Source organism: Streptomyces sulphureus DSM 40104 (assembly GCF_000381025.1).
In the GTDB taxonomy this organism is placed as follows: Bacteria; Actinomycetota; Actinomycetes; order Streptomycetales; family Streptomycetaceae; genus Streptomyces; species Streptomyces sulphureus.
On sequence record NZ_KB905820.1, the window covers coordinates 173,015 to 230,222 of the forward strand.

General features: G+C 70.5%; 55 protein-coding genes (2 of these 55 cut by a window edge). 26 read left to right on the top strand and 29 right to left on the bottom strand.

What is annotated here, in order from left to right:
* Window positions 1-432 carry the start of a globin domain-containing protein gene (locus F603_RS0121760; RefSeq protein ID WP_019548069.1) on the bottom strand. It extends 897 nt beyond the left edge of the window, so only the first 432 of its 1,329 coding nucleotides appear in the window; its start codon is at window positions 430-432; its stop codon lies beyond the left edge, outside the window.
* A 228-nt stretch (window positions 433-660) separates the two neighbouring features.
* Window positions 661-1,344, bottom strand: a complete 684-nt coding sequence (locus F603_RS0121765; protein ID WP_037956660.1) for an HAD family hydrolase — start codon at window positions 1,342-1,344, stop codon at window positions 661-663.
* 151 nt (window positions 1,345-1,495) lie between these two features.
* On the opposite strand from F603_RS0121765, the gene F603_RS32580 reads away from it, so the two are divergent.
* From F603_RS32580 to F603_RS0121780, 3 genes are read left to right on the top strand one after another with little or no spacing between them, the layout of a single operon-like run.
* Window positions 1,496-2,032, top strand: a complete 537-nt coding sequence (locus F603_RS32580) for a hypothetical protein (RefSeq protein ID WP_019548071.1) — start codon at window positions 1,496-1,498, stop codon at window positions 2,030-2,032.
* A 46-nt stretch (window positions 2,033-2,078) separates the two neighbouring features.
* On the top strand, window positions 2,079-2,561 hold the full coding sequence (locus tag F603_RS0121775) for a GNAT family N-acetyltransferase (RefSeq protein WP_019548072.1): 483 nt from the start codon (window positions 2,079-2,081) through the stop codon (window positions 2,559-2,561).
* 18 nt (window positions 2,562-2,579) lie between these two features.
* On the top strand, window positions 2,580-3,500 hold the full coding sequence (locus F603_RS0121780; protein WP_211231112.1) for a ketopantoate reductase family protein: 921 nt from the start codon (window positions 2,580-2,582) through the stop codon (window positions 3,498-3,500).
* A 10-nt stretch (window positions 3,501-3,510) separates the two neighbouring features.
* Here the strand turns inward: F603_RS0121780 and F603_RS0121785 are convergent, their stop codons facing one another.
* Window positions 3,511-4,071, bottom strand: coding sequence for a helix-turn-helix domain-containing protein (locus F603_RS0121785; RefSeq protein ID WP_019548074.1), 561 nt, complete (start codon window positions 4,069-4,071; stop codon window positions 3,511-3,513).
* Window positions 4,072-4,211: 140 nt separating this feature from the next.
* Between F603_RS0121785 and def the strand changes: the two genes are divergently transcribed.
* A complete protein-coding gene (gene def, locus F603_RS0121790; RefSeq protein WP_019548075.1) occupies window positions 4,212-4,820 on the top strand; it encodes a peptide deformylase in 609 nt (202 codons plus the stop codon).
* Window positions 4,821-4,914: 94 nt separating this feature from the next.
* Window positions 4,915-5,490 carry a CGNR zinc finger domain-containing protein gene (locus tag F603_RS0121795; RefSeq protein WP_019548076.1) on the top strand — a complete coding sequence of 192 codons (576 nt, stop codon included), beginning with the start codon at window positions 4,915-4,917 and terminating at the stop codon, window positions 5,488-5,490.
* Window positions 5,491-5,508: 18 nt separating this feature from the next.
* Here F603_RS0121795 and F603_RS0121800 read toward each other — a convergent pair whose 3' ends face one another.
* Window positions 5,509-5,754: a hypothetical protein gene (locus tag F603_RS0121800; RefSeq protein WP_019548077.1), complete on the bottom strand. Its 246-nt coding sequence runs from the start codon at window positions 5,752-5,754 to the stop codon at window positions 5,509-5,511.
* 104 nt (window positions 5,755-5,858) lie between these two features.
* Window positions 5,859-6,425 (bottom strand): mismatch-specific DNA-glycosylase, encoded by a 567-nt coding sequence (locus tag F603_RS0121805; protein WP_019548078.1) that lies wholly within the window; start codon window positions 6,423-6,425, stop codon window positions 5,859-5,861.
* Between the two features lie 103 nt (window positions 6,426-6,528).
* On the opposite strand from F603_RS0121805, the gene F603_RS0121810 reads away from it, so the two are divergent.
* Window positions 6,529-7,257, top strand: a complete 729-nt coding sequence (locus F603_RS0121810) for a tyrosine-protein phosphatase (RefSeq protein WP_019548079.1) — start codon at window positions 6,529-6,531, stop codon at window positions 7,255-7,257.
* A 77-nt stretch (window positions 7,258-7,334) separates the two neighbouring features.
* Entirely contained in the window at window positions 7,335-7,697 is a 363-nt protein-coding gene (locus F603_RS0121815) for a nuclear transport factor 2 family protein (RefSeq protein WP_019548080.1), read from the top strand.
* Window positions 7,698-7,764: 67 nt separating this feature from the next.
* On the opposite strand, the gene F603_RS0121820 is transcribed toward F603_RS0121815, so the two are convergent.
* Window positions 7,765-8,691, bottom strand: coding sequence for a LysR family transcriptional regulator (locus F603_RS0121820; protein ID WP_019548081.1), 927 nt, complete (start codon window positions 8,689-8,691; stop codon window positions 7,765-7,767).
* A gap of 144 nt (window positions 8,692-8,835) precedes the next feature.
* On the opposite strand from F603_RS0121820, the gene F603_RS0121825 reads away from it, so the two are divergent.
* Window positions 8,836-9,579: an SDR family oxidoreductase gene (locus tag F603_RS0121825; protein WP_019548082.1), complete on the top strand. Its 744-nt coding sequence runs from the start codon at window positions 8,836-8,838 to the stop codon at window positions 9,577-9,579.
* Window positions 9,580-9,668: 89 nt separating this feature from the next.
* Here the strand turns inward: F603_RS0121825 and F603_RS0121830 are convergent, their stop codons facing one another.
* A complete protein-coding gene (locus F603_RS0121830) occupies window positions 9,669-10,436 on the bottom strand; it encodes a helix-turn-helix domain-containing protein (protein WP_019548083.1) in 768 nt (255 codons plus the stop codon).
* A 162-nt stretch (window positions 10,437-10,598) separates the two neighbouring features.
* Here F603_RS0121830 and F603_RS0121835 point away from each other — a divergent pair, with 162 nt between their 5' ends.
* Entirely contained in the window at window positions 10,599-11,438 is an 840-nt protein-coding gene (locus tag F603_RS0121835; protein WP_019548084.1) for an alpha/beta fold hydrolase, read from the top strand.
* A gap of 416 nt (window positions 11,439-11,854) precedes the next feature.
* Here F603_RS0121835 and F603_RS0121845 read toward each other — a convergent pair whose 3' ends face one another.
* Window positions 11,855-12,325, bottom strand: a complete 471-nt coding sequence (locus F603_RS0121845; protein ID WP_026328623.1) for a DIP1984 family protein — start codon at window positions 12,323-12,325, stop codon at window positions 11,855-11,857.
* 262 nt (window positions 12,326-12,587) lie between these two features.
* Window positions 12,588-13,280, bottom strand: coding sequence for a type 1 glutamine amidotransferase domain-containing protein (locus F603_RS0121850; protein ID WP_019548087.1), 693 nt, complete (start codon window positions 13,278-13,280; stop codon window positions 12,588-12,590).
* Between the two features lie 290 nt (window positions 13,281-13,570).
* On the opposite strand from F603_RS0121850, the gene F603_RS0121855 reads away from it, so the two are divergent.
* Window positions 13,571-14,455: a helix-turn-helix transcriptional regulator gene (locus F603_RS0121855; RefSeq protein ID WP_019548088.1), complete on the top strand. Its 885-nt coding sequence runs from the start codon at window positions 13,571-13,573 to the stop codon at window positions 14,453-14,455.
* A gap of 653 nt (window positions 14,456-15,108) precedes the next feature.
* Here the strand turns inward: F603_RS0121855 and F603_RS36025 are convergent.
* The 4 genes from F603_RS36025 to dnaB form a co-directional block, all read right to left on the bottom strand.
* Window positions 15,109-15,267: a hypothetical protein gene (locus tag F603_RS36025; RefSeq protein ID WP_245600865.1), complete on the bottom strand. Its 159-nt coding sequence runs from the start codon at window positions 15,265-15,267 to the stop codon at window positions 15,109-15,111.
* A gap of 67 nt (window positions 15,268-15,334) precedes the next feature.
* Complete coding sequence (locus F603_RS0121865; protein WP_026328624.1) at window positions 15,335-16,135, bottom strand: class I SAM-dependent methyltransferase; 801 nt, start codon at window positions 16,133-16,135, stop codon at window positions 15,335-15,337.
* A gap of 160 nt (window positions 16,136-16,295) precedes the next feature.
* Window positions 16,296-16,832 carry a GNAT family N-acetyltransferase gene (locus F603_RS0121870; protein WP_026328625.1) on the bottom strand — a complete coding sequence of 179 codons (537 nt, stop codon included), beginning with the start codon at window positions 16,830-16,832 and terminating at the stop codon, window positions 16,296-16,298.
* Window positions 16,833-17,095: 263 nt separating this feature from the next.
* Entirely contained in the window at window positions 17,096-19,837 is a 2,742-nt protein-coding gene (gene dnaB / locus F603_RS0121875; protein WP_019548092.1) for a replicative DNA helicase, read from the bottom strand.
* A 539-nt stretch (window positions 19,838-20,376) separates the two neighbouring features.
* Here dnaB and F603_RS0121880 point away from each other — a divergent pair.
* Window positions 20,377-21,750 carry an MATE family efflux transporter gene (locus tag F603_RS0121880; protein ID WP_019548093.1) on the top strand — a complete coding sequence of 458 codons (1,374 nt, stop codon included), beginning with the start codon at window positions 20,377-20,379 and terminating at the stop codon, window positions 21,748-21,750.
* A gap of 109 nt (window positions 21,751-21,859) precedes the next feature.
* Here F603_RS0121880 and rplI read toward each other — a convergent pair whose 3' ends face one another.
* The 4 genes from rplI to rpsF form a co-directional block, all read right to left on the bottom strand.
* A complete protein-coding gene (gene rplI / locus F603_RS0121885) occupies window positions 21,860-22,306 on the bottom strand; it encodes a 50S ribosomal protein L9 (protein WP_016906131.1) in 447 nt (148 codons plus the stop codon).
* Between the two features lie 18 nt (window positions 22,307-22,324).
* A complete protein-coding gene (gene rpsR, locus F603_RS0121890; protein WP_003978893.1) occupies window positions 22,325-22,561 on the bottom strand; it encodes a 30S ribosomal protein S18 in 237 nt (78 codons plus the stop codon).
* Window positions 22,562-22,619: 58 nt separating this feature from the next.
* Complete coding sequence (locus F603_RS0121895; RefSeq protein ID WP_019548094.1) at window positions 22,620-23,186, bottom strand: single-stranded DNA-binding protein; 567 nt, start codon at window positions 23,184-23,186, stop codon at window positions 22,620-22,622.
* Window positions 23,187-23,305: 119 nt separating this feature from the next.
* Window positions 23,306-23,596, bottom strand: a complete 291-nt coding sequence (gene rpsF / locus F603_RS0121900; protein ID WP_019548095.1) for a 30S ribosomal protein S6 — start codon at window positions 23,594-23,596, stop codon at window positions 23,306-23,308.
* Between the two features lie 283 nt (window positions 23,597-23,879).
* On the opposite strand from rpsF, the gene F603_RS0121905 reads away from it, so the two are divergent.
* The 3 genes from F603_RS0121905 to F603_RS0121915 all read left to right on the top strand — a co-directional run bounded on the left by F603_RS0121905 (window position 23,880) and on the right by F603_RS0121915 (window position 26,593).
* Entirely contained in the window at window positions 23,880-24,194 is a 315-nt protein-coding gene (locus F603_RS0121905; RefSeq protein ID WP_019548096.1) for a hypothetical protein, read from the top strand.
* A 163-nt stretch (window positions 24,195-24,357) separates the two neighbouring features.
* Window positions 24,358-25,476: a lipid II:glycine glycyltransferase FemX gene (locus F603_RS0121910; protein WP_019548097.1), complete on the top strand. Its 1,119-nt coding sequence runs from the start codon at window positions 24,358-24,360 to the stop codon at window positions 25,474-25,476.
* A gap of 85 nt (window positions 25,477-25,561) precedes the next feature.
* A complete protein-coding gene (locus tag F603_RS0121915) occupies window positions 25,562-26,593 on the top strand; it encodes an alanine racemase (RefSeq protein WP_019548098.1) in 1,032 nt (343 codons plus the stop codon).
* Between the two features lie 70 nt (window positions 26,594-26,663).
* Here the strand turns inward: F603_RS0121915 and F603_RS0121920 are convergent, their stop codons facing one another.
* The gene (locus F603_RS0121920) at window positions 26,664-27,746 is read right to left on the bottom strand and encodes an inositol-3-phosphate synthase (protein WP_019548099.1); all 1,083 of its coding nucleotides are present in this window, start codon (window positions 27,744-27,746) and stop codon (window positions 26,664-26,666) included.
* A 44-nt stretch (window positions 27,747-27,790) separates the two neighbouring features.
* A complete protein-coding gene (locus F603_RS0121925) occupies window positions 27,791-28,492 on the bottom strand; it encodes a PadR family transcriptional regulator (protein WP_019548100.1) in 702 nt (233 codons plus the stop codon).
* 630 nt (window positions 28,493-29,122) lie between these two features.
* On the opposite strand from F603_RS0121925, the gene F603_RS0121935 reads away from it, so the two are divergent.
* The 3 genes from F603_RS0121935 to F603_RS0121945 all read left to right on the top strand — a co-directional run bounded on the left by F603_RS0121935 (window position 29,123) and on the right by F603_RS0121945 (window position 34,818).
* Window positions 29,123-31,723 (top strand): transglycosylase domain-containing protein, encoded by a 2,601-nt coding sequence (locus F603_RS0121935; protein WP_026328626.1) that lies wholly within the window; start codon window positions 29,123-29,125, stop codon window positions 31,721-31,723.
* 129 nt (window positions 31,724-31,852) lie between these two features.
* Window positions 31,853-33,370 (top strand): glycosyltransferase family 87 protein, encoded by a 1,518-nt coding sequence (locus tag F603_RS0121940; RefSeq protein ID WP_019548103.1) that lies wholly within the window; start codon window positions 31,853-31,855, stop codon window positions 33,368-33,370.
* 77 nt (window positions 33,371-33,447) lie between these two features.
* Window positions 33,448-34,818, top strand: coding sequence for an MFS transporter (locus F603_RS0121945; protein WP_019548104.1), 1,371 nt, complete (start codon window positions 33,448-33,450; stop codon window positions 34,816-34,818).
* 42 nt (window positions 34,819-34,860) lie between these two features.
* On the opposite strand, the gene F603_RS0121950 is transcribed toward F603_RS0121945, so the two are convergent.
* Window positions 34,861-36,384: a CCA tRNA nucleotidyltransferase gene (locus F603_RS0121950; protein WP_019548105.1), complete on the bottom strand. Its 1,524-nt coding sequence runs from the start codon at window positions 36,382-36,384 to the stop codon at window positions 34,861-34,863.
* 239 nt (window positions 36,385-36,623) lie between these two features.
* Here F603_RS0121950 and F603_RS0121955 point away from each other — a divergent pair, with 239 nt between their 5' ends.
* The 7 genes from F603_RS0121955 to trxA all read left to right on the top strand — a co-directional run bounded on the left by F603_RS0121955 (window position 36,624) and on the right by trxA (window position 46,865).
* A complete protein-coding gene (locus tag F603_RS0121955; protein ID WP_019548106.1) occupies window positions 36,624-39,083 on the top strand; it encodes a DUF6049 family protein in 2,460 nt (819 codons plus the stop codon).
* Between the two features lie 53 nt (window positions 39,084-39,136).
* Window positions 39,137-41,341 (top strand): murein biosynthesis integral membrane protein MurJ, encoded by a 2,205-nt coding sequence (murJ, locus tag F603_RS0121960; protein WP_019548107.1) that lies wholly within the window; start codon window positions 39,137-39,139, stop codon window positions 41,339-41,341.
* A gap of 229 nt (window positions 41,342-41,570) precedes the next feature.
* A complete protein-coding gene (locus F603_RS0121965) occupies window positions 41,571-43,520 on the top strand; it encodes a hypothetical protein (RefSeq protein WP_019548108.1) in 1,950 nt (649 codons plus the stop codon).
* A 59-nt stretch (window positions 43,521-43,579) separates the two neighbouring features.
* Window positions 43,580-44,317, top strand: a complete 738-nt coding sequence (sigM, locus tag F603_RS0121970; RefSeq protein ID WP_019548109.1) for an RNA polymerase sigma factor SigM — start codon at window positions 43,580-43,582, stop codon at window positions 44,315-44,317.
* The gene (locus F603_RS0121975) at window positions 44,314-45,345 is read left to right on the top strand and encodes an anti-sigma factor family protein (protein WP_019548110.1); all 1,032 of its coding nucleotides are present in this window, start codon (window positions 44,314-44,316) and stop codon (window positions 45,343-45,345) included. The genes sigM and F603_RS0121975 overlap by 4 nt, the downstream gene beginning before the upstream one ends.
* A gap of 109 nt (window positions 45,346-45,454) precedes the next feature.
* Window positions 45,455-46,456, top strand: a complete 1,002-nt coding sequence (gene trxB / locus F603_RS0121980) for a thioredoxin-disulfide reductase (protein WP_019548111.1) — start codon at window positions 45,455-45,457, stop codon at window positions 46,454-46,456.
* Between the two features lie 79 nt (window positions 46,457-46,535).
* Window positions 46,536-46,865 carry a thioredoxin gene (trxA, locus tag F603_RS0121985; protein WP_016906149.1) on the top strand — a complete coding sequence of 110 codons (330 nt, stop codon included), beginning with the start codon at window positions 46,536-46,538 and terminating at the stop codon, window positions 46,863-46,865.
* An 83-nt stretch (window positions 46,866-46,948) separates the two neighbouring features.
* On the opposite strand, the gene F603_RS0121990 is transcribed toward trxA, so the two are convergent.
* From F603_RS0121990 to rpmH, 9 genes are all read right to left on the bottom strand, one after another.
* Window positions 46,949-47,566 (bottom strand): GNAT family N-acetyltransferase, encoded by a 618-nt coding sequence (locus F603_RS0121990; protein ID WP_019548112.1) that lies wholly within the window; start codon window positions 47,564-47,566, stop codon window positions 46,949-46,951.
* 48 nt (window positions 47,567-47,614) lie between these two features.
* On the bottom strand, window positions 47,615-48,730 hold the full coding sequence (locus F603_RS0121995; protein WP_026328627.1) for a ParB/RepB/Spo0J family partition protein: 1,116 nt from the start codon (window positions 48,728-48,730) through the stop codon (window positions 47,615-47,617).
* A complete protein-coding gene (locus F603_RS0122000) occupies window positions 48,727-49,809 on the bottom strand; it encodes a ParA family protein (protein WP_078503721.1) in 1,083 nt (360 codons plus the stop codon). Before F603_RS0122000 ends, F603_RS0121995 begins: the two co-directional genes overlap by 4 nt.
* A gap of 314 nt (window positions 49,810-50,123) precedes the next feature.
* Complete coding sequence (rsmG, locus tag F603_RS0122005) at window positions 50,124-50,906, bottom strand: 16S rRNA (guanine(527)-N(7))-methyltransferase RsmG (protein WP_019548115.1); 783 nt, start codon at window positions 50,904-50,906, stop codon at window positions 50,124-50,126.
* Complete coding sequence (locus F603_RS0122010; RefSeq protein ID WP_019548116.1) at window positions 50,903-51,403, bottom strand: Jag family protein; 501 nt, start codon at window positions 51,401-51,403, stop codon at window positions 50,903-50,905. The genes rsmG and F603_RS0122010 overlap by 4 nt, the downstream gene beginning before the upstream one ends.
* A 19-nt stretch (window positions 51,404-51,422) precedes the next feature.
* Window positions 51,423-52,589, bottom strand: a complete 1,167-nt coding sequence (gene yidC, locus F603_RS0122015) for a membrane protein insertase YidC (protein ID WP_019548117.1) — start codon at window positions 52,587-52,589, stop codon at window positions 51,423-51,425.
* 3 nt (window positions 52,590-52,592) lie between these two features.
* The gene (gene yidD, locus F603_RS0122020) at window positions 52,593-52,883 is read right to left on the bottom strand and encodes a membrane protein insertion efficiency factor YidD (RefSeq protein WP_019548118.1); all 291 of its coding nucleotides are present in this window, start codon (window positions 52,881-52,883) and stop codon (window positions 52,593-52,595) included.
* Complete coding sequence (gene rnpA / locus F603_RS34250) at window positions 52,880-53,248, bottom strand: ribonuclease P protein component (RefSeq protein ID WP_078503722.1); 369 nt, start codon at window positions 53,246-53,248, stop codon at window positions 52,880-52,882. The genes yidD and rnpA overlap by 4 nt, the downstream gene beginning before the upstream one ends.
* Window positions 53,249-53,272: 24 nt before the next feature.
* Window positions 53,273-53,410 (bottom strand): 50S ribosomal protein L34, encoded by a 138-nt coding sequence (rpmH, locus tag F603_RS0122030; RefSeq protein ID WP_016906158.1) that lies wholly within the window; start codon window positions 53,408-53,410, stop codon window positions 53,273-53,275.
* A 453-nt stretch (window positions 53,411-53,863) separates the two neighbouring features.
* Here rpmH and dnaA point away from each other — a divergent pair, with 453 nt between their 5' ends.
* Both dnaA and dnaN read left to right on the top strand, forming a co-directional pair.
* A complete protein-coding gene (gene dnaA, locus F603_RS0122035) occupies window positions 53,864-55,771 on the top strand; it encodes a chromosomal replication initiator protein DnaA (RefSeq protein ID WP_019548120.1) in 1,908 nt (635 codons plus the stop codon).
* Window positions 55,772-56,700: 929 nt separating this feature from the next.
* Window positions 56,701-57,208 carry the 5' portion of a DNA polymerase III subunit beta gene (dnaN, locus tag F603_RS0122040; protein WP_019548121.1) on the top strand. It continues 623 nt past the right edge of the window, so the window shows 508 of its 1,131 coding nt (coding positions 1-508); the start codon lies at window positions 56,701-56,703; the stop codon falls past the right edge of the window.

Genomic DNA, 57,208 nt, shown 5'->3' on the forward strand with positions numbered 1-57,208 from the left:
GCGGCCGAGCTGCGAGAGGAACTCGGTGAACCGGGCGGGGTGTTCGGCGAGACCTGCTGCGGTGAGCAGCGCGTGGAAGAGGCGGTCGCGCTGGACGTCCATGGCGAGCGGGAAGAGGCTGCGGAGCTCCGGGTTGCGGACGAAGAGCAGCGAGTAGAAGTAGCCGGTCGCCTCGGACGCGACGGGCGCGAGCTCGTCGAGCGAGCGGCGGAGGAGCGCAGCGTCCTGCGGGTGGAGCGCGGTGCGGGGGTACTGCACGGGCGACGGTTCGGTCGGCTGCGCGTACGGCGAGCTTCCCCGGGGTGCGGGCTGCTGCCCGACGCGCGCGTGGGTGCCCTCGGTCGCCGACGGCCGTGCGTGCGCGTCCGGTTGGCGCCCTGCGCCGTTCGCTGAAGCGAACCACAGGTTGCCGTCCGGCGGCATGGTCGTCATCCGGGGCCTCGTCTCGCAGCTTCTGCGGCAGCGCCCCGCCGATCCGCCGACGGCGGCGGGGCAGCGGCCATTCCGGCACCGGGAGCGGAATCCTCGCCGGACCGCTACCGCACGATGCCGTTCCGACAATACCCATTACGCCACTTCACACAACCCCGTTCACAATTCCCCCTCGAGCCCGTCGGCCCGATTTCCGCAGCGGCCGGGCGGATTCGGCCCCGCCCTCCTTCAGCTCCCCGTGCCTGCCACGAGTGCGTACGCCTCGCGCAGGTCGCGGCCCGTGTAGTGGTGCGAGGCGAGGTCCCGCACGTGTGCGTCGGCGTTGACGGCCACCGACACGGGGACGGCCGCGAAGAGTTCGGCGTCGGAACGGGAATCGCCGTACGCGACGCAGTCCTGCGGCGCCACACCGAAATCCGCGCAGAGTTCGCGCGCCAGCTCCACTTTGGCCGTCGGCGTGAGAATTCCCGACGGGTCGACGGGCTCGCGCGGATACCGCACGCCGCCCGAGAGCGCGGGCGGCGGGACCTTCGGCCAGCGGGAGGCACGCGTCGCGTGCGCGCCCCAGTCGAGGAGACGGCTGACGAAGAAGTCGGGGGAAAGGGAGATGACGGCGCAGCGGTCGCCGCGGGCTGTGATCTCGGACCAGACCTCGCGGATTCCCGAGAGCCAGGGCGCGCCGTCGAAGGCCGCGGCGACGTGGCGCTCCGTGAGCCCCGCCCAGAGTTCGCAGGCGCGTATCGCGAACTCTCCGGGCGCCAACTCCTGTGCGGCGAAGGCCCGTTCGAGGGCGAGCACCTCCTGCTCGACACCGAGCCTCCTGGAGATCTCGACGGGCGCCGCCGTGCCGTGGAGCAGCGTGCCGTCGAGGTCGAAGATGTGCAGTCGGCGCCGGGTGGTCGTCGCGTCCATGGCCGCAGAGTAGGCGGAGCGGCCGGGGCCGCGGTACTCCCCCCTGAGTAGCCCCGGAGCCTCCCGCCGTGCGACGCACCGCCAGGACCCGCTGAGGCACCGTGTCCCCATGCCGCGTCCACCCCAGCTCCCTCGCCCCGCCCGGCGCACCATGACCGTGCTGCACGCCTGCTCCTCCGCCTCCTGGCTCGGGCTGAGCGTCGGGCTGCTCGCGCTCGGCCTCACCGGCGGCGCCACGGAATCGGCCGCGACGAAAGAGGCCGCGTACCGCGCGATGCACCTCTTCGGGGACTGGCTGCTGGTACCGCTCGCGCTGCTGACCCTGCTCACCGGGCTCGCGCTCGGCCTCGGTACCCACTGGGGCCTGCTCCGCCACTACTGGGTCCTGGTGAAGCTCACCCTCACCCTCGCCACCGGCACCGCCACGCTCTTCGCGCTCCGTCCGCGCGTCTCGGCAGCCGCCGAGGCGGCCGCCGCCGGCGAGGCGGTCGAGGCGGGCGACCTCATCGCGGCGCCTGTGGTCTCGCTCTCGCTCTACCTGTTCATGATGGCGCTCTCCCTGCTCAAGCCCTGGGGCCGCACGCGCATCGGCCGCCGTGCCCTCGCCGAGGAGCGCCTCGCCAGGACCCGCACGGCGGCGAGGCCCGTGGCCGACTCCCGTACGGCGGGCGCCAGTTCGGTCGAGTAGCACCGCGGACTCCCGCTGCGCCGCTCGGCGGCCTAGTCTCGGCGGCGTGCCCGAGCAACCACCGCCGCCAGGCTGGACCGTACGCGCCGCGACGGCCGAGGACCTCCCGTCCCTCGCCGCGCTCCTCGCCGACGACGCGCTCGGCTCGTCCCGCGAACGCCCCGACCGGCTCGCCCCGTACCGCGCCGCGTTCGACCGCATCGCCGCCGACCCGCACCAGCGCCTCGTCGTCGGCTGCCGCGAGCACGGCGAGGTCCGCCCCCTCGGCACACTCCAGCTCACCCTCACGCCGGGGCTCGCACGGCAGGGCGCGACGCGCGGCACCATCGAAGCGGTCCGCGTCGCACGCGAGGCGCGGGGCGGCGGCCTCGGCCGCGTCCTGGTGCGGTGGGCCGTCGACGAGGCGGCACGGCAGGGGTGCGCGCTCGTCCAACTCACCTCCGACACCACGCGCGAGGACGCGCACCGCTTCTACGAGCGGCTGGGGTTCCGCGCCACGCACGTCGGCTACAAGCTGCCGCTGGACTGACCACCGAGAGGAGCCCCCGTGCAGACCGAGGAACCGAGGCGAGTGGCGGTAGTGGGCCCCGGCGGGGTGGGTGGACTCCTCGCCGCCCTGCTGGCGCGTGCGGGGCACAGCGTCGTCTGCCTCGCCGGCGAACGGACGGCCGGGGTGCTGCGGGAGCGCGGTCTCCGCGTATCCAGCACCGCGCACGGGGAGTTCACGGCCCAGGTCGAGGCGGGGACCGAGCTGCACGAGCCCGTCGACGTCTGCTTCCTCGGCGTCAAGCACACGGCGCTCGCGGCCTCGCTCGCCCGCATACCGCGCGAGGCGCTCGGCGAGGCGCTGCTCGTACCGCTCCTCAACGGCCTGGAGCACCCGGGCCTGTTGCGAGCCCACCACGACGAGCGGCGGGTGGCACCGGGGGCGATCCGCGTGGAGTCGACCCGGGTGGAGCCCGGAGTGATCGCGCACACCAGCCCCTTCGCCGAGGTCGCTCTCGCGGGCGACGGAGTGCCGCACGCACTCCTCCAGGGCGTCGCGCAGTTGCTCGAAGGGGCCGGGGTGCCCACCTCGCTCGGCGGCAGCGAGGCCGCCGTCCTCTGGCAGAAGATGTACTTCCTCGCGCCGGCCGCCCTGCTCACCACGCGCTACCGCACGACCCTCGGCGAGGTCCGCACCCGGCACCGCGCCGAGCTGGGCGCCGTCGTCGCCGAGGCCGTCTCGGCCGGCCGGGCCGACGGCGCCCCCGGTGACGCGGAGGCGGTCCTCGCCCAGTACGACACCTTCCCCGCCCCGACGAAGTCCTCCATGCTCCGCGACGCCGAGGCCGGCCGCGCCCTGGAACTCGACGCGATCGGCGGCGCGTTGCTGCGCGCCGCCGCACGCGTGGGGGTGCCGGCGCCGACCGCGGAACGCCTCGTCGCGGAGGTCGCGGAGCGCGAGGGCGCCCCGGTGAGCGGCTGACGCGCGCCCCTCACGCCCCGCGGTCGTCGTCCGGCAGCAGCGGGAAGAGGCGGGCGACGAGCGCGACGGGCGCGGCCCGCTCCGGACGCAGTTCGGGGCGCGACTCGCGGGCGCGGTAGGGGTCCAGGGCGCGGCGCAGCACCGCGGAGACCTCGGCTGCCTCCTCCGGCGTCAGGTAGGCGAGGGCGCTGAACGCCTCGTCTTTCCGCCACTCCTCGGGCGCTTCCTCGCGCCGCCTCCGCCAGCCGTGGAAACTCTCGTCCTCCAGGCCGCGTGCGAACTCGTCGAGCACGTCGGGCGGTTGGCCCGCGGGCGCGGGGGGCGCCGTGGTGCCGAGCCGCCAGGGGCGGGCGCGCCCCGAGGTGCTCGGTGCCTCTTCGATGTGTCCGTACCGGGCGAGTTGACGCAGGTGGAAGGAGCAGAGGCCGGAGCTGTGGCCGAGGCTGGCGGCCGCCTCCGTGGAGGTGAGGGTGCCGGACTCGGCGAGCAGGGCGAGGAGTTCGTCGCGTATCGGGTGGGCGGGGAGCCCGGGGGAGGTGACGGGCTGGTCTGCTGATTCCTCTTCGGTCACTTTGCAAAGTCTGCTACTTTGCAAAGTAGTTGGCAACGGCGCACCGTGCGCTGCTGCCGCGGGAACCGTAAGGAGCACCCGAGTTGGCCCTCTCACGCCCCAGACCCGCAGACGGCCGGACCCGGCTCCAGGGTGAGCCGGTGGACGGCTATCCGCTCCTCCCGCCCGAGGCAGGGCGAGGTGCCCCGCGGCGGATCACCGAGGTCGGCGAGGAGGTGCTGCGGCGGCCGTGCCGCGAGGTCACCGAGTTCGGCACCCCCGAACTCGCCTCGCTCGTCGACGACATGTTCCTCATGCTCTACGTCGCCGACGGTGCCGGGCTCGCAGCCAACCAGGTCGGCCTCGACCTCGCGCTCTTCGTCTACGACTGCCTCGACGAGAAGGGCACACGCCACGTCGGCCACGTCGTCAACCCGGTGCTGGAGCCCGTCGCACAGAAGGACCGCCGCTTGCTGGAGGACGTCGAGGGCTGCCTCTCGGTACCGGGGGCAGGGGCCGAGCTCCCCCGTGCCGACCGCGCCGTCGTCCACGGGTGCGACCGCGACGGCCGCCCGGTCACCGTCGAGGGCACCGGCTACTTCGCGCGGTGCCTCCAGCACGAGACCGACCACCTGCACGGGCGGCTGTACCTCGACCGCCTCGCCGCCCGCGCGCGCAAGCAGGCCCTGCGCGAGATGGCGGAGCGCCGCGAGGAGGTCATGGCGCGTCGCGTCGCCAACGCGCGGGAGTTGGGGCACGCCGCACCCTGACCGCGTGGGCGCGCGGAGGCCTGGTCCTGCCTCTAATGGGTAAAGTCTTAGTACGCCGGTTACCATCCCTGGGGAGCAAGGTGTGAAGACGCCCATGTCCGACTACGCGCTTGGCGCCGGACTCGCCACCGACCTGATCAACACCGCTCCGACGGCAAGAAGTTCGGGCGAGGCGCTCACCAGCCCGACGGCCCTCGGGCGCTTCCTCGTCGAGCACGGCGTCGAGCCGCACGCGATGCTCGCCGCACCCCGTCTCACCACGGACGACCTCGACGAGGTGCGCTCGCTCCGCAAGGAGCTGCGCTCCCTCGTCCTCGCCGGCGACGAGATCTCCGTCGTCACCGGCGCTACGGAGCTGCTCACCCGCGCCGGCGCCGTCCCCACCCTCCTCCGCGACAGCGCCGGACGGTGGCAGTGGCACCTGTGCACAGCGCGGGGCGCCCCGCTCGCCGACGAGTTGGGCGCGCTGGCCGCTGCCGGATTCCTCGGCGTGCTCCGCGCCCTCGGCCACGCACGGTTCCGGAGCTGCGCCTCGCCCGTGTGCGACGGCGTCTTCGTGGACACGAGCAAGGCCGGCCGCCGCAGATACTGCATGCCTGCGCTCTGCGGCAACCGCCTCAACGTCGCCAACCACCGCGCGCGGAAAGCCACAGGTGAGGAGCCCGCCTGACGGGGACCGGCCCCGGGGTCACACGCTGAGCGTCCCGAAGGCGAACCCGACGACCAACCCGAGGACGAGCCCCGCGATCGACACCCCGATCGCCGTGCCGGCGAGCCGCTCCCCCTTCGAGTTGGCGACGATGCCGCAGACGAGCCCTGCGATACCGAAGAGCGGCGGACAGAACAGGAACGCCACGCACCCCAGCACGATGCCGACGATGCTGAGCGTGTTGGAGTCACCCTTGGGCGGATACGGCTGCTGCGGATACGACACGACGCCCCCTCACGTATGTGGTCGTCACACGATAGGGCAAGCCTGTTCGAGCATTCCTGCGCGGGTCTCACCCGAAGTTGCTTGGCCTTCTTGCGAGTTGACGGCTACGCGCACGCCGAGCGGTCGGGCAGCCCCGTGGCCTCCCGCAGGCGCCTGAACTCCTGCGCCAGCGCCTCGGGCGGATAGTGCGCGTTGAGCCCGCTCGGGCTCGGCAGCACCCACACTCTGCTCCGCTCGATCGCCTCCCGCTGCGGGCCGACGTCGGCGCGCAACACCCCGAACGCCGCCCGGAACCCCGTCACCCCGAGGAAGGCGACCCAGTCGGGACGTCGCATCCGCACCGTGCGCCGCAGCCGCCTTCCCCCCTCGACGAACTCCCGATCCGTCAGCTCCGAGGCCCGGGCCGTGGGCCTGGCCACCAGGCTCGCGATGCCGAGCCCGTAGCCGAGCAACTCGCGCTCCTCGCCCGGCGCCAGGCGCCGCGGCGTGAACCCCGAACGGTGCAGGGCAGGCCACAGCCGCGACCCCGGGGTGGCGAAGTGGCGCCGGGAAGCCGCCGACGCGAGGCCCGGGTTGATCCCGACGAAGAGCACCGCGAGCCCGTCGGCGAGCAGGTCGGGCAGCCGTACGTCCCTCGCCGCCTCCAGCTCGTCCCGCGTGAACCGTCCCATCCGCCACCTCTCCGCGTCCGACCCCGTGCACCGTAGCGAGGCGCCGGGCTCCGGAACGTGCTCAGGCGGGCCGCGATGCGCCGGTCGGCCGTATGGTGGCCGCGTGCAGAGACACGTCACCTTCACGCACGTGCACAACTTCCGTGATCTGGGCGGCTATCGCTCCGCCGACGGACGCCGGGTACGGTGGGGCCGCCTCTTCCGCTCGGACTCCCTGGGCAAGCTCCGGGGCGCCGACTGGGACCTCTTCCTCTCCCTCGGCCCCCGCACAGTCGTGGACCTCCGCTACCCCTTTGAGATCACCCGCAGCGGGCGCGTCCCCGAACACCCGGGCCTCACCTACCACAATTTCAGCATCGAGCACCGCCCCTACGACCAGGCCGGCCTCGCCCCGGACGTCGACCCCGCGCGGTACCTCGCCGACAGGTACGCCGAGGTGGCCCACGACGGCACCGCCGAGCTCCGCGCGGCACTGGAAGTGATCGCCGCCGACACCGCGCCCCTCGTCTTCCACTGCCACTCGGGCAAGGACCGCACCGGCCTCCTCGCCATGCTCGTCCTCTCCCTCCTCGGCGTCGACGAGCGGGACATCGTCACCGACTTCGCGCTCACCGAGCACGCCACGGCCCGCCTGGTCGCCGAATGGCACGCGGAACACCCGGAGTTGACGCTGCGCTGGCCCGCCTACGGCCGCGCCCCCGCCGAGATCATGCAGCTCTTCCTCACCGACCTCAACCACCGCTACGGCTCCGTACGCGGCTACGCCTCCCACCGACTCGACGTCGACGACGCGCTCGTGGCGGCCCTGCGCGAGCGGCTGCTGGAGGCTTGACCACCGGTCATGGAGCCGGACGCGCGCTACGAGCGGAACCGGCGGCAGGGAACGGGACGTGTCCGTAGTGTCCCCGCATGGCCAACGAGGACGAGCGGGCCGTTCAAGCGGCCACCGAGGCGGAGTTGCGGCTTCTCGATCCCGAGGTGCGAGCGCGGCCCGACCTCGTCACGGAGCTCCTGGACCCGGCGTTCGTAGAGATCGGGGCGTCGGGCCGCCGCTGGGACGCGACGACGATCCTCACCGTGACGAGCGGTACGACGGCCCCCGCCTCCTCGGTCAGGGTCAGCGAGATGTCGGGAGCCGTCCTCGCTCCGGACCTCGTTCACCTGACGTACCTCGCCGACCTCGGGGGACGCCGGGCATGGCGGAGCTCCCTGTGGCGTCGGACGGATTCGGGCTGGCGCCTGTACTTCCACCAGGGCACACCGGCGAGCTGAACCAGGACGAGACGCCGACGGATGAACCCCGTGCGGGCGGCCGGACTCGGGAGGCAGTGCCGCCCTCTCAACGTGGACCCGCCAGCAGCCGGCTCGCGGCATCGTGGAAGGCGGTGACGAGCGGACTGTGGTCGTCGGCGCGGGACGCGACGACCACCTGGCAGGGTTCGATCCCGTCGACAGGGACGGTGGCGAGGTCGTCGCGCAGCGCCCAGCGCCGGTCGTACGCGGGAACGATGGCGACGGCCCGCCCGTCGGCGACGACTTCCAGCTTGTCCTCGTAGGTGTCCACCAGCAGCGGGCCCACTGGAGCGGCGTTGCCGTCCGGCCGGGGTTCGAGCTGCCAGAACCCGCTCCAGACCGCGGCCATACCGGCACAGGCCACGAGAGGTTCGGCGGCGACGTCACGGTGGCTGACCGACTCCGTGCCGGCGAGGCGGTGGGACGCGGGTACGAGGAGCGCCCGGGGTTCGTCGTAGAGGACGGTCATCCTCAGGTCCTCGGTCGGGATCGGCAGCGGCGTGCGGGCGACGAGCACGTCGACCCGGCGGTCGGGGAGGGCGCCGGTTCCGTCCCAGTCCAGGTGACGGGTGCGGACATGGGCGTCGGGACGGCGGCGGCGCAGTTCCCGCACCGCAGCCGTGACGACGAGGTCCTCGACGTAGCCGACGGTGAGCGTGCGGGGCGGCGCCGCAGCGCGTGCGGCGTGCACCGCTTGCCGGGAGGCGTGCAAGAGCGCCCGGGCCCGCGGTAGGAACGCCGCACCGGCCGCGCTGAGGCCGGTGCCCTGGGTGGTGCGCTCCAGCAGGCGCACGCCGAGAGCGTCCTCCAGCCGCTGGATCTGACGGCTCAGGGAGGGCTGGGCGATGTGCAGCGCCTCCGCCGCCCTGGCGAAGTGCAGGTGCTCGGCGACGACCAAGAAGTACCGCACCAGCCTCAAGTCGAGGTCCGGTTCCGGGCCGAGGGCCGGAGCGGGCGGGGCTTCGTCGGACATGCAGACACCTTACGCGTGATGCCGAACCTGCATGACGGTGTACGAAACAGGACTTGGACGCCTTCGTTCGCACGGAGGTTGACTCGACGTCGTCCCACCGGGCCGATCCGGCGGGTGCGATCTCCGAGGCGAAAGGTGTCCGCCATGGGCAGGTACGAGGGCAGGAACGTCGTGATCACGGGAGGCAGCAGCGGGTTCGGACTGGCCACCGCCCGGCTCCTCGTCGACGAGGGGGCACGGGTACTGATCACCGGGCGCCGCCGGGACGCGCTCGACGCCGCCCGCAGCCGGCTGGGCGACAACGCGACAGCGGTACGCAGCGACGCGTCATCGCTCTCCGACATCCGCGCGTTGGCCGACCGCGTGCAGGCCGAGTTCGGAACGATCGACGCCCTGTTCGCCAACGCGGGGGTCAACGGCTTCGCCCCGTTCGAGGAGACGAGCGAAAAGCTCTTCGACGAGCTGCTGACGAGCAACGCCAAGGGCCCTTACTTCACGGTTCAGAAGCTCGCCCCACTGCTCGCCGAGGGGAGCGGCGTCGTGCTCACCACCTCGGTCGCGAACGTGCTGGGCCTTCCCGCGCTCAGCGCATACGCGGCGAGCAAGGCGGCTCTGCGCTCGATGACCCGCAGCTTCGCCCGCGAACTGCTCCCGCGGAAGGTCCGCGTCAACGCGGTCAGCCCCGGCCCGATCGACTCCGGAATTCTGGAGAAGTCGATGCCCCTGGAGACGGCGGAGCAGACCAAGGAGCAGATGGCCGCCGACAACCCCATGGTGCGCATGGGCACCCCCGCCGAGGTCGCGAAGGCAGTCGCCTTTCTCGCCTTCGACGCCACCTACACGACCGGCGCCGAACTCGCTGTGGACGGTGGCGGTTCCCAACTCTGACCGGCACATGCTCACCACCGCGGGGGCGGCCGCCTCGGCGCCGCCTCCGCGACTCCCCGCGGAGGCGGCGTCGGTAACGGTGCGCTGTCTCAGAAGGGCGCTCCGGTCGGCCATGCGCGGTCGTCCACCGTCAAGAACGGCTCACCCGACACGGTCGCCGGGGTTCCACCGGTGAACGCCCTGACCTCCCGGTGCAGATGGGACTGATCGCAGTAGCCGCCGTCCGCCGCGACTCGGGCCGCGTCCTCGCCCGCGACCAGACGGTGCGCGGCGCGGTCGAACCGGACCAGTCTCATCGCGCTTTTCGGCGGAAGACCGAGCTGCGAGCGGAAACGGGCCCACAACCTCCCGCGGCTCCACCCGAGTTCGGCCGCCAGGTCGTCGACCCGGACGAGTCCCCCGCTGACGACGATCCGGTTCCAGGCCCAGGCGAGCGCCGGGTCCACCGGCGACCGCGCCTCGCGCCGGCGGGCGAGCAACGTCTCCGTGAACGCGAAGCGGCCCGCCCACGAGGGGATCTCGGCCAGTTGCTCACGTATCCGTGCAGCCTCCCCGCCCCACAGGTCGTCGAGGGACACCAGGGAACCGGCCAGGTCGGCCGGACAGGTACCCATGACCGCGCCCGCGACCACCGGAGACAGGCGCACCTGCACGCACTCGACGTCCACGCCCCACGCCCGGACCCCGCCTCCCGAGCCGGCCCCGGGCCCGCCGACGACACTGCCCCTGTACCACCGCTCGGCGCCGTCCTCCACGGTGGACCCGCCCGCCCCGAACTCCAGGATCAGCATCACCGCCGCGTGCGGAACCACCCGCAGGCCGCCGGCGGACATGCCGGGGACCCGGAACCCGGTCATGTCGACGCCTGGCACTCGGCTGGGCCGCTGCGGACGGACGACGTCCCACGCAGCGGGATCGTCACACGCACTCGTGAGAGTCCCCATCACGCAAGGCTAAGCGGCCCGAAGCGGGAACATTCGTCCAAGCCACCCGTGCCCACCGACGGTGACATAGGAGCCATGACTCCTTCCGACAAGCACCCGTACGACAGTGTCGCCGCCACCGGGGACGCGCTCCTCCGCCTGGACGACGGCGACCTCCACGTACGCCAGGACGGCCCTCGTGACGCCCCCGTGCTCCTGCTCGTCCACGGCTCCGCCACCTCGAACCGCTCGTGGGACGCGCTGGTTCCGCTACTGACCGCGCGCCATCGCGTCGTCCGCATCGACCTGCCGGGGCACGGTCGCTCGGCGGAACCGACCGACGCCGATTACGCGATCCCCGCGCAGGGACGCAGGATCGGCACGGCACTGGACCGGATCGGCATCGAACGCGCCCTGGCCGTCGGCCACTCCAGCGGCGGCTACGCCGCCACCGCTCTCGCCGAGCAGCGCCCCGACCTGGTGACGGCGCTCGCCCTCATCAACACGGGCCCCGGCATGGACGCCTTGCATGCACAGGGGGACCTCGCGATCGACCCCACGCAGTGGCCACCGGCCGACGAGCAGATCCGCCGGTTCGCGAGCACCGGGTTCCGCACGGGCTACCAGGTGCCCCAGGAACTCGTCGACGACCTGCGCGGCATGACCTACCGCGCGGTCACCGCAGCGATGCAGGCGTCCACCGCCTACCTGCGCCAGCGAGCGCTCCCGGAGCGGCTGACCGTCCTCGGCAAGCCGCTGCTGGTCGTCTTCGGCGAAGAGGATCGGCGATGGCGCCCCTCTTCCGCGGCCGACTACCGTGCCGTGCGGGGCGCGACGGTCGAGTGGCTGCCCGGTGCCGGACACACGCCCATCCTGGAGGCGCCATCGCAGACGGCCGCACTCCTCCTGCCCTTCGCGGAGATCCACACCGCTTGAGCCACGAGAGCCACTCACCGGTCGGCCTCGCAGGCGTGCGGTGGGTTGCCGACCGACCGGATCGCCCGGTCGTTGGAGACCGTCCGCGACCAGCTCCTCAACGACCCGGTTTCCGCCGTCGGTTCGGGCGCCGAGATGCAGGAGCACGGCCGCGCTCTCCGCCGGCGGCCGCCGTCCTCCCTGACGCCGTGGAAAGCCCCGAACCCGCCCTCGCCGCCTCGGATCTGCACGTGGTGATGTGCCGTGCGCTGTGCACCTTTACCTGTACGCCGTGCTGAGCTGCGCTGTTGGTGGGGAGTCGAACCCCGGCGTTGCTCTTCACGCGCCAGGAGTGGGCCGGAAAACCGCCGGCCCTCGGTGTGTGCACGCCTCCGAAGCTGCTACCTGCTCCACAGCGTCGCGATCTGCTGGACTGCTCAGTCCAGCAGATCGACCTCCCAGTTCGCACGCTGGATGCGCACGTCGACCTCGCGGATCTCCCGAGCGAGCGCGTCCGCCTGACCGCGGAGCTCCGCCACCGGAAGCGCGGAAAGCATCATCAACTCGGACCGGAGCTGCCGGCCGTGCCCCCGCTCGCCCTTGCCCGCCGCCGCGTCGGCCGCTGCCGTGACCACCGAGTGACGCAGCCGCAGCACGTCCCGGCGGGCGAGGGCATCGGTGAGCGTGCCGTCCGGCTCCAACTCGACGGTGGCGTTGGTCCGGTTGATCCGCCGGATCAGCGCCTCCAGGGTGTTCAGTACCTCACCGGCCTCGGCCAACAGCTCAGCGGCGTCCTCGGCGGGCGTCTCCCCTTCCTGGTACCGCGCACTGCTGACGACGCGCGCTCGTAGCTGTTCCACACGACGCGTCGCTGCCGCACGTTCCGCCAGTGCCTCGGCAAGCTTCACTGCCTCCCCCTCCAAGAGCTCGCACGAGTATACGAGCGCATACCGGCTCGGCACCCCGCTTTGTGCTCCACCGGAGCTTGGACCAGCCGTCTTTGAAGCGGCATTCGACGCCAGGTACCGACGCTTGATGTCCGGCTCTGCCGGTTGGCTGTCTCTCCAGCCCCTGGCAGCAGCGTCCGAGGGGAGACGGAATTCCACGCGAGGAGTTTCGGCAGTGCGCCGTGGGTCGTCGACGGCCCGGCCGACGTGGCCGGCGACCCGCTCACCCCAGCGCCGCGATCACGTCCTCGGCCATGCGTGCGCTGGACGCCGGGTTCTGGCCGGTGCACAGGTTGCGGTCGCGCACGTTGAACTGCTGGTAGGCCGGACCCCCTGAGTGGACGGCGCCCCTCTCCCTCAGCCGGGCGGCGAGCAGCCACGGTGCGCCCTCTGCCGTGCCGAAGAGCCGCTCCTCCTCGTCGGTGAACGCCGCCATCTCACGGCCGGCGAAGAGCCACCTCCCTTTTGCGTCGACGGCGCTGAGCAGGGCGGCAGGTCCGTGGCAGACAGCTCCGATGACCTTTCCGGCCGCGTCCGCGGCGGTCAGCAACCGGCCGAGGTCGGCATCCTGGAAGAGATCCACGACCGGACCGTGGCCGCCGGGGAGCACCATCGCGGCGTAGTCGTCGATGCCCACCTCGTCCAACTTCAGCAGGGGGCCGAATGCGCGCAGCGCCTGCTCGGCCTGTGCCACGTAGCGGGCGCAGTCGGCACCGGCAAGCTCCGGGTCGGCGCTGTGCCGGTCGAGCGGCTGCAGCACTCCGCCGGGGGAAGCGAAGTCGACCGTGTGGCCGGCCTCGACGAACTTCTCGTAGGGGGCGGCCAGTTCCTCCGCCCAGTAGCCGGTCGGATAGGTCGAGCCGTCGGTGCGCTCCCAGACGTCGGCGGCGGACATGACGATCAGGATCTTGCTCAATGGGTTTCCTCTCGATGGGACGGGCTCGCTGGCCTCCGCCGCGCCGTCTGCGGACTTCGCGTCCGGTGCAGAAGCGGGCGTCCGTACCGGGCAGCGGACGCAGCGGCGTTGCCCCTCCGCGCAGTCGCGCAGCACAAGAGCGGACCGCCGCAGCGAGTCGGCACACATCCACTCTGGGCCGCGCTCGGCGCCGGTGGGGCCGCATACCACGCCCTGCACAACAGCGGACCGGTGAACCTGGGACGCACAGGGCCGGCCGCAAGCCGTGGCGATCCGGGACACTGGAGCACGTGGCCAGCAAGAAGCACGAACTCGCCGACTTCCTCAAACGGGCCCGCAGCCAGGGCGATCCGTCCAGGGCCGGCCTGCCGTCGGACGGCCGCGTACGTCGTGTCCCGGGCCTGCGCCGAGAAGAGGTGGCACGCCTGGCCGGGGTGTCGACCGACTACTACACCCGCCTCGAACAGGGCAGGAACATCACACCCTCACCGACCGTGATCGACACGCTCGGCCGCGCCCTCGCCCTCGACGAGGCAGGACGTGCCCACCTGCGCGACCTCATCGGAGCGACCGCTGCCCCGGCCCGCCGGCACCCCGTCAGCGCCCAGCGCGTACGCCCGGGCCTCCACCAGCTCCTCGACGCCCTCGACGGCGAACCCGCCCTCGTCCTCGGCCGCCGTACCGACATCCTCGCCGCCAACCGCATGGCGCGCGCCCTGTTCGTCGACTTTGCACAACTTCCGCCCCGCGAGCGCAACTACGCGCGCTGGATGCTCCTCGACGACGACGCCCGTGCGCTCTTCACGGATTGGGAGGACCAAGCACGCGCAGCGGTCGAGAGTCTGCGTCTCGACGCCGGCCGCGACCCCGGCGACCAGGCCACCGCCGCCCTCGTCGCCGAGCTGCGAGAACGCAGTCGCGCGTTCGACGAGTGGTGGGAGCAGCATCGCGTCCATCAACGCACCCACGGCTCCAAGCGCCTCCGTCATCCCCTCGTCGGCGAACTCACCGTCCAATACGAGACGTTGACGCTTCCCGCAGACCTCGACACCGTCCTGTACGTCTACACCGCCGAGCCCGGCTCCCCTTCGCAACGGGCCCTCGACCTCCTCGCGAGCTGGACTCGCACCACCGGCCCCGAGCGGTCCGTGCACCACCGCGCGCCCGGCCCCTGACGGCACCCACCCGTTGCGTGAGCCGTGATCGAGGTCGTTCGAGCAATCGGCGCCCCCGGCAACCTGTGCTCATCCGGCCGCCGTTCGGCAGCACCCGGGCGCTGAACAGACGGGGCCGGAGCGTCGGCCTTTCCTCACGCCGTTGCGGCGGCCGCTTCTTGCAGAGCAGCCGCCGCGCCGTCGGCGAGGGGAATCGCCGTGCCAGGAGACCGCCGTGTCGACCTCCGGCCTGGCCGGCCGACGCAGCGACTCGGGCACAGTCGGCGTTGAAGACACCCAGCACGGTCCGGCCGACGCTGGCGACCGCGTCACCGGTGAACAGCACGCCCGGAGCGGGCAGGTGGAGTGCGATCGACCCTTCCGTGTGCCCGGACACCGCGACCAGCACCGCCGTCCTCCACCCGTCGGTACACCAGGCACGGCGGTGCCGACTGCAGCGGGGGTAACGCCGCCCGGGTCGGCAGCTCGAACTCCTCCAGCTCCGGCGGCACTCCCTCCGCCTCCCCGGGATCACCGATGCCTCCAACCGGTGCGCCAGCACCTCCGCCCGTGCCGTCGGCCGGTTCGGCGGTCGAGCCCACATGGTCCTCGTGCCACTGCGTCAGCACGATCCGCCACAGCTCACCGTCGAGGGCTTTCCCGATCTCCGCCGCCTACTCCGCCATCCCGGCGTCGCTCAGCGTCAGCTCGTCGCCGTCCCGCCACAAGGCAGCATCCACGGGCCAGCGGAGCATGCGCAGCCCCCGCAGTACCTCGATCACATCCCTTGCCCCGGCCCGCACAGCCGCCCTCGCGGCTACGCGATAGTTCACTGACGGCTCATCGCCGCCCACCATGAGCCTTGTTCCGCAGCGTCCTCGGCGGGACGTGCGCCCCGAGCTAGCCGGCCCGGCCGACGAGCAGGGAGACGTTGACGTGCTCGGGGAAGGGCTCTTCGCCCGGCAGCGCCTTTCGGATACTGGCCTCGAAGGCCGGTCGTCGATCGGCTGACGGTAGTTGCTCTGCGGGGATGGCGGAGTAGAGACCGCCGATGACTTGCTGGAAGCTCAGCTCGTCGGTGTAGGAGACGGTCGTACTCCGCAGGTCCGAGAAGCCCGCGTTTTCGAGTGCCTGCGCGTACCGGCTCCGGTCCCGAGCCGCGGTCCCGCAGGAGGCGGTCAGTTCGGTCTCGAAGTGCCGTTCCAGGCAGTGGCGCAGGGCACGGGACCAGGCGGCGTCCTGCAGCCACAGCGGTGCCCCGTTGGCTACCACGGCGACGCCTCCGCCTCCGCCTGCGCGGAACAGCGGAAGCAGGTCCCGGAACAGCTCTTCGTGCCGCATCCAGTGAAGGGCCTGTCCGACGACGGCCATCGCGAGGGAAGGCGCCCGGCCCAGCAGTCCCGCGAGGGCAGGGACGTCGGTGTCGGCACCGAGCACCCAGGCAATGTTGCGCACTTCTCGCTCACTCGCCGCCTCCCTTGCGAGACGCAGCATGTCCGGCTCGGGGTCCATACCGATCACCGACCGGACGCGGTCGGCCAGCGGAAGGGCGAGCTGCCCCGTTCCGCATCCGATGTCCAGGACGCTGTCCTCCCATGCCAGAGAGAAGTAGTCCTGAAGACGGTCGAGTACCCGCTCGGGATAACCGCGCCGGAACTTCGCGTAGTACTCGGCCACTTCACCACTGAACCCAACGGTCATGGGCGCACTATGTCGGCCGCAGGTGCACCTGGACAGCCTCGCGATCGGACGATCGCTGCGAGCGGAAACCGTTGCGGAGTGAGCCCCATAAATCGACTCGCCGTTGCTTCACTGACGCAAGTTGGAGGTGTCCCGCGCCAACGCCCTCGTCCGGGTCGGGTCACAGGCACTTGCGGTACCAGCGTTCCGCGTACGTCTCGTGATTGTGCGGCGCGGTTCGTTCGTACCCGCTGCGTTCGTACAGCGACCACGCCTCTGCCAGGTCGCTCCGGGTGTCGAGCAGCATGGTGCGGGCGCCGAGCGTCCGAGCTGCGTCCTCAGCGGCCGCGAGGAGAGCCGGGCCGCCGCCGGTACCGCGTGCTTCCTTGAGTACGAAGAGCCTCTTGAGCTCAGCGGCGGCTCGTCCTGACTCCCCCTGTGCCGTGCAGCAGCCGTTGAGAAGACGCACTCCCGCCGTCCCCGCTGGCTTCCCCTCGTACCGACCGAGCAGGAGCATCCCGGAGGGTGGCGTGAGCGTGGCGTGGTCGTTTGCTACGACGAGCTCGCGCTCCAACTCGTCGGCCGGGGTGTCCCGTTCTTCATGCGCCTGGAACCAGCGGTCGCTCACCTCCGTGTAATACGTACGCCACAGGGCGCGTGCGACGGAGGAAGCGGACGGCTCAGGGCAGACAGTCCAAGCGCTGGTCATGACTGCCATTCTCAAGTTGCCGCAGTCGGGCGCTGCAAGCGGATTTCCCAGCCCGGGGGCACCGACTTCCTGCCATTTCTCAGGTTCGATCGCCAAGCACTGGCGCGGTGACACGGACCTGAGTCTCACAGGTCGTGACCATCACGTGCTGAGCCGTGAAGTCATGTCCCCGCCGACGTGAGCGCTGTGCTGTCGACGGCTGTTCGACTGGAGGAGCAGAACCGCCCCTTCCGTGAAGGCGCGCCCCGGCGGGAAGCTGGTTACGAGCCCCCTCACGTCTGCGCCATGTCCACGAAGCGCGAGTAGTGGCCCTGGAAGGCGACGGTGATCGTCGCGGTCGGTCCGTTGCGGTGCTTGGCGACGATGAGGTCCGCCTCGCCCGCTCGGGGGGACTCCTTCTCGTAGGCGTCCTCGCGGTGGAGCAGGATGACCATGTCGGCATCCTGCTCGATCGATCCCGATTCGCGGAGGTCGGACACCATCGGCTTCTTGTCCGTGCGTTGTTCCGGACCGCGGTTGAGCTGACTGAGGGCGATCACCGGGACCTCCAACTCCTTGGCGAGGAGCTTGAGGTTCCGCGACATCTCGGAGACCTCCTGCTGGCGGCTCTCGGGCCGCCGGGAGCCGCCCGTCTGCATGAGCTGCAGGTAGTCGATGACGACGAGTTGGAGGTCGTTCCGCTGCTTCAGGCGGCGGCACTTGGCGCGGATCTCCATCATCGACAGGTTCGGGGAGTCGTCGATGTAGAGCGGCGCCTCGCTGACGCCGGGCATCTGACGGGCGAGCCGCGTCCAGTCCTCGTCGGTCATCGACCCGGACCGCATGTGGTGGAGCGCCACCCTCGCCTCCGCGGAGAGCAGCCGCATTGCGATCTCGTTGCGCCCCATCTCCAGCGAGAAGATGACGCTCGGCATGTTGTGCTTCACGGAGCACGCTCGCGCGAAATCCAGGGCGAGGGTGGAGTTGTGGGTGGGGATCATCGAACGAGTCGCCAGATACAGGTGAGCGGGGTTGTCCACCTGGACGCACCGCACCGGAACCGATGCGACCTGTTCCACCTTCTCGACGAACCGCTGCTTCAGCCTCGGCGTCGCCCGGCGACGCCGAGCCAGGTGCGCCTGCCGCTTCCTCTCCAGCCGGAACACGTCGTCGTCCGTGGTGAAAGTGACGACATAGCAGGTCGAGGAGGACTGAGAGCGACCCTCGACCGGCTTCTTCCACATCCCGCACCGGTAGCCCAGGCCCAGCACCAACTCGCGGAAGCTTTGGGCAAGGGCTCGGTTGGTAACAGCAAACTGGACCGAACCCGTGGCGTTCACGGTCCCGTCGGTGTCGAGGAGACCGGCGAGCAGGGCCCTGCGCTGGCCGACAGAGGCACGCAGATACTCCTCGGGGATGTGCTTGTTTCCCAGCACTCCCATCTCCCGCAGGAGTACGAGAAGACTGCCGTGCTTCCTGGTGCAGGAGGCGCAACGGGGTTCGACGAACGCCGAGAAGCAACGGGCGCCGCAGTCGACACAGGCGGAGTGCGGAACCGGCGGGGAGAGGAAGCGTGCCCGTCCTCCGCAGGACCTTCCGCATGAACGCACATGCGGAAGCCTTGGGGCGAAGGCCGCACCGCACACCGCGCATGACCGCTCGACGCGTTCCGGAGCGGCCACCGCCGAAGCCGGGGCGTAGGTCATCCTGGAGTTGCCGACCCGACGAGCTGTGAAACCATCCTTCCGGAGGTGGCCCAACAACTCCGGGTCCGCGGTGGTGAGCCGCGCCGCGGCCCCCGTGCCGTCTCCAAGCCACGCGCCGAGCGTGTACGGCGGCACCGGCAGCTCTCGCTCGGGGAGGTCGAGCGGCTCGGTGGTGCGTACGGAGTGGTTCAGGCGCTGATCGGCGGTGTCGCAGTGCACCGTGCGGGCGATCTCCTCCGTCGTCTTCACCGAGGGGAAGCTCCGTCGATTGCGGTGGTGTCCGACGGTGGCCTCCTGCCCCGAACGGCGGGAGGCTCGGGTCTCTGTGAGCCACTGGTGCTGCGCATCGGCAACGACGCTCGTCCCGTCGTCGAAGGTGATCCTGTAGCAGGGCCGGTCGTTCAGGACGTCCGTCGCGGCGACGACGCGCGTTGGCCTTCCGTCGGCGTCGAGCAGGAAGTCGCCCTGCTGCACGTCGCCCATGGTCGTCCAACCGTCGGGGGTCGGCAGCGGAGTGTCGAGAGCCAGAGCTTTGCCCATGGCAGGGCGGGCCGCGATGACGACCATCTGCCCGGGGTGGAGGCCGTTGGTGAGGGAGTCGAGGTCGGTGATGCCGGTGGGGACGCCGGTCATCTGGCCGCTGCGGGAGCCGATCGCCTCGATCTCGTCTAGGGCGCCCTCCATGATGTCGCTGAGCGGGAGGTAGTCCTCCGAGGTGCGTTGCTCGGTGACGGCGTAGATCTCCGCCTGGGCCGTGTTGACGATGTCGTCGACGTCGCCGTCCGCCGCGTATCCCATCTGCGTGATCCGTGTGCCCGCCTCCACGAGGCGGCGCAGCACGGCCTGTTCACGGACGATCTCCGCGTAGTACTCGGCGTTCGCCGCCGTCGGCACGACCTGGACGAGCGACTGCACGTACCCCGGGCCGCCGACCCGCCCGATCTGGCCCCTGCGCGTCAACTCCGCGGTGACGGTGATGGGGTCGGCCGGCTCGCCCTTGGCGTAGAGGTCGAGGATCGCCGCGTAGACGGTCTCGTGCGCGGGGCGGTAGAAGTCCTGGCCCTGGAGGACCTCGACGACGTCGGCGATCGCGTCCTTGGAGAGGAGCATGCCGCCGAGGACCGACTGCTCCGCCTCGAGGTCCTGCGGCGGCACGCGCTCGAAGGCGCTGCGCGGTGCCTCGTCGGAGCGCTCGTGCTGCTCGGCGAGTGCGGCCGAACGCGGCCCGTCCGCCCGGCCGTTGGCGGACTGCCGGGCGACGGGGAGGTTCCGGCCGCCGCTCTCCTCGGCGGCCCAGGGGTCGTCGAGGTGCTCCGGTTGCTGAGTCATCCCGCCCCTCCTCCCGTCTTCTGCCGTCCCGGCTGGGGTGCCGCTCCCTCCCGAGCACGGCGCCCCTCTTTCCTACGGCACCGCGCTGACAAACCCCGACACCGACGTCGCCCGTCCTCACCCCGCACCTGCCGAGGCCGTACGAGCCGAAAAGGCATGATGAAGCGGAGGTTGCCGGGGGAGGCCGAGGGACCGACTCCCGGGTGGGCGACGCTCAACGCTATGCGGGACCCGGGGTTCAGCCAATCTTGTTATCCACAGGCCGGTGTGGATAGTGCACCGCTCCCTGTGGAGAACTCCGCCAAAGCTGTGCACGACACGGGGGACGACGCTGTGGAGAACTCCGACTCCCCATCCACGTACCGCGATTGACCTGCAAGAACACCATCCACTGCCTGTGCGGGGAAAAAACCCGCGAGGTTGCGTCACACTCGTCGGCGCCCACGACCACGGAGGGTGGACGCATCCGCTCCGCACCGCGATGCGTAACAGACCCAACTACCTTGCACTCATTACCTGTGGATGCTTGTATCGCACGCATGAGTCGCCGGTCCCCCTCCTCGCCCTCCCCCTCTCCGGACTCCCCAGGGGGACGCCGCTCGGCCCGCGGGCACGACCGCGAGATTCTCGCACTGGCGCTCCCCGCCTTCGGCGCTCTCGTCGCCGAACCGCTCTTCCTCATGGCGGACAGCGCCGTCGTCGGACACCTCGGCACTCCCCAACTCGCCGGCCTCGGCGTCGCGTCGGCGCTCCTACAGACCTTCGTCAACGTCTTCGTCTTCCTCGCCTACGCCACGACCGCAGCCGTCGCCCGCAGGCTCGGCGCGGGCGACCTCCCTTCCGCGCTCCGCCAGGGCATCGACGGTATCTGGCTCGCGATCGGGCTCGGCATCGTCGTCGCGGGCGCAGCCCTCGTCGCGGCGCCCGCGCTCATCGACCTCTTCGGCGCCTCGCCGACCGCGCACCCCTACGCCGTCACCTACCTCCGCGTCAGCGCCCTCGGCATCCCCGCCATGCTCATAGTCCTCGCCGCCACGGGCGTGCTCCGCGGACTCCAGGACACCCGCACGCCGCTCTACGTCGCCGTCGGCGGCTTCTCCGCCAACCTCGTGCTCAACGTGGCGCTCGTCTACGGCGCCGGGTTCGGCATCGCCGGCTCCGCCTGGGGGACGGTGATCGCCCAGTACGGGATGGCGGCCGTCTACCTCCGCGTCGTCATCAAGGGCGCCCGGAAGCACCGCACTCCGCTCCGTCCCGAGCTCGCCGGCGTGCGCGCCAGCGCGCAGGCGGGCGCCCCCCTGCTGATCCGCACGCTCTCGCTCCGCGCCGTGCTCATGATCGCCACCGCCGTCGCAGCCCGGCTCGGCGACGCCGACGTCGCCGCCCACCAGATCACGCTCACCCTCTGGTCGTTGCTCTCCTTCGCGCTCGACGCCATCGCCATCGCCGGCCAGGCGATCATCGGCCGCTACCTGGGCGCGGGGGACGAGGCAGGCGCACGCGCCGCCTGCCGGCGGATGGTCCAGTGGGGCGTGCTCTCCGGAGCCGTGCTCGGTGCGCTCGTGGCGCTCGTACGGCCGGTCTTCATGCCGCTCTTCACCACCGACCGGACCGTCATCGACCACCTGACACCCGTGCTGCTGGTGGTGGCCGTCACGGCGCCCGTCGCGGGCGTCGTCTTCGTCCTCGACGGCGTCCTCATGGGCGCGGGCGACGGCCCGTACCTCGCCGGCGCCATGCTGGTGACGCTCGCCGTATTCGCACCCGTCGCCGTGCTCGTCCCGACGCTCGGCGGCGGAATCACCGCGCTCTGGTGGACGATCGCCGGCCTGATGATGTCGGTCCGGCTCGTCACGCTGTGGCTCCGGATGCGCTCCGGCCGCTGGATCGTGACGGGCGCCGTCCGCGGCTGAGCCGGGCACGACGAGCCGAGCCCGAGCACGGCGAAGGGCCGCACCCCGAAGGGTGCGGCCCTCGCTGCGTCGGACCGCGGCGTGCCGCCGCGGTGCGTGGAGGCGCGGCTCAGGCCGCGGCGACCTCCACGTCGACGTCGGCCGCGACATCGGCGTGCAGCTGGACCGAGACCTGGTGCGAGCCCAGGGACTTGATCGGCTTGCCCACCGCGATACGGCGCTTGTCGACCTCGGGACCACCGGCCGCCTTGATCCCGCCGGCGATGTCGGCGGGGGTCACGGAGCCGAAGAGCCGGCCCTGGTCGCCGGCGCGCACCTGCAGGCGCACGGTGACGCCCTCAAGCTGCTCCTTGACCTGGTTGGCCTGCTCGATGGTGGCGATCTCGTGGATCTTGCGGGCCCGGCGGATCTGCTCGACGTCCTTCTCGCCACCCTTGGTCCAGCGGATCGCGAGCTTCCGCGGGACCAGGTAGTTGCGGGCGTACCCGTCCTTGACGTCGACGACGTCGCCGGCGGCGCCGAGACCCGACACCTCGTTGGTGAGGATGATCTTCATCTGACGGTCATCCTTCCTTTAGCGCGCGGTCGACGTGTAGGGCAGCAGCGCCATCTCACGGCTGTTCTTCACGGCCGTGGCGACGTCGCGCTGGTGCTGGGTGCAGTTGCCGGTGACCCGGCGGGCACGGATCTTGCCGCGGTCGGAGATGAACTTCCGCAGCAGGTTCGTGTCCTTGTAGTCGACGTAGGAGATCTTCTCCTTGCAGAACACGCAAACCTTCTTCTTCGGCTTGCGAGCAGGCGGCTTCGCCATCGTCTCTCTCCAATGAATCTCAAGAAGTGTGCAGCTATCTCACGAGCTGCCCCTCGGCCTAGAAGGGAGGCTCGTCCGAGTAGCCACCGCCGGAGCCGCCGCCCCAGCCACCGCCACCGCCCTGGCCACCGGCCGGAGCGCCGGTCGCCCACGGGTCGCCCGCGGGGCCGCCCTGCTGACCGCCCTGGCCGCCGGAGCCGCCGCCCCAGCCACCGCCGCCGCTCTGGCCACCGCCGAAGCCGCCGCCCTGACCGCCGCGGCCGCTGGTCTTGGTGACCTTGGCCGTGGCGTTGCGGAGGCTGGCGCCGACCTCGTCGACGTCGAGCTCGTAGACCGTGCGCTTGATGCCCTCGCGGTCCTCGTAGGAACGCTGCTTCAGGCGTCCCTGCACGAGGACGCGGGTCCCCTTGGTGAGGGACTCGGCGACGTTCTCCGCGGCCTGCCGCCAGACCGAGCAGGTGAGGAAGAGGCTTTCGCCGTCCTTCCACTCGCTCGTCTGCCGGTCGAAGATGCGCGGGGTGGACGCGACACGGAACTTCGCGACCGCCGCGCCTGAGGGCGTGAAGCGCAGCTCGGGGTCGTCGACGAGATTGCCGACGACCGTGATGACGGTCTCGCCTGCCATGGGTGAACCTCTCGGCGGGGTGGTGCTGGCTGTCGGCGTCCCTGGTACGGCCTGCGGCCGCTGCGGGGTGCCGGTTGGTGGGTGCTACTCGGTTTCCCTGCCGTCGCTGAGCGCGGGGCTCAACGCCCGGTGGGGCGGAGGACCTTGGTCCGCAGGACCGACTCGTTCAGGTTCATCTGGCGGTCGAGCTCCTTGACGACCGCAGGCTCGGCCTGCAGGTCGAGGACCGAGTAGACGCCCTCGGGCTTCTTGTTGATCTCGTACGAGAGACGACGACGGCCCCAGGTGTCGACCTTCTCGACCTTCCCCTCGCCCTCGCGGACGACGGAAAGGAAGCTCTCGATCAGGGGGGCGACAGCGCGCTCCTCCAGATCGGGGTCGAGGATGACCATCACCTCGTAGTGACGCATGTGGAACCCACCTCCTCTGGACTCGGCGGCCACGGTCTTTCCGTGGCAGGAGGGTCTATGCGTAGGGTCCGCACACCGGCCCTCGTCCCGCCGTGGTGCGCCGGAGCGCGTGCGGCGCGGGTGGGTCGGAGCGCAGACCGTACAGCGTACCCAACGCGTGCCTTCCGGTTGAAATCCGGGCGGATCTCGGCGCAATCTGGACACCTCGGGTGTGAGCGGCGTCACCCAGCACCGCCGCACCACCGCCCCGGAAACCCCGGGCGTCACGGCTGGAGGTGCCCCCATGGCACAGGCAGTACGGCGCAGGTCGCTCTCTCCGCTCGCCCTCCTCAACAGCGACGGGAAGGCGCACCCCAAGGAGAACAGCCTCGCCCTCGCGACGGTCGTCCTCGGCCTCGTCGCAGCCCTCACCAACTTCTGGCCCGGCCTCCACATGATCAGCTCCTGGACGGGCCTCGCCGGCATCCTCGTCGGCGGTGCGGGACTGATGATCTCGGTGACGACGGCGGAGCGCTTCCTGCTGGTGGTCGGACTCGGCGCCGCGGGGGTGGGCTTCTTCCTCGGGGTGGCGCACGGCGGGCTGTGGGGCGGGCTCTGAGCGACGCCTCGCGGAACGGCCGAACTCCCCGCCGTAGCACGGCTCAGCGGTCGAGGGCTGACCGGAACGGCGGCCCCCGCCGGGCAGTAGGCTTCGCGGCGAGCCTCCCAGCGCCGCGCCTGGGGGCGCCCGAGCCGAGCCCCGCCGGAGGAGCCGTCCCACCATGAGTCTGACCCTGAGGACCATCAGCCGTGAGCAGCACCTGGCATACGTCCAGAGCCTCCCCTCGGCGAGCCACTGCCAGGTGCCCGCGTGGGCGGACGTGAAGAGCGAGTGGCGGTCGGAGAACCTCGGTTGGTTCGACGCCTCAGGCGAGCTCGTCGGCGTCGGGCTCGTGCTCTACCGGCAGTTGCCCAAGGTGAAGCGGTACCTCGCGTACCTCCCCGAGGGCCCGGTGATCAACTGGTACTCGCCGCACCTCGAGGAGTGGCTCCAGCCGATGCTCGCGCACCTCAAACACCAGGGCGCGTTCTCGGTGAAGATGGGCCCCCCGGTGGTGATCCGTCGCTGGGACGCCCAGGCGATCAAGAAGGGCATCCAGGACGACGAGGTCAAGCGGCTGCGGGACATCGAGGCGACGGAGATCGAGCCGCGCGCCTTCGAGGTCGCGGACCGGCTGCGCCGTATGGGATGGCAGCAGGGCGAGGACGGCGGGGCCGGCTTCGGCGACGTCCAGCCCAGGTACGTCTTCCAGGTACCGCTGGAGGGGCGCTCGCTGGAGGAGGTCCACAAGGGCTTCAACCAGCTCTGGCGGCGCAACATCAAGAAGGCCGACAAGGCCGGCGTCCAGGTGGTCCAGGGCGGGCTCGACGACCTCGACGAGTGGCAGCGGCTCTACGAGATCACCGCCGAGCGCGATCACTTCAGGCCCCGCCCCAAGGCGTACTTCGAGCGCATGTGGCGCGTACTCAACGCGGAGGACCCCAACCGCATGCGCCTGTACTTCGCCGAGCACGAGGGCGAACGGATCGCGGCCGCGACGATGCTCGTCGTCGGCGGGCACGTCTGGTACTCCTACGGCGCCTCGGCGAACCACAAGCGCGAGGTGCGCCCGTCCAACGCGATGCAGTGGCGGATGCTCCAGGACGCGTACGCGCTCGGCGCGAGCGTCTACGACCTCCGCGGCATCAGCGACGCGCTCGACGAGAACGACCACCTCTTCGGCCTGATCCAGTTCAAGGTGGGCACCGGCGGGCAGGCTGCCGAGTACCTCGGCGAGTGGGACTTCCCGCTCAATAAGCTTCTCCACAAGGCGCTCGACCTCTACATGTCGCGGCGCTGAGAGCCCCCGAAGTTCCGCGACCGACCCGACGCCTCACGCAGGCCCCCACCCCCACCACCGGAAGAAGAAAGGTGCCGTACCGGCCATGGCGCTCACCCTCTACGTCGATACCGATCGCTGGCGGGCGCACCAGCAGTCGGTGATTCAGCAGTTCCCCGGCATCGTCCCGGTCTGCAAGGGCAACGGCTACGGGTTCGGGCACGAGCGCCTCGCGGAGGAGGCGCACCGCTTCGGCAGCGACATCCTCGCTGTCGGAACGACCTACGAGGCCGCGCGCACCAAGGACTTCTTCGGCGGCGACCTCCTCGTCCTCACGCCGTTCCGGAAGGACGAGGAGCCGGTTCCGCTGCCGGACCGCGCGATCCGCTCGGTCTCCTCTGTGGAGGGGGTCGGGCTGATGCGCGGCGCGCGCGTGGTGATCGAGGTGATGAGCAGCATGAAGCGGCACGGAGTCACCGAGGAGGAGCTGCCTCAACTCCACGCCGCCATAGACGAGATCCGGCTGGAGGGCTTCGCGATCCACCTGCCGCTCGACCGCACCGACGGCTCCTCGGCCGTCGAGGAGGTCATCGGCTGGATGGACCGGCTGCGGGCCGCCCGGCTGCCGCTCGACACCATGTTCGTCAGCCACCTGAAGCCCGACGAGTTCGCCGTGCTCCAGCAGCAGTTCCCGCAGACCAACTTCCGCGCCCGGATCGGCACCCACCTCTGGCTCGGGGACGCTGACGCGACCGAGTACCGGGGCGCCATCCTCGACGTCACGCCCGTCGTCAAGGGCGACAGGTTCGGCTACCGGCAACAGAAGGCCGCGGGGGACGGTTGGTTGGTGGTGGTCGCGGGCGGCACCTCGCACGGTGTGGGGCTGGAGTCGCCGAAGGCGCTCCACGGCATGACGTCGCGGGCGAAGGGCGTGGCGCGGGCCGGCCTCGCGACCGTCAACCGGAACCTGGCGCCGTTCCTGTGGGGCGGCAAGCAGCGGTGGTTCGCGGAGCCGCCGCACATGCAGGTCTCGATCCTCTTCGTCCCCTCGGAGGCGCCCGAGCCGAAGGTGGGCGAGGAGCTGACGGCGATCCTGCGGCACACGACGACGACGGTCGACCGCACCGTGGACGCCTGACACCTCCGTCGCGACGCGCGAGGGCGGCCCCGCACCGGTGCGGGGCCGCCCTCGTGCGCGGGTGCGAGCGTCAGCGCTCGACTTTGCCGTCGATGAAGTCCTGGACGTTCTGGCGGGCTTCGTCGTCGTAGTACTGCACGGGCGGGGACTTCATGAAGTACGAGGAGGCGGAGAGGATCGGGCCGCCGACGCCGCGGTCCTTCGCGATCTTCGCGGCGCGGAGCGCGTCGATGATGACGCCGGCCGAGTTCGGGGAGTCCCAGACCTCCAGCTTGTACTCGAGGTTGAGCGGGACGTCGCCGAACGCGCGTCCCTCCAGGCGGACATAGGCCCACTTGCGGTCGTCGAGCCAGGCGACGTAGTCCGAGGGGCCGATGTGGACGTTGTCGCTGCCGAGGTCGCGGTCGCGGATCTGCGAGGTGACGGCCTGCGTCTTCGAGATCTTCTTCGACTCCAGGCGGTCGCGCTCCAGCATGTTCTTGAAGTCCATGTTGCCGCCGACGTTGAGCTGCATCGTGCGGTCGAGGACCACGCCGCGGTCCTCGAAGAGCTTCGCCATCACACGGTGCGTGATCGTGGCGCCCACCTGCGACTTGATGTCGTCGCCGACGATCGGCACCCCGGCCTCTGTGAACTTGTCGGCCCACTCCTTGGTGCCCGCGATGAAGACCGGCAGTGCGTTGACGAAGGCGACGCCCGCGTCGATGGCGCACTGCGCGTAGAACTCCGCGGCCTCCTGCGAACCGACCGGCAGGTAGCAGACGAGGACGTCGGCGCCGGACTCGCGGAGCGCCGCCACCACGTCGACCGGCTCCTGCTCGGACTCCTCGACCGTCTCGCGGTAGTACCGCCCGAAGCCGTCCAGGGTGCGCCCGCGCTGGACCGGGACGCCCGCCGAGGGGACGTCGCAGATCTTGATGGTGTTGTTCTCGCTGGCGCCGATGGCGTCGGTGAGGTCGAGGCCCACCTTCTTCGCGTCCACGTCGAACGCGGCGACGAACTCGACGTCGCGCACGTGGTAGTCGCCGAACTGCACGTGCATCAGACCCGGCACCTTGCTGTCCGGATCAGCGTCCTTGTAGTACTCCACGCCCTGCACGAGCGACGCGGCGCAGTTGCCCACGCCGGCGATGGCTACTCGAACCGAACCCATTCCGGTTGCTCCCTGGTTTCTCGATGAGGCCCGCCCGGCGGGCCTTAGATGTCGTTCTCTTCGGATCGCTCCGGCCGGCCGCCCTCCCGGCGCCGGTCGGGACCGTCCGAGTCTCGGGTGCGGCGTCGCCCGAACACCGGGCCCTGTGCGGTGTCCGTTTCGGCGGCGCGGTGCGTGCCCTCGTCGCCGGCGGCTCGCTCGGACTCGATGAGCTCGTTGAGCCAGCGGACCTCGCGCTCGACGGACTCCATGCCGTGGCGCTGGAGTTCGAGGGTGTAGTCGTCGAGGCGCTCGCGGGTGCGGGCGAGCGAGGCGCGCATCCGCGCGAGCCGCTCCTCCAGCCGCGTACGGCGTCCCTCCAGGACCCGCATACGGACATCGCGCGAGGTCTGGCCGAAGAAGGCGAAGCGGACGCCGAAGTGCTCGTCCTCCCACGCGTCGGGGCCCGACTGCGTCAGCAGCTCCTCGAAGTGCTCCTTCCCCTCGGCGGTCAGCCGGTAGACGATCTTGGCGCGACGTCCGGAGATCGCCGCCGACTGTGGCCCCTCGGCCGCGGCCGGGGACTCCTCGGCGAGCCAGCCGCGTTGGACGAGCGCCTTGAGGCAGGGGTAGAGCGAGCCGTAGCTGAACGCCCGGAAGACGCCGAGCGAGGTGTTGAGCCGCTTGCGCAACTCGTAGCCGTGCATCGGTGCTTCGCGCAGCAGGCCGAGCACGGCGAACTCGAGGACGCCCGAGCGTCTGCTCATCCTCCGTCGTCCTCCCTGCTCCGTCGATGCCTGCGGATGCGGTGCCGCACCGCCGAACGCCCGTACCGGCGCGTGCCGTTGTCGTCCGCATCGAGCGGGCACGCCTGCGAACGCCGGGCGGGCCGCCGGTGCTGGTCGAGCATCGGCGGTGAGCGCTTCCTGCCGAGCCGTGCCCTCGTCGGGTGCGGTGCCTGCGAGGTGTGCTCGCCGCTGTACCGCGTACCTGTCTCGGGCTGATGTATCGACTCGATACATCAAGACGATAGGCGGGGCGCACGCGTGCGACAAGTGGGGCCTGGGTGAAGGCACTCACATCGCTGATTCGGTGCCAGAGGTTTGTTTCGATTGAGGTGAATACCCGTTAAAGAGGGTTTTGGAGCTGCGTAGTCTGTCGGCTGTGCTGACAGCAACTGGGAACCGTGCGACGCGCTTGTGCGTCCTCGTCCTGGGTGCAGTGCGGCTGTCTCCGAAGCGACGGAAGCCGCGGACGCCGACGCCGCACACGCCGAGTGCGGCCTGGCAGTCGCGCGGTCTACGGGCCTCGCGGGGGAGCGGCCGCACTCAGGGGGACCAGACGTCAACTGCCACCTTCAGGCGCGAGCGCCGCCTGCCCGAGGAGTAGCTGTTCCAATGAGCGAGCACCGTCGAAAGCCGCCGCAGGGGCGCGGCCGACGCGCGGCGCAGCCGTCGCCCGGCCGTCGCGCAGCGTCGCGCGGCGCCGATCCTTCTGCGTACGGCAGCCGCGCCGAGGCGAGGCGTGCAGCCCAGGGTGGCGGTGGGGGAAGGCGTCGTGCCGCCGCGTCCGGGATGGCCGCGGGGGGTGGCGGCCGGCGAGCGGCGCGTGCGTCGGGGAAGAAGCGCTTCATCGACTACCCGCGCTCCGACCGGGACGGGCTGCGCCGCTGGATTCCGTCGTGGAAGCAGATCCTCGGGACGTGTGTCGGCTTTCTCGGGCTGCTCGTCGCCATGGCCGGTGTCGCGTACGCGATGGTGGAGGTCCCCGACCCGAACGCGCAGGCCCAGCAGGAGAAGAACGTCTACTACTGGGCCGACGGCAAGCAGATGGTCGTCGCGGGCGAGGGGGAACACAACCGGCAGATCGTGCCGTTGACCCAGATCCCCGAGTCGATGCAGTGGGCGGTCATCGCGGCGGAGAACGAGACGTTCTACGAGGACGCGGGCGTCGACCCGATGGGCATCGTCCGGGCGCTCGGCCGGATGGCGATGGGCGGCGACACTCAGTCGGGGTCGACGATCACGCAGCAGTACGTCAAGAACACCTACCTCGACCAGTCGCAGACGCTCTCCCGGAAGTTCAAGGAACTCTTCATCTCGGTCAAGGTCGGCGCCGAGAAGGACAAGGGCGAGATCCTCGAGGGCTACCTCAACACCGCGTACTACGGCCGCGGCGCTTACGGCATCCAGGCCGCCGCGCAGGCGTACTTCGGCAAGGACTCCAAGGACCTCGACGCGAGCGAGAGCGCCTACCTCGCCTCCACGCTCAACGGCCCGAACTTCTACGACACCGAGGGCGGCATCGGCGAGCAGGCCACCAAGGAGAAGAACATCAAGCGGGCCGAGGGGAGGTGGTCCTGGACCCTCGACCGCGAGGTGGCGATCGGCCGGATGACCAAGGCGGAGCGGGCGAAGTACGACGAGTTCCCGATGCCCAAGCGGCCGAAGAAGTCGACCGAACTCAAGGGCCAGATCGGCTACATGGTCAATCTCGCCAACAACTACATCACCAACGACCCGGACAGCGGCATCACCAAGCGCCAGCTGGAAAAGGGCGGCTACAAGATCTACACCACGTTCGATCGCAAGAAGACCGACCATCTCAAGGCGGCGATCGAGAAGGTCAAGAAGGCGAACATCGACCCGAAGAAGCGGAAGGTCGACAAGTACGTCCAGTTCGGCGGTGCCTCGGTGAAACCGGGCGACGGTGCGATCCAGGCGATCTACGGCGGTGAGGACGCCACCACGCACTTCACCAACAACGCGGACTACACCGGCGTCCAGGTCGGTTCCACCTTCAAGCCGTTCGTCCTCGCCGCCGCGATGCGCGACGGCGTACGCGACCCCGACGGCCCACCCACCCAGGGCGCCGACAGCCGCACCCCCGTCTCACCCAAGTCGGTCTACAACGGCAACAACAAGGTCAAACTGCGCAACTACAACGGCTCGATCTGGAGGAACAAGGAGGGGAAGGAGTGGAACCAGCGCAACGACGGCAACCAGAGCTACGGCGACGTCGACCTGCGTACGGCCATGAAGGAGTCCATCAACACCCCCTTCATCCAGCTCGGCATGGACGTCGGCCTCGACAAGGTGCGGCAGTCGGCGCTCGACGCCGGCGTCAACGAGGAGTCGCTTCCGAAGAACCCCACGCCGACGTTCTCGCTCGGCGTCTCGGCACCGAGCGCGATCCGCATGGCGAACGCCTACGGCACCTTCGCCAAGAGCGGTGTCGAGGCCGAGCCGTACTCGGTGCGGAAGGTGGAGAAGGAGGGTGAGGTCGCCTTCCAGAACCGGAAGGCGACGACCAACGCCTTCGACGCCGCCGTCGCCGACAACGTCACCGACCTCCTGCGCACCGTGGTCGAGGACGGTACGGGCAGCGCGGCACAGGGGCTCGGCCGCCCGGCCGCAGGCAAGACCGGTACCACCGACGGCAACAAGTCCTCCTGGTTCACCGGCTACACACCGCAGTTGGCCACCTCGATCGGCATGTGGCGGGTGAACGACCAGGCGAAGCAGCAGAAGTTCCTCGAGATGTACGGCGTCGGCGGCCAGAAGGAGATCCACGGCGCCTCCTTCCCCGCCGAGATCTGGACGTCGTACATGAAGGCGGCGCTCGAGAACAGCCCCGTCCAGCAGTTCCCGACCCCCACTCCGCTCGGCGACAAGGTCTACGGGGACGGCGCCAGCCCGACGCCGACGGAGACGCCGACCACCCCCACGGAGGAGCCGTCCGAGGAGCCCACCGAGGAGGAGCCGTCGGAGACGCCTTCGCGTGAACCCTCGGAGACCCCCTCCGACGACGAGAGCTGCCACCCGTTCGACCCGAAGTGCAAGGACGAGGGCGACGACGGCGGCACCGAGGGCAATGGCGGAGGCGACCAGGGTCAGGAGAACGGCGGCGGAGGCGGCAGTACCGACCCGGGCGATGACGAAGGCCAGGACGAGGGAAGCATATTCGGCAACAACGGTGCCGCCTTCCGCAGGGAGTAGGCGCAACACCTGAGTACCGCAAGCCCCGAGGGGCCCGCACCCGGTGCGGGCCCCTTCCTCGTGGTGTTCCTCGTGGTGCCGCTGCGCCCCCACAGGGGACCGACCGACCCGTACGGCAGGATGTCCCCCATGACGCGCGCCTCACCGACGGAACCCCCCACCGCCGTCCGCCCCACCGAGGAGGACCGGGTCTCAGCAGCCGGCAGCGAACTCCTCGGAGGACCCGTGGGGCGACGCGGCGTCGGCGGCACGGGGTGGTGGAACCCGTTCCGCGTCGTCGCACTCGTGGCGATCGGGATGTTCGCACTGGGGATGGTGCAGAAGCTCCCCTGCTACAACGGCGGTTGGTTCACCGGCGAGACCAGCCAGTACATCCACGCCTGCTACTCCGACATCCCCCACCTCTTCAGCGGCCGCGGCTTCGCGGACGGCCTCGTCCCCTACCTCGACCGCATCCCCGAGCACCTCTCGGGCGGCATGGAATACCTCGAATACCCCGTGCTCACCGGCGCGTTCATGCAGGTCGCCGCGTGGCTGACGGCGCCGCTTTCGGGCGACGTCCAGGAGCGCGAGCAGCTCTACTGGATGGTCAACGCGGGGATGCTCATGGTCTGCGCGGTGGTCACCGCCGTCTGCGTCGCGCGCACGCACAGGCGGCGTCCGTGGGACGGCCTGCTCGTCGCCCTGGCACCGGCCGCCGCGCTCACCGCGACGATCAACTGGGACCTGCTCGCCGTCGCCCTCACCGCCCTCGGCATGCTGCTGTGGGCCCGGAGCCGCCCGCTCGCCGCGGGGCTCCTCCTCGGACTCGCGACGGCGGCCAAGCTCTATCCCGCGCTGCTCCTCGGCCCGCTACTACTTCTGTGCTGGCGAGCCGGACGGATGCGCCCCTTCGGCAGGGCGCTCTTCGGGGCCACCGCCGCGTGGCTGTGCGTCAACATCCCCGTGATGCTCGCCTCGTGGGACGGCTGGTCGAAGTTCTACACGTTCAGCCAGGAGCGCCCCGTCGACTTCGGCTCCGTCTGGCTGCTCCTCCAGCAGCGCACCGGGTGGAACCTGGAGGACGCCAACGACTACGCGACGGTGCTGATGGCTCTGGGCTGCGCGGGGATCGCCGCGCTCGCCCTCGCCGCCCCGAGACGCCCGCGCTTCGCCACCCTCGCCTTCCTGGTCGTCGCGCTCTTCATCCTCACCAACAAGGTCTACTCACCGCAGTACGTCCTCTGGCTGGTGCCGCTCGCCGTCCTCGCCCGACCGCGGTGGCGCGACTTCCTGATCTGGCAGGCGTGCGAGTGCCTCTACTTCCTCGGGATCTGGATGTACCTCGCGTACACCGGCAGCGGAGACGACCATCACGGCCTGCCGCCCGGCGGGTACCAGGTGGTGATCCTCATCCACCTCCTCGGCACGCTCTACCTCTGCGCCGTACTCGTCCGCGACGCCCTCCGCCCGGACCACGACACGGTGCGCCGCGACGGTTCCGACGACCCCGGCGGCGGCATCCTCGACGGGGCCTCGGACGTGCGGGCCTTCCGCCCCCGCGCCCGACACTCCGCGAAGGGGGCCGTCCACTGGGGTGCCGAGGACCCCAACTCCCTTGCGGCCCCCAGTCCTTCGGCGCCGGAGCCCCCGTCCCGCGATCCCTGATCCCGGCCTCTGCCCGCCGTTCCGCACCGGGCCGCCGTTTCACGTGAAACGGCGGCCCGGTGTGTGAGGCTGTATCCATGGCTGTCGCGCGTGATCTGAGTACCCTGCTGCGCTTTCCAGGGTTCCGGCGGCTCCTCGCCGTCCGGCTTCTCTCCCAACTCGCCGACGGTGTCTACCAGGTGGCCCTCGCCTCGTACGTCGTCTTCTCCCCGGAGAACGAGACGTCGCCGGCCGCGATCGCCTCGGCGATGGCGGTGCTCCTCCTGCCGTACTCCCTCCTCGGGCCGTTCGCAGGCGTCCTCCTCGACCGATGGCGGCGTCGCCAAGTCCTGCTCTACGGCAATCTGTTGCGCGCCGTGCTCGCCGGCGCAACCGGGTTCCTCATCCTCGACGGTGCGCCGCTGTGGCTCTTCTATCTCAGCGCGCTCTCGGTGACCGCCGTCAACCGGTTCGTCCTTGCGGGGCTCTCGGCTGCGTTGCCCCGCGTCGTCGACGGCGAGCGGCTGGTCATCGCCAACTCCCTCTCGCCCACGGCCGGTACGGTCGCCGCGACCGCCGGCGGCGGGGTCGCCTTCATCGTCAGGCTCGCCCTCCCCGAGGGAGGCAGGGAAGCCGACGCTCTCGTCGTCGCCGTGGGAGCCGTGCTCTACCTACTCGGCTCGGCTGCCGCGCTGCGCATCTCGCGTGACGTGCTGGGCCCCGAGCCAGGGCAGGTCCGCTCCCGCCTCACCGCCGCTGCGGCCGGCACCGTACACGGACTCGTCAGCGGCGTCCGCCACCTCTCGCACCGCCGCCCGGCCGCCGGAGCACTCGCCGCCTTCACCGTGATGCGCTTCAACTACGGGGCTCTGACGGTGATGGTGCTGATGCTGTGCCGCTATGCGTGGAGCGACGCCGACGACACAGCGGCCGGCCTCGGCCTCCTCGGCCTCGCCGTGGGGCTCTCCGGCGCCGGCTTCCTCGCCGCCGCCGTCCTCACGCCGTACGCAGTCGGGCGTGCGGGCGTCTTCGGGTGGATGGCCGTCTGCGCGGGGGCGGCGGCGGTGCTCGAACCGGCACTCGGGCTGCCTTTCGAGCCGGTGCCGATGCTGCTGGCGGCCTTCGTCCTCGGCGTCGTCACGCAGAGCTCCAAGATCGGCACGGACACCGCCGTCCAGACCACCGTCGACGACGCCTTCCGCGGACGCGTCTTCTCGCTCTACGACATGCTCGCCAACGTCTCCTTCGTCGGAGCCGCCGGAGCCGTCGCCCTGATCCTGCCTCCGGACGGTCGTTCGCCGGTGCTGGTGGTCGGCGTCGCCGTGCTCTACGTCGCCACCCTCATCGGGCTGCTCCGACTCCGCCGCAGACTCGCGCTCGCCGGGCGTCCGATGCACCACGTCGTCCGAGGCGGGGCGGACGGCACGGGAAGCACCGGTACCGGAGAAGCGGACAGCGCCAAGACCTGACCCGCGGTCCACCACCGACGCCGTTTCACGTGAAACGGCGGGCTATCCCTGCTGCCGTTCCCACCACGACCGCAGCGCGGCCACGGCCTCGTCGTGCTCCATCGGGCCCTGCTCCAACCGGAGTTCCAGAAGGTAGCGGTACGCCTCGCCGACCACGGGGCCGGGCCGCAGACCGAGAATGCCCATGATCTCGTTGCCGTCGAGCGCGGGGCGGATGGCGTCGAGCTCCTCCTGCTCCTGGAGGCGGGCGATGCGTTCCTCAAGGCTGTCGTACGCGCGGGAGAGGGCGTTCGCCTTCCGCTTGTTCCTCGTCGTGCAGTCGGAACGGGTCAGCTTGTGGAGCCTGTCGAGCAGCGGGCCCGCGTCGCGGACGTACCGCCGCACCGCGGAGTCCGTCCACTCGCCCGTGCCGTAGCCGTGGAAGCGCAGATGGAGCTCGACGAGGCGGGAGACGTCCTTGATCAGCTCCCCCGAGTACTTCAGCGCGGTGAGCCGCTTCTTCGTCAGCTTGGCGCCGACGACCTCGTGGTGGTGGAACGAGACCCGCCCGTCCTTCTCGAAGCGGCGGGTCTTCGGCTTGCCGATGTCGTGGAGGATCGCCGCGAGCCGCAGCGTGAGGTCCGGCCCCTCCTCCTCGAGGTCGATCGACTGCTCCAGGACCGTCAGCGAATGCTCGTAGACGTCCTTGTGCCGGTGGTGCTCGTCGCGCTCCAGGCGCAGCGCCGGGATCTCGGGGACCACGCGCTGCGCAAGCCCCGTCTCCACGAGTAGCTGCAGGCCGTGGCGCGGGTGGTCCGAGAGGATCAGCTTGCTGAACTCGTCCCGTACGCGCTCCGCCGAAACGATGTCGATGCGGTCGGCCATCTCCGTCATCGCCGCCACCACGTCGTCCGCGACGCGGAAGTCGAGCTGCGCGGCGAAGCGGGCGGCGCGCAGCATCCGCAGCGGGTCGTCGGAGAAGGAGTCCTCCGGTGCTCCGGGCGTGCGCAGCGCCCGCCGGGCGAGGTCGTCGAGACCGCCGTAGGGGTCGACGAACGTCTTCTCCGGCAGGACGACGGCCATCGCGTTGACCGTGAAGTCGCGACGGGCGAGGTCGCCCTCGATCGAGTCGCCGTAGGAGACCTCGGGCTTGCGGGACGTGCGGTCGTACGCTTCGGAGCGGTACGTCGTGATTTCTACGGTGAACTCGCGCCCCGTCGAGGGCTCCCGCTTCTTGCAGCCCACCGTGCCGAAGGCGATGCCGACCTCCCAGACGGCGTCGGCCCACGGGCGCACGAGGCGCAGGACCTCCTCGGGTCGAGCGTTCGTCGTGAAATCGAGATCGTTGCCGAGCCGCCCGAGCAGCGCGTCCCGTACCGAACCGCCCACCAACGCCAGACTGGACCCGGCTTCCCTGAACCTGCGCGCGAGATCGTCGGCGACGGGGGAGACCCGGAGCAGTTCGCTGACGGCGCGGCGCTGCGCCGAACTGAGCTGCTCCGCGGCGGGATGCGTCGTCGGGGACGTCGCCGGTCGGGGCGGGCCGGAGGGCGTCGGCTGCTGGCTGTCGTTCTTGGCGTTCGGCACAACCAGCAAGGGTACGTTGCCGCTCCGGCCCCGAAACCCCGTACCCACCGGCCGATTTGCGCCGGGCTCGGGGGCACCGCGAGGCCCGAATTCCGGAGGAACTCGGCACTGCGCCCACGCCCGTGCCGTGCGGTCGAAGCCGCGGCACTTCCACTCTTCGACCCTCGTTACCATCAGGGTCCCGGAACCGACGAGACACCAGGACCAGGCCCATCAACCACGAGGGGACGGACGAGCGCGTGGCCGACGCGGCTGAGAAGCAGGTGCCCCCCGATCCCGGCGGCACGGGGCGCACACCGCCCCGGACCAAGCCGGCACGTCGCGGTCGGCGCCGCCTCCGCACGGCGGCAGCGGGCTGCCTCGCTGCCGGCCTCGCTCTCGCCTGCACCGCGGCCGGCGTCACGCCCGAAGCGGCGGCGGCCCCCTCGGCGCGGAGTGAGACCGGGCGCGGCTCGGAGACCGCGCGGATCTCCGTGAACACCCTGACGCCCTCGGTTCCGAAGCAGGGCGACACCCTCACCCTCACCGGCACCGTCACCAACCGCGGCGACGCACCGATCACAGACGGCGAACTGAAGCTGCGGGTCGGCCCGACGCTCGACTCCCGCAGCGCCATCGAGCAGACGGCCGCTCGCAAGGGCTACCTCTCCGGCGCCGACGGCACGGAGATCGGCAAACACACGGCGAAGACCGGCACCCTCAAACCCGGCATCAGCAGCGCCTTCACGCTGAAGGTCCCGGTCGACTCGCTGGGCCTCCAGTCCGACGGCGTCTACCAGCTCGGCGTCTCCCTCACCGGCCGCACGAAGCAGCAGCCGTACGACCAGGTCTTCGGGATAGAGCGCACCCTCCTCCCCTGGCAGCGCTCCGGCTCCGCCGACAGCACGAAGCTCACCTACGCCTGGCCGCTCGTCGCCGAGTCCGAGCTGACGGCGCGCACCGAGTCGGACGAGGAGCAGACCCCGGTCTTCCTCAACGACGACCTCGCCGACGAGCTCGCCCCCGGCGGCCGCCTCCAGCAGATGGTCTCGCTCGGCGACGAGCTCCCCATCACCTGGGTCATCGACCCCGACCTGCTCGCGACCGTCGACATGATGACCAAGCCCTACCGGGTGCAGGACGCGGATGGGAAGACCCGGGCGGGGCGCGGGCAGGCGTACGCCAAGCAGTGGCTCAACGACCTGCAGAGCGCTGTCCAGGGCGAGGAGGTCGTGGCGCTGCCCTTCGCCGACCCGGACCTCGCCTCCCTCGCCCACCAGGGGCGCCGCGTCCCCGACGCCCTCAACCAGCTCCAGCCGGCGACCGAACTCGGCGCGGAGACGGTGCGGGTCGTCCTCCACACCACCGCGCGTACCGACTTCGCGTGGCCCGTCAACGGTGCCCTCGACTCCTCGATCGTCGACGTCGCCACCTCGGCCGGCGCCCACAACGTCCTCGCCCGCAGCGACACCTTCCCCGACGGCGGCCTCAACTACACGGCCTCAGCACCGCGCCCCATCGGCGGCGGCAACACCGCGGTCGTCTCGGACGCCGGTCTGTCGAAGGCGTTCGAAGGCGACCTCACCGAGGCCTCCGCGACCACCGAAGCGGTCCAGCGCTTCCTCGCGCACAGCCTCTCGGTCTCCCGCCAGGTACCGACGAAGAACCGCAGCATCGTCGTCGTACCGCAGCGCATGCCGTCCGCCTCGCAGGCGCAGGCGATGGCCTCGGCGCTCAGCGCGCTGGAGAGCGACGGCACGTGGACGAAGGGGCAGAGCCTCTCCGAGGCCGCCGAATCCAAGCCGGACCCGAACGCCGGTACCCGCCTGCCCGGAGCCGGTTCGTATCCCGGGGCGCTCAGCAAGAAGGAGCTCCCCACCTCCGCCTTCCGGCAGGTGTACGACACGAAGAAGCAGCTCGACGACTTCGAGCAGGTGCTCACCCGCTCCGACCGCGTCGTGACGCCGTTCGGCAACGCCATAGACCGCGCCGTCTCCGTCTCCTGGCGGGGGCGTCCGGGGCACGCCGCCGAGTTCAGGGACGGCGTCCAAGAGTACCTGGAGAGCCTCACGGGCGAGGTCCGCCTGATCGAGAAGTCAGACGTCACGCTCTCCGGCCGCAGCGCCACCGTCCCCGTCACCGTCCAGAACAACCTGCTGCAGCGGGTCGACGGCCTGGAACTCGAGCTGAAGCCGAGCCGCCGGATCGGCCTCGACGTGGGTGAGCGGCAGCCGGTGCAGGTGGACGGCGGGCACAGCCAGTCGGTGAAGTTCTCCACCTCGGCCAAGGCGAACGGGCGGTCCTACGTCGAGGCGCAGCTCTACACCAAGGACGGCAAGCCGTACGGCAAGCCGATGGTCTTCCAGGTGCACGTCACCTCGATCACGTCCACCGTCCTCCTCGTGATCGCAGGCGGTGTGCTGCTCATGGTCCTCGCCGGCGTCCGGATGTACACCCAGCGCAAGCGCCGCGGCCCAGCGCCCGACCCGGATGCTCCGCTGGACACGGACGCGACCGGAAGGGAAGCTTCCTCGGACGACGAGCCGAAGCCCGACGCGACGGCCGGCACCGAGGACACGAGCGGCGAGGCCGGTGAGGAACCGCACGACGGTACGGAACGTGGGGAAACCACGAGAACCGAGGACACCGATCGGGGCGCGACCGACACCGGACGGGATGACGACGACCCCCCGTCCGCGGGTGAGAGAGTGGACCGTTGAGTCAGCCGCGTGAGCAGCAGGGGCATGCACAGCAGGGGCAGGGGTAGCCAGCGATGAACGCGCCGTACGGCGGCGACCGGGACCGGACTCCCGGAGACGACTCCGAGCAGTCGCAGAACTCCAGGGTGCCCGGGCCCCCGCAGGCGGAGCCGCCGCCCGCCCCCGAACCTCCCTACGACGAGGGCGCGTTGCAACCGGAGCCACCCGCCACGCCTCCTGCGGACCCGCGCGCCTGGGGCACGCCGGCCGACGAGCAGCCCCGCACCGGCGACCCCACCTCCACCCTCGATTTCGGCAACCCCACCCGCCGGGGCACGCCCGAGGCGCCGGGCGGCCGACCCACCGTCGACCTCGGGCGCCCGACCGACGGGACGGCGACACCGCATCCCCACGCCTTCGCCCACCTCTTCCGCGACCAGGGCCAGGACGGCGGCACCGGCGGCCCCCCGCCGGCACAGCCGCCGCTGCCCGGCTACGGTCCCCCGCCGCCCGCGCCGCAGACGCCACCGGGTCCACCCGCCGCGAGCCCGGCCGAAGGGCTCCCGGAGCCCGGCACCGCGGCCCCCGAACCCGTCGCCGAGCCCGGCGGGCCCGACGAGACCGCCGCCGTGAGCACACCGGCGAAGTCCGGCGGCCTGCTGAAGTCGAGCGCCATCATGGCCGCGGGCACGATGGTCTCGCGGCTCACCGGCTTTGTCCGGAACGCGATGACGGTCGTCGCGCTCGGTGTCGCAATGCTCGGCGACTCGTACCAACTCGCCATCACCATCCCGACGATGCTCTACACGCTCACCGTCGGCGGCGGCCTCAACTCGGTCTTCGTCCCCCAGCTCGTCCGGGCGATGAAGCGGGACGACGACGGGGGCGAGGCGTACGCCAACCGCCTTCTGACGCTCGTCGCCTGCGTCCTCGGCGGTCTGACCGGGGTTGCGCTCCTCGCGGCACCGTTGCTCGTCCCCTTGATGTCCGGGTCGATCGCCAACAACCCGGAGGCCAACGGGGTCGCCGTCAGCTTCATCCAGTACTGCCTGCCCACGATCTTCTTCATGGGCATCCACGTGGTGATAGGGCAGATCCTCAACGCCCGCGGCCGCTTCGGCGCGATGATGTGGACGCCGGTCCTCAACAACGTCGTCATCATCTCGACGCTGGCGATGTTCCTCGCGGTCTACGGCCCCGCGGCCTCCTCGGAGATGACGGTCTCCGACATCCCGCCGGAAGCCGTCAGGCTGCTCGGCATCGGGACGCTCCTCGGCCTCGTCGTGCAGGCGCTCGCGATGATCCCGTACCTGCGGGCCACCGGCTTCCGCCTGCGCCCCCGGTTCGACTGGCGCGGCCACGGCCTCGGCAAGGCGGCGAAGCTCGCCAAGTGGACGATCTTCTTCGTCCTCGCCAACCAGGCCGGCGTCCTCGTCGTCAGCCAACTCTCCACGTGGGCCCAGGCATCCGCCGAGCGGGACGGCCACGCGGGCGTCGGCTTCTCCGCGTACTCGAACGCGCAGCTCATCTGGAACATGCCGCAGGCGATCATCACCGTCTCCGTGATGGCCGCGCTCCTCCCCCGCCTCTCGCGCTCCGCGAGCGACGGCGACAGCGGCGCCGTCCGCGACGACATCTCGCAGGGCCTGCGGAACTCGGCGGTCGCCATCGTCCCGATCGCCTTCGGGTTCGTCGCGCTCGGCATCCCGATGTGCACCCTGATCTACGGGTCCGCCGGGACGGCGTCGGCCCAGAACATCGGCTACATGCTGATGGCGTTCGGCATCGGCCTGATCCCGTTCTCCGTGCAGTACGTGGTCCTCCGGGCCTTCTACGCCTACGAGGACACGCGGACGCCCTTCTACAACACCGTGATCGTCGCAGCGGTCAACGCGGCGGCCTCCGCGCTCTGCTTCCTTCTCCTACCGGCCCGCTGGGCGGTCGTCGGCATGGCCGCGTCCTACGGACTCGCGTACATCATCGGCGTCGTCGTGGCGTGGCAACGGCTGCGCCGGAAGCTCGACGGCAGCCTCGACGGACGCAACGTCGTGCGCACCTACGTCCGGCTCGCCGGCGCCAGCGTCCCGGCGACGCTCGTGGCCGGCGGGGTCGTCTACGTGCTCACGCAGGCGCTGGGCAGCGGAACGCTCGGCTCGATCGTCGCGCTGCTCCTCGGCGGGGTCGCCCTTCTCGCCGTCTTCGTACTCGCCGCGAAGCGGATGCGGATCGCCGAGATGACGACGCTGCTCGGCATGGTCCGCAGCCGCCTCGGCAGGTGACCCGATGCCGGCACGCATAGGGAAAAGCACCGGATGGCACACCTGGCCGTACGCCCGCGACCCCGCCGACCTCCGCGCCGTTGCAGGCCAGAGCCGCGGGCGAGCGGCGATACAACCTTCACCGGCGGCTGTGTGTCGTGCATAGCGGTGGAGCGTAGGCACAATTGCTGTGGGCCGATGCGAGTACCGGCCCCACTCGGCTGCAACGACTGGGGAGGCAGGAACGACGGTGGCAGAACGGAGCACGGCTGCCGTCGACGTGGCAGACAGCGGCGAGTCCGAGGGCAAGACGCTCTCCGACCGGACGGATGCTACGAACGACGGCGCGACGCACGGGGACGGCCCGCAGGACACCGCGCCTGAGGCCGAAGAAGGCGGAGCAGAGGACTCGGCCATGCGTGCGGAAAGCTCCGACACAGCGGAGCCGAACGACGGCCCCGAAGCCGCCGAGCACCCCGACACCCCCGTGGAGGACGGCGCCCCGTCCGACGACCGGGCGGAGAACCCTCCCGAAGCGGTGGCAGAGGACGCGTCCATAGGAAGTACGCAGCCGACCGAGGCGGAGCCCTCCACCTCCCTCGACGCCGACGCCGACGCGCAGCCGTCCGCGTCCGGCGAAGCACAGGTCCCGGAGGACACCGCCGAGGAGCCGGAGCCCCCCGGTGGCGAACAGGAGGCAGCCGCTCCCGAGCTGCACAGCGGTCACAAGCTCGCCCGCAGGTACCGCCTGGAGGAGTGCGTCACCCGGCTCGACGGTTTCAGCAGTTGGCGTGCCGTCGACGAGAAGCTGCGCCGTGCCGTCGGTGTCCACGTCCTGCCCGCCGCACACCCCCGCGCGCGCAAGGTCCTCGCGGCCGCCCGCTCTGCCGCGCTCCTCGGCGACCCGCGGTTCGTGCAAGTGCTGGACGCGGTCGAGGAGGGCGAGCTCGTCTACGTCGTCCACGAGTGGCTCGTCGACGCCGTCCCCCTCAACGACCTGCTGTTGACGGCGCCGTTGGAACCGCACGAGGCGTACCAGCTCGTCAGCCAGCTCTCGCAGGGGATGGCGGCCGCGCATCGTGAGGGTCTCGCGCACCTGCGGCTCAGCCCGTCCTGCGTGCTGCGCACCGGCGTCGGCCAGTACCGCATCCGCGGCCTCGCGGTGAACGCCGCGCTCCGCGGCGTCACCAGCGAGGAACCGTCGCGCACCGACACGGAGGCCGTCGGCGCCCTCCTCTACGCCGCCCTCACACAGCGGTGGCCGTACGAGAAGGACGCGTACGGCCTGTCCGGCGTGGGCGGCCTCGCCGGCGGCACACTGATCGCACCCGACCAGGTGCGCGCGGGCGTACACCGCGGCCTCTCGGCGCTTGCGATGCGGGCCCTCGTCAACGACGGGGCGACACCCTCCCGCCAGGACCAGCCCTGCGCCACCCCGGACGAGCTCGCCAAGGCGGTGGCCGAGCTTCCGCGCATCAGACCGCCCGAGCCCGCCTACCAGCCGCCCGCCGCCTACGTACGCCGCCAGAGCAACGCCGTACCCCCCGGCACCCCCGCCACCGGGACCGAGCCGCCGGCTCCGCCCGCGCTGCCGGGCCGTACGGGGAAGGCGCTGAAGTGGGGCGTCTCCGCGCTGCTCATCGCGGCGCTCGGGCTGGGAAGCTGGCAGGTCGCTGACGCGCTGCTGAAGGGCGACACCTCCAACGAGAAGCCGGCTCCCGCCCCGACGAAGGAGACGGACCCGACGGGCGAGCCGATCAAGGTCGCCGGCGTCGAGGACTTCGACCCCGAGAGCGCCGACGGCCAGGAGAACCCGGAGGACGTCGACGACGCCGTCGACGACGACCCCACCACCTACTGGCCCACGAGCAAATACTACGGCCAGCCCAACTTCGGCAACCTCAAGTCGGGCGTCGGCCTCATCCTCGACCTGGGCAAGCTCCAGCAGGTGAGCGAGGTCCAGGTGGACTTCCTCGGCACCACCCGGGCCGAGATCCACGCGGCACCCCGCAGCGCGACGGGGATGCCCACCAGCCTCGGCGGCTTCGAGAAGGTCTCCGGCGGCACGGGCGAGAAGCTGAAACTCAAGGCGAAGAAGCCCGTGCGGACGCAGTACGTCCTGCTCTGGCTCACGAAGCTCCCGCTCTCGGAGGACGGCAACTACCGTGGTCGGGTCGCGGAGGTACGGGTCCTCAGCTGAGTCGGCGGTCGAAGGACGGTCCGAACAGGTGGAGATCCGGGGGAGGGGAGGCGCAGGCCGTGGACGAGGAACCGGAGCAGCCTGCACGGTCGGCCGAGCCCGCGCCGCTTGCGCTCGCGGACGACCGTGAACTCCTGGCCCGCCATGTCGAGGGCGAGCACGAGGCGTTCGGCGAGCTGGTGCGCCGCCACCGGGATCGGCTCTGGGCCGTCGCGGTGCGCACTCTGGGCGACCGCGAAGAGGCGGCCGACGCCGTGCAGGACGCGCTGATATCCGCGTACCGCGGTGCCCATACCTTCCGCGGGCGCTCGGCCGTCACGACGTGGCTGCACCGGATCACCGTCAACGCCTGCCTCGACCGCGCACGCAAGGCGGCCTCCCGCCGCGCCACCCTCACCGACGACACGACCCACCTCGAACAGCTCCTGGAGCCGGAGGAGTCGGCAGCCGCTCCGGCCGAACGCCAGGATCTCCACAGGCAACTCGTCGAGGCGCTCGCCGAACTCCCCGCCGAGCAGCGGGCGTCGCTCGTCCTCGTCGACATGCAGGGGTACCCCGTCGCCGAGGCCGCGGAGGTACTCGGCGTCGCGGTCGGCACGGTGAAGAGCCGCTGCGCTCGCGGAAGAGCCCGCCTCCTGCCCCTCGTCTCGCACCTACGGCCGAACCGGCCGGACGGGGATACTCCCGACCATGACCGGGGAAGGAACCGGACTCGGGGGACATCCGTCCCAGCTTCGAGGGAGCCCTCGGAAGACAGCAGCGACTCGGCGGCGGTGAAAGGAGGGGGACAGACGTGACGTCCACTCCTTTCCCCCCGGAGAATCCCTCGGAGTTCCCGCCCTCTTCGACGGGGCGCGAGGGCGAGAACCACCCGGAGGTCGAAGAGATCTCCGCTCTCGCGGAGAACCTCCTGCCCGTGGACCGCTGCGGCGAGGTGAAGCACCACCTGACGCAATGCGCCCCTTGCCGGGAGACGGCCGACTCGCTCGAGGAGATCCGCAACGCCCTCGGCACCCTCCCCGGACCGCCCCGGATGCCGGCCGACATCGCGGGGCGGATCGACGCCGCTCTCGCTGCTGAGCTGCTCCTCGACTCGACTGCCTCTCCGGAGTCGGACACGCACAACTCCCGTGCGGAGGCGCGGGTTTCACGTGAAACGGACTCGGAGCCGGCACCGCCCTCGTCCCACGGGACTGTCGCGAAGACCTCCGCGCGGGTTTCACGTGAAACTCGCCCCGCGGACAACCGTCCCGGTGGCCATCCCTCGGGTTCCACGAGTCCCGGACGCCCTCGCCGCCGCGGAGCTCGTCCGACGAACCGGCGTCGGCGGATGCTCCTCGGCGCGGTCGGTGTGGTGGCGGTGCTCGGCGTCGGCTCGCTCGGTGCGCAGAGCCTCTTCTCGGACTCCGAGCCGGAGCAGACCGTGCTGGAGGCCGACTCGCCGCACAACACAGCCGACGACCGCGCGCTCCACGCCCGCGTACAGAGTCTCCTCACCGCACAGGAGAAGCAGCCCTCGTCCGAGTCCCCGAAGTTCTCCACCAAGGAGAGCCCCGGCGACAACCTCCTTCGCGAGAAGGGGAGCGGAGAGGGCTCCGACGCCTACGTACCGTCGTGCGTACGCCGTTCACTCGAGCGCTCGGAGACCCCGCTCGCCGTGGACCGCGATGCCGCATACGGCGGCACCTCCGGCTACCTCGTCGTGCTGCCGCACCCCGGCGGCGGGAGGACCGTCGACGCCTACGTGATAGACGATTCCTGCCTGAGCGAGGACCCACCGACCAAGGGCCGGGTCCTGGTGAAGAGGACGTTCCCCACGAAGTGACGCCGGACCGTCGGGGCTGAGGATGGGAATGCCCGCACCGTAGTATCCGTTGGACGGGGTGGCATCCTCGTGATCCTCGGTTAGTAGTCGGCAGACAAGGAAGACTCCCGTGAGCGACGTCCGCAACGTGATCATCATCGGCTCGGGCCCCGCAGGCTACACGGCGGCGCTCTACACGGCCCGTGCCTCGCTGGAGCCGTTGGTCTTCGAAGGCTCCGTCACCGCGGGTGGCGCGCTGATGAACACCACCGAGGTGGAGAACTACCCGGGGTTCCAGGAAGGCATCATCGGCCCGGAGCTCATGGAGAACATGCGGGCCCAGGCAGAGAGGTTCGGCGCCGAACTCGTCGCGGACGACGCCTCGGCCGTCGACCTCAGCGGCGAGATCAAGACGGTCACCGACTCCAGGGGCACCGTTCACCGCGCCAGGTCCGTGATCGTCGCCACCGGGTCGCAGCACCGCAAGCTCGGCCTGCCCATGGAGGACGAGCTCTCGGGCCGCGGCGTCTCCTACTGCGCCACCTGCGACGGCTTCTTCTTCCGCGAGCAGCACATCGCCGTGATCGGCGGTGGGGACACCGCCATGGAGGAGGCCACCTTCCTCTCGCGCTTCGCCAGCTCGGTGACGATCGTCCACCGCCGCGACAGCCTCCGCGCCTCCAAGGCGATGCAGGAGCGCGCCTTCGCCGACCCGAAGATCAACTTCGCGTGGGACAGCGAGGTCGCCAAGATCCAGCAGGCGGAGGGCAAGCTCTCGGGGCTGACGCTGCGCAACACGAAGACGGGTGAGACCTCCGAGCTCGCCGTGACCGGGCTCTTCGTCGCCATCGGCCACGACCCGCGCGTCGAGCTCTTCAAGGACGTCCTCACGCTCGACGACGAGGGCTACATCACCGTCGACTCCCCCTCGACCCGCACCAACGTCCCCGGCGTCTTCGCCGCAGGCGACGTCGTCGACCACACGTACCGCCAGGCGATCACCGCGGCGGGCACCGGATGCTCCGCCGCCCTCGACGCCGAGCGGTACCTCGCCTCGCTCGCCGACACCTCCTCCGCTTCCACCCACACCGCCTCCACCGAGGACGAGGACAAGCAGGCAGCAACCGTCTGACGGCGACGAGCCCCGCTGTCCACGGCGGCCCCCGCCGCCGACACCCGCACCACGTCACCGCACACAGAGGAGAACTGCCATGGCCGGTGCCACCGTGACCGCAACCGACGCCGACTTCGACGAGGTCGTCCTCAACAGCGACAAGCCCGTGCTCGTCGACTTCTGGGCCGCCTGGTGCGGTCCGTGCCGTCAGATCGCTCCGTCTCTCGAGGCGATCGCGGAGGAGAACGTCGACAAGCTGAAGATCGTCAAGCTCAACATCGACGAGAACCCGGGCGTCGCAGCCAAGTACGGCATCATGTCGATCCCGACGATGAACGTCTACCAGGGCGGCGAGGTCGCCAAGACCATCGTCGGTGCCAAGCCGAAGGCGGCGCTGGAGAAGGAGCTCGCCGAGTTCATCGGCTGACCTTCGCGTTCGAAGGGCGGGGGCTGCGTTTCACGTGAAACGCAGCCCCCGCCCTTTGTCGTGGCGTGGATGTGGTCGCGGCGCTACAGCGGTCGCGGCATTGGCTCCTTGTGCACTGCGCCGAGGAGTTGGTCGAGCGCCCGCTCCATGTCGAGCTTCCAGGAGACCGTCGACCTGAGATCGAGACGCATCCTGGGGTACCGCGGGTGCGAGCGCACCGTCTTGAAGCCCACGGCCAACAGGTACTCGGCAGGCAGCACACACGCGGGGCGCCCCCACTTTCCGTCGCCGAAAGCCTCCACCGCACGGAACCCCCGCCGCAACACGTCCTTGGCGACGGTCTGCACCATAACCCGCCCGATGCCCTGCCCCTGGAACCGTGGCAGCAGGGAGGCAGTCATGAGCTGCACCGAGTCGGCCGAGATCGGACTCGTGGGAAAGGCTGCCGCGCGCGGCACGTAGGCCGCCGGCGCGTAGAGGAAGAACCCTGCGGGCTCTCCGTCGACGAGGACGACGCGGCCGCACGAGCCCCACTCCAAGAGCACGGTGGAGATCCACGCTTCCTTCTCCGCAGCGCCGCGCGCGCAGCGGACGGCCTCCTCACCACCGACCGGGTCGAGCTCCCAGAAGACGCATTGCCGGCAGCGTTCGGGGAGTTGGTGGAGGTTGTCCAAAGTGAGCGGAACGAGCTGTCGCCCCATGGAGCCATCGTATCCATGGGGCGACAGGTCGAAGGGAGAAGCCGTGGGTCAGGAACCGTCCACGTCGTCCTCCTGCTGTCCGCCTTCGGTGAGTTGCTGCTCCAGCCTCTCGCCTTCGCCTGGGGCGAACTGCCCGAGGATGCGCTGCAAGTCGTCCATGGACGCGAACTCGACGACGAGCTTGCCCTTCTTCTGGCCGAGGTCCACCTTCACCCGAGTCTCGAGACGGTCGGAGAGCCTGCCGGCGAGGTTGTCGAGTGCGGGGGAGACCCTCGCCCCGGCCCTGGGGCCCTTCGACTTCGCCGTCTTCTTCGGCTTGCCCCCCATCAACGTGACGATCTCCTCGACCGCACGTACCGAGAGCCCCTCGGCGACGATGCGATGCGCCAGGCGGTCCTGCTCCTCGCCGTCCTCCACGGAGAGCAGTGCGCGGGCATGCCCGGCAGAGAGCACACCCGCAGCGACACGACGCTGGACCGACGGCGAGAGACGCAGCAACCTGAGCGTGTTGGAGACCTGGGGACGGGAGCGGCCGATCCGGTCCGCCAACTGGTCGTGCGTGCAGTCGAAGTCCTTCAGCAACTGATCGTAGGCGGCTGCCTCTTCGAGCGGGTTGAGCTGAGCCCGGTGGAGGTTCTCCAGGAGAGCATCGAGCAGCAGCTTCTCGTCACCCGTGGCGCGCACGATCGCGGGGATACGCTCCAGGCCGGCTTCCCGGCATGCACGCCAGCGGCGCTCACCCATGATCAGCTCGTACCGATCAGGGCCCAACTGCCGTACGACGACGGGCTGGAGGAGGCCGACCTCCTTGATGGAGACGACGAGTTCGGCGAGGGCATCCTCGTCGAAGACCTCCCGCGGTTGGCGGGGGTTGGGGGTGACGGCGTCGAGCGGCACCTCGGCGAAGTGTGCCCCCGGCACCTCCTCGGTCGCGGTCGCCTCGGCAGGCTCCGCCTCGACGGTTTCACGTGGAACGCTCTCGGACGGTGCTGCGTCGGGCAGCGCCGTCACCTTCGCCGCGGCGACCCCGCGCGCGCTGCGCTCCGGGCTGAGTACCGCCGCCCCTGAACCGCCCTCTCCGGACGCCTCGTTCTCCTCCGAGGCTGGAGCGGCCGGGATCAACGCACCAAGACCCCGGCCAAGTCCCCTACGACGATCACTCACTGGGTGCCCTCCGCGCTTGCACTCTGCTGCCCTTGCTGCGACTGCACGCTGGGATCGCGCAGCGCAATCTCCCGCGCCGCCTCCAGGTAGGAGAGCGAACCGCTGGAGCCTGGATCGTAGGTCAACACCGTCTGGCCGTAACTCGGAGCCTCCGAGATCCGCACCGAGCGCGGGATGTTGGTCCGCAGCACCTCCTCGCCGAAGTGCCCGCGCACCTCCTCGGCCACCTGCGAGGCGAGCCGGGTCCGGCCGTCGTACATCGTCAGGATGATCGTCGAGATGTGGAGGTGCGGGTTGAGGTGGCCCTTCACCAAGTCGACGTTGCGCAGGAGTTGGCCCAGGCCCTCCAGCGCGTAGTACTCGCACTGGATCGGGATGAGCACCTCGGCGCCGGCGACAAGCGCATTGACCGTGAGCAGCCCGAGCGAGGGCGGGCAGTCGATGAGGACGTAGTCGAGGGGCTGCTCGTACGCGTCGAAGGCACGCTGGAGTCGGCTCTCCCTCGCGACCAGCGAGACCAACTCGATCTCCGCACCGGCGAGATCGATGGTGGCCGGAGCGCAGAAGAGCCCCTCCACGTCGGGTACGGGTTGCACCACGTCGGAGAGTGGCTTGCTCTCCACCAGGACGTCATAGACGGAGGGGACTTCGGAGTGGTGGTCGACGCCGAGCGCCGTCGACGCGTTGCCCTGGGGATCGAGGTCGACTACCAGAACGCGAGCGCCGTGGAGCGCAAGTGAGGCCGCGAGGTTGACCGTTGTGGTGGTCTTGCCTACACCGCCCTTCTGATTGGCGACGACCATGACGCGCGTCCGCTCCGGCCTGGGGAGCGATTCCCCCGTACGGTTCATCGCCTCCACGGCCTGCTGGGCGGCGCGTCCGATAGGGGTGTCGTCCATGGGCGGTGGCGTCTCCCGCCCCGCGTCGCCGCGGGTCCCGAGGCCCGCACCCACGCTGTTGTCCCCGGGCTCTGACCGGGGACCGGGGACCGGATCGGCCATCGGTCCCGCGATATTTGCGTCGGACCGCAACGGTTCACTCTCCTCGACTCCAGGCTCTTTCTGAGCAGAGCCTGCCATGCCTTCTGTCCCACGAACCAGCGAGCCCCGGTCAGTTGTGGACGAATGGGAACCGGAGCGTGGCTCGTGATCGGTCCGGCCGCGCGAACCTGCTGCTGCGCGGCCCCTGCTGATGATTCCTTGCAAGAGTGAGCGGCGTTTCACGTGAAACACGATGCACGCGCTCTACGACCGTACCTCTGCGACACTCCGTCAACCGCACCGCATGGGGCTGTTATGGAGTAAGGCGACGCCATCGGCACAAAAAAGAAGCGGGAAACGGGACCGCAACATCCCGTTCCCCGCACGCTCGAAGAGCGGCCCCTACCGTGCACTCAACGACGGCGTCGCCCCCCGCGGCTGCGTCCCGAGCGCGCCGCCTTGGCCGCCTTGGCACGCTTCGCGGCGAACCGCACACCACCGGGGCTTTCCCCGACACCGACGCGCACGATCGTCGCCGGTGGGTCCACCAGCCCCTCGCCCGCATGCTCGACGGAGCTCTCCACGACGTTCAACTTGTGCAGTGCGTCCCTGGCGCCGCGCAGCTCGTCCTCCGCCGTGTCCCCCTTCAGGGCGAGCATCTCTCCGTAGGGCCGCAGGAGAGGAACCCCCCAGCCCGCAAGACGATCGAGGGGCGCCACCGCTCGCGCCGTGACGACGTGCACCGGCCGCAGCACCCCGAGCACCTCCTCGGCACGACCGCGAACGACGGTGACGTGGTCGAGCCCGAGGAGTTCGACGACCTCCTGGAGGAAGGTCGTACGCCGCAACAACGGTTCGAGCAGGGTGATCTGAAGGTCCGGCCGGACCAGCGCGAGCGGGATGCCGGGGAGGCCGGCCCCGGAGCCGACATCGCACACCGAGACGCCCTCGGGGACGAGGTCGGAGAGGACGACGCAGTTGAGCAGGTGCCGCTCCCAGAGCCTTGGCACCTCCCGCGGGCCGATGAGTCCGCGGCGGACACCGGCGTCGGCGAGCACCTCGCCGTACCTGACGACGTCCGGGAGCCGGTCGCCGAACGCGCGCTCGGCAGCCTCGGGCGCGGGCGGCAATTCCGCCTCGGGGCCCTCTTCCGGTACACCGCCCCCGGAGAGGTCAGTCCTCGCGCCCGGGCTCACGGCAGCACGACCACACAGCGCTGCGGCTCCTCGCCCTCGGACTCGCTCCGCAGTCCCTCGGCCTTCACGGCATCGTGGACGACCTTGCGCTCGAAGGGAGTCATCGGCGGAAGCTTCACCGACTCGCCGCTGCTGCGTGCGTCCTGCACCGCCTTCGACCCCAGTTCGGTGAGCTGCTCGCGCTTCTTGGCGCGGTAGCCCCCGACGTCGAGCATGAGGCGACTGCGGTCGCCCGTTTCACGGTGCACGGCGAGACGGGTCAGCTCCTGGAGCGCCTCCAGTACCTCGCCGTCCCGTCCGACGAGCTTCTGCACGTCCCGCCCGGAGCCCTCGCTGACGATCGAGACGGCCGCACGGTCGCCCTCGACATCCATGTCGATGTCACCGTCGAGGTCGGCGATGTCCAGCAGGCCCTCCAGGTAATCCGCTGCGATCTCGCCCTCCTGCTCCAGGCGGGTCAGAGCGTCGGCGCTCTCAGACGCAGTCGTGTCCGTCACGGCATGGACTCCTTCGTGCTCACTTCTTCGACGGGTGCTTGGGACGCTGCGAGCCGCCCTTGCCCTGCGGGCCACCGGACTTCTTCTGTCCGGACTTGCTCTGACCGCCCTTGCCTTGCTGGCCGCCCTTGCTCTGGCCGCCTGACTTCTGGGCGTCGGTCTTCTGGCCTTCGGCCTTCCCGGCGTCGTCGGCGGTTTCCGCCTTCGCCGCCGTGTCCGGCTCGGCCTCGCCCGCCTTCTTCGGCTGGGCGGTACCCGAGGTGCGCTGCGACTTCGTCTGCCGCTTCGGCTGCTGCCGCTTCGCACGGGCCTGCTCGGCGGCCTCGCGGGCCTTGACCTCGGTCGGGTCCTCCTTGATCTTGCCCTTGGCGCGCAGCTTCTCCTGGCGCTGCTTGAAGGCGAGCGAGCCCGGCGTCGGGTTGCGCTTGATGACGTACATCTGCTGGCCGAGCGTCCAGACGTTGGTGGTGAGCCAGTAGACGAGGACGCCGACGGGGAAGTTGATACCGAAGACGGCGAACATGAGGGGGAAGACGTACATCAGCAGCTTCTGCTGCTGCATGAACGGCGTCTTCACCGTCAGGTCGACGTTCTTGGTCATGAGCTGGCGCTGAGTGTAGAACTGCGACGCCGACATCAGGATGATCATGATGACGGTGACGATGCGCACGTCCGTGAGAGAGGCACCGAGCTCGGCGAGCTTGTCGGCGCCGTCCATGAACTTCGCCGCGATCGGGGCGCCGAAGATCTGCGCGTTACGGGCGCTGTCCACCTGCTCGGCGTTGAGCACGCCCACCGGGCTGTTTCGGGCGATGTGGTTGAGCACCTGGAAGAGCGCGATGAAGAACGGCGACTGCGCCAGGATCGGCAGGCAGCTGGAGAGCGGGTTGGTGCCCGTCTCCTTGTAGAGCTTCATCATCTCTTCGGACTGCCGCTGCTTGTCGCTCTTGTAGCGCTCCTGGATCGCCTTCATCTTCGGCTGGAGCGCCTGCATGTTCCGAGTCGACTTGATCTGCTTGACGAAGAGCGGGATCAGACAGATACGGATCAGGACGACGAGGAAGAAGATCGACAGGCCCCAGGCCCAGCCGCTGTCCTCGTCGAAGATCATGCTGAAGAACGTGTGGAACTGGACGATGATCCAGGAGACAGCGGTATAGAGAGGGCTCAGGATCGTGTCGAACACGAGTCAGGCTCCTTGGGCATTGGACTGGGTCCGGTGCTGCTGCCAGCGGTAGCGGAGACGCTGGTGCCATACCGGGTGCTTCCGGGCGGGGACATGGTCGACGCCTCCGGGCGACCACGGATTGCAGCGCAGGATGCGCCAGGCCGTCAGGACGGTGCCCTTGACGGCGCCGTGCCGCTCGATGGCTGTGTAGCCGTAGTGCGAGCACGACGGGTAGTACCGGCACACCGGCCCGAGCAACGGACTGATGGTCCACTGGTACAGCTTGATCAACAACAGCAGCGGGTACTTCATCGCCGGGACCCTCCAAGCAGCCGCTGCAGTGCGGCGTCCAGATCACGCACCAACTGGTCGTGACCGGCCTCGCCGGCACCTGACAGCGCCCGTACGACAACCAGGCTACCCGGGGGCAGCCGGTCGAGGCGCTGGCGTATCAGATGCCGAAGACGGCGCTTGACACGGTTCCGTACGACGGAGTTGCCGACGGCTTTGCTTACGACGAAACCCGCACGCGCCGGGGGAAGCTCTCCCCCCGCTCCGTGCGGGTCCTCTGCGCGGCGCAGATGGACGACGAGCGACGGGCGGCCGGCCCGTCGCCCTCGTCGTACCGCGGCTGAGAAGTCCTCGCGCCGCCTCAGCCGGTTCTCGGTTGGCAGCACGTCATGGACCTGTGGTCAGTCTGCTCAGGCCGACAGGCGTGCGCGGCCCTTGCTGCGGCGGTTCGCGACGATCGCGCGGCCGGCGCGGGTCCGCATGCGCAGCCGGAAGCCGTGGGTCTTCGCGCGGCGGCGGTTGTTCGGCTGGAAGGTGCGCTTGCTCACTCGGGGGCTCCAGAGATGCTCCGTGTCCCGCTCTTCGCGGAACGATGGGTGGGGCGTCGACCGGCTGTCACCGTGCGCCCACGAGTAGCTCGCAACGCCCGAGTGTGCACCGCTTCTCGCTCCTCCAGTGAACCGCGGTCGGAAGGGAACCGTGCGGGCCACCTGGCGATCTTGCCCATCGGAGGCAGGCGGCAGCAGCCGTCGACGACTCGACCTGGTCACGGTACGCGGGCCCGCGTCATCCGGTCAAACCGCTCCCCAACGGCCTTCTCGGTACTGCACTCGTGCACAGCCTGTGGACAACGACTTGAACGGGGGACCGCGCCCTGTCTACCGTGGCTGAACTTCCCTTCCTTCCCGACCGTCCCCAGAACCACACATTCACGGAATCTGGTCCGCGGGGTTCTGTCGGTCTCCCCGGATGATCGCACCAGCGAATGAGAGAGCGTGCCCGTGGCTGACCTCCCCGCCGACCTCGCCGCGGTCTGGCCACGCGTGCTGGAACAGCTCCTCTCCGAGGAGCAGGGCGTCGAGCCGAAGGATCAGCGCTGGCTGCGCGACTGCCAGCCCCTCGTGCTCGTCTCCGGCACCGCACTGCTCGGCGTGCCCAACGAGTACGCGAAAGGGGTGCTGGAGCGGCGGCTGTCGCCCGTGATCAGCGAGGCGCTCAGCCGCGAGTGCCAGCAGCAGGTCCGCCTCGCGATCACCGTCACGGGTCCCGTCACCGACGCGGTACTGCCCGCCTCCGAGCCCGCGCGCCCGGAGGCGCCCCAGGGCCAGCCGCCGGCCCCGCACGCACACCAGCCGCCGCAGGGCCAACAACCGGGCCGGCAGGAGGCGTTCGACTACGAGCAGTACGACGCCGGGCGCCGCGACGGGTACCCCGCCGAGCCGCAGGGACCGGCCGAGGGCGCCGGGTACGAGTACGACGCGTACGAGCCCGGGCGCGAGGTGCCGGCGCCGCGCAACCCGTACCAGGAGTACCCGCGTCCGCAGCACCGCGAGCCCGGGCCGCACCCTTGGCAGCCGCGGGACCCGTACGCGGGCCAGCAGCCGGTGTACGAGCAGTACGAGCAGCGGTACGACCAACACCCGCCCCGCGGTTACGAGGAGCGCCCGCCCGCCGGGTACGAGCGGTACGAGCAGCCGCACCCCCCTCGGCCGCGGCAGCCGTACGAGCAGTACGAGCAGCCGCACCGCTCCCCGGTGCCGCCGCAGGGGCAGCCGCCGGCGCCGCCGTACGAGGGCCCTTCCCAACTCCCGGCTCCCAGCGGCGCTCCCGGGCCGCTCGCGGCGCAGCCGGCGCCGGCGACCGGTCCCGGCGAGCCGACCGCGCGGCTCAACCCGAAGTACCTCTTCGACACGTTCGTCATCGGGGCCTCCAACCGGTTCGCGCACGCGGCGGCCGTCGCGGTCGCCGAGGCGCCGGCGAAGGCGTACAACCCGCTCTTCATCTACGGGGAGTCGGGCCTGGGCAAGACCCACCTGCTGCATGCGATCGGCCACTACGCGCGCAGCCTCTACCCGGGGACGCGGGTGCGGTACGTCAGCTCGGAGGAGTTCACCAACGAGTTCATCAACTCGATCCGGGACGGCAAGGCGGACACCTTCCGCAAGCGGTACCGGGACATGGACATCCTGCTCGTCGACGACGTCCAGTTCCTTGCGGACAAGGAGTCGACGCAGGAGGAGTTCTTCCACACCTTCAACACCCTCCACAACGCCAACAAGCAGATCGTCCTCTCCAGCGACCGGCCGCCGAAAGCGCTGGAGACGCTGGAGGACCGGCTCCGCAACCGGTTCGAGTGGGGACTGATCACGGACGTCCAGCCGCCCGAGTTGGAGACGCGGATCGCGATCCTCCGGAAGAAGGCCGTCCAGGAGCAGCTCAACGCCCCGCCCGAGGTGCTGGAGTTCATCGCCTCGCGGATCTCGCGGAACATCCGCGAGTTGGAGGGGGCGTTGATCCGCGTCACGGCGTTCGCGAGCCTCAACAGGCAGCCGGTGGACCTCGGGCTCACGGAGATCGTGCTCAAGGACCTGATCCCGGGAGGGGAGGACGCCACCCCGGAGATCACCGCCTCCGCGATCATGGCGGCGACGGCGGACTACTTCGGGCTCACCGTCGACGACCTCTGCGGCTCCTCGCGCAGCCGCGTCCTCGTCACCGCCCGGCAGATCGCCATGTACCTCTGCCGGGAGCTGACGGACCTCTCCCTGCCCAAGATCGGTGGGCAGTTCGGCGGCCGGGACCACACGACGGTCATGCACGCCGACCGGAAGATCAGGGCGCTCATGGCGGAGCGGCGCTCGATCTACAACCAGGTGACGGAGCTCACCAACCGCATCAAGAACGGCTGAAGCCCGGCGGTCGGCGCCGCCCGGCCGTCTGCCTCCTTCCTGCCCCCGTACGTCTGCCGCGTACGGGGGCAGTCGTCTGTCCGGACTTCTCCGGGCGGCGCCTCGGTACGGCCCCAGGGGTCGGGGCTGTGCGCAACTCCGAGTCCGGCGCCGGCTGTTCGAATCGATCCGCGCGGAGGGCTGTGGTCCACAGGAAACGAGGCGAGCCGGGGTCCACACCCTGGGGAGCGCGTAGGTTGTCCAGAACGTGTCCACAAGAGGCCCCGCTGGGACGAGGTCTGCGGAGGTCATGACCCTGGGGATTTGTGTGCGGCCGCCCTCCACAGCTTGTGGAGGACAACTGCCGCTACCGTGGCCGGAGTCGGCTGTCCACCGGTCGCCCACAAGACAGGGCGGGTTGTCCCCAGCTTCTCCACAGCCCTGTCCACTGTTCGGCAACTCAACTCGCCTTATCACCGGTGCGAGTGAAAGCCGTCACATCGAGGGCGGGGGTTGCCTTGTGGGAAAGCCGGGTAACTCTGTGGGCGGTGCTGTGGGCAACTGGCCGTTGCCTGTGTACGAGTTGCGCAGGACGCTGCTCGCTCCACAGGAACCCCCGTGTCGTCCACCGGTCCGTGCACAGCCGCGGTGGACAAAATTTCCGGCCTGACCTGCGGAGACGGGCTTATCCACGGTTTCCACAAGCCCTACTACTACGACGACACTTAGAGAGCCCGAGATCCGTTTAACCGTGGGGGCTGTGCACAACTCGCTGCCTGCGGCCCGACGGTCGCTTCTGGCACTCTGCTGGAAGTTGACGGACTCGGGCTCCGGTTGTCAGTCGCGTACGTCAGACTGGACCCCGGTAACAAGCTGAGACGCGGCCCCAGGGCGCCAAGGGCAGGACAGAGCCAGGGGACCGCGTCGGCGACAGCAGGAGGCGGCTGAAGGTGAAGATCCGGGTAGAGCGCGACGTCCTCGCGGAGGCGGTGGCCTGGGCTGCCAAGAGTCTCCCGGCCCGTCCGCCGGTGCCGGTCCTCGCGGGCCTGCTGCTGAAGACGGAGGACGGCACCCTGAGCCTCTCCGGCTTCGACTACGAGGTCTCCGCACGGGTCTCGGTCGAGGCCGAGGTCGAGGAGGAGGGCACCGTCCTGGTCTCCGGGCGGCTGCTCGCCGACATCTGCCGAGCCCTCCCCAACCGCCCGGTGGAGATCTCCACAGACGGTGTACGCGCGACGGTCGTCTGCGGCTCGTCGCGGTTCACGCTCCACACCCTGCCGGTCGAGGAGTACCCGGCGCTGCCGGAGATGCCGACGGCCACCGGCACCGTCCAGGGCGAGGTGTTCGCCGCCGCCGTCCAGCAGGTGGCCATCGCGGCCGGGCGGGACGACACCCTGCCCGTGCTCACCGGGGTCCGGATCGAGATCGAGGGGGACACGGTCACCCTCGCCTCCACCG

Excerpts from the sequence above, each read along its gene's own strand:
- F603_RS0121765 (WP_037956660.1), bottom strand. The coding sequence starts at position 1,344 with ATGGACGCGACGACCACCCGGCGCCGACTGCACATCTTCGACCTCGAC.
- F603_RS32580 (WP_019548071.1), top strand. The coding sequence starts at position 1,496 with ATGACCGTGCTGCACGCCTGCTCCTCCGCCTCCTGGCTCGGGCTGAGC.
- F603_RS0121795 (WP_019548076.1), top strand. The coding sequence starts at position 4,915 with ATGTCCGACTACGCGCTTGGCGCCGGACTCGCCACCGACCTGATCAAC.
- F603_RS0121805 (WP_019548078.1), bottom strand. The coding sequence starts at position 6,425 with ATGGGACGGTTCACGCGGGACGAGCTGGAGGCGGCGAGGGACGTACGG.
- F603_RS0121815 (WP_019548080.1), top strand. The coding sequence starts at position 7,335 with ATGGCCAACGAGGACGAGCGGGCCGTTCAAGCGGCCACCGAGGCGGAG.
- F603_RS0121820 (WP_019548081.1), bottom strand. The coding sequence starts at position 8,691 with ATGTCCGACGAAGCCCCGCCCGCTCCGGCCCTCGGCCCGGAACCGGAC.
- F603_RS0121825 (WP_019548082.1), top strand. The coding sequence starts at position 8,836 with ATGGGCAGGTACGAGGGCAGGAACGTCGTGATCACGGGAGGCAGCAGC.
- F603_RS0121830 (WP_019548083.1), bottom strand. The coding sequence starts at position 10,436 with ATGACCGGGTTCCGGGTCCCCGGCATGTCCGCCGGCGGCCTGCGGGTG.
- F603_RS0121835 (WP_019548084.1), top strand. The coding sequence starts at position 10,599 with ATGACTCCTTCCGACAAGCACCCGTACGACAGTGTCGCCGCCACCGGG.
- F603_RS0121865 (WP_026328624.1), bottom strand. The coding sequence starts at position 16,135 with ATGACCGTTGGGTTCAGTGGTGAAGTGGCCGAGTACTACGCGAAGTTC.
- F603_RS0121870 (WP_026328625.1), bottom strand. The coding sequence starts at position 16,832 with ATGGCAGTCATGACCAGCGCTTGGACTGTCTGCCCTGAGCCGTCCGCT.
- dnaB (WP_019548092.1), bottom strand. The coding sequence starts at position 19,837 with ATGACTCAGCAACCGGAGCACCTCGACGACCCCTGGGCCGCCGAGGAG.
- F603_RS0121880 (WP_019548093.1), top strand. The coding sequence starts at position 20,377 with ATGAGTCGCCGGTCCCCCTCCTCGCCCTCCCCCTCTCCGGACTCCCCA.
- rplI (WP_016906131.1), bottom strand. The coding sequence starts at position 22,306 with ATGAAGATCATCCTCACCAACGAGGTGTCGGGTCTCGGCGCCGCCGGC.
- rpsR (WP_003978893.1), bottom strand. The coding sequence starts at position 22,561 with ATGGCGAAGCCGCCTGCTCGCAAGCCGAAGAAGAAGGTTTGCGTGTTC.
- F603_RS0121895 (WP_019548094.1), bottom strand. The coding sequence starts at position 23,186 with ATGGCAGGCGAGACCGTCATCACGGTCGTCGGCAATCTCGTCGACGAC.
- rpsF (WP_019548095.1), bottom strand. The coding sequence starts at position 23,596 with ATGCGTCACTACGAGGTGATGGTCATCCTCGACCCCGATCTGGAGGAG.
- F603_RS0121905 (WP_019548096.1), top strand. The coding sequence starts at position 23,880 with ATGGCACAGGCAGTACGGCGCAGGTCGCTCTCTCCGCTCGCCCTCCTC.
- F603_RS0121910 (WP_019548097.1), top strand. The coding sequence starts at position 24,358 with ATGAGTCTGACCCTGAGGACCATCAGCCGTGAGCAGCACCTGGCATAC.
- F603_RS0121915 (WP_019548098.1), top strand. The coding sequence starts at position 25,562 with ATGGCGCTCACCCTCTACGTCGATACCGATCGCTGGCGGGCGCACCAG.
- F603_RS0121920 (WP_019548099.1), bottom strand. The coding sequence starts at position 27,746 with ATGGGTTCGGTTCGAGTAGCCATCGCCGGCGTGGGCAACTGCGCCGCG.
- F603_RS0121925 (WP_019548100.1), bottom strand. The coding sequence starts at position 28,492 with ATGAGCAGACGCTCGGGCGTCCTCGAGTTCGCCGTGCTCGGCCTGCTG.
- F603_RS0121935 (WP_026328626.1), top strand. The coding sequence starts at position 29,123 with ATGAGCGAGCACCGTCGAAAGCCGCCGCAGGGGCGCGGCCGACGCGCG.
- F603_RS0121940 (WP_019548103.1), top strand. The coding sequence starts at position 31,853 with ATGACGCGCGCCTCACCGACGGAACCCCCCACCGCCGTCCGCCCCACC.
- F603_RS0121945 (WP_019548104.1), top strand. The coding sequence starts at position 33,448 with ATGGCTGTCGCGCGTGATCTGAGTACCCTGCTGCGCTTTCCAGGGTTC.
- murJ (WP_019548107.1), top strand. The coding sequence starts at position 39,137 with ATGAACGCGCCGTACGGCGGCGACCGGGACCGGACTCCCGGAGACGAC.
- trxA (WP_016906149.1), top strand. The coding sequence starts at position 46,536 with ATGGCCGGTGCCACCGTGACCGCAACCGACGCCGACTTCGACGAGGTC.
- F603_RS0121990 (WP_019548112.1), bottom strand. The coding sequence starts at position 47,566 with ATGGGGCGACAGCTCGTTCCGCTCACTTTGGACAACCTCCACCAACTC.
- F603_RS0122000 (WP_078503721.1), bottom strand. The coding sequence starts at position 49,809 with ATGGCAGGCTCTGCTCAGAAAGAGCCTGGAGTCGAGGAGAGTGAACCG.
- yidD (WP_019548118.1), bottom strand. The coding sequence starts at position 52,883 with ATGAAGTACCCGCTGCTGTTGTTGATCAAGCTGTACCAGTGGACCATC.